Below are 43,585 nucleotides of genomic sequence, written 5' to 3' on the forward strand. Positions count from 1 at the left end.
AAGTTACTACTGACGAGAACTTGCATTCTCTTTATGACACTCACTCGATGTTCAGTTTTCAAAGGGCAATGATGTTGTTCGTCATGTTTCGACTTCGTTTTACAACCCGTCGAAAGCGACCTCTTTAATATACCACATCTTCAACCTGTAATGCAAGTACTTTTTTTAAAGTTTTTTTTCGAAACTCTTCAAAAGCTTGTCCTTGCACCAGTTTGCGATGCCCCAGCTCATGGCCGGAAGACTAATATACCATGGCTCAAATCGAAAATCAACCCCTCTACATAAAAAAGATACAAACCATCGTTGGTTTGTATCTTAAGTCAGAAATATCGCTTTAAATTCCGGTGGCCGAAGCTGCCGACAGCTCGTGCTGGATTTCGTCGTGAATATGACCATTCGTAGCCAGAACATCGCGGACATGCAAGCTGTACGGCTTGCCTTCCGTATCCGTAACCTTGCCGCCCGACTCGGAAATGAGCAGCGCTCCGGCAGCCATATCCCAAGAATTTAATCCGATTTCCCAAAAACCGCTCAATCGCCCTGCAGCTACATAGGCCATATGCAGAGCCGCAGATCCCGCCACGCGAAGATTCCTTACTTTAGGAGCCAATGCTTGAACGCCGCGCATGTTCACCGGCAGGGCGCCCGCCCGATCCGCAGGGAATCCGGTGGCAACCAGACTGTCGATAAGCTTCGTTTCGGAAGAAACTTGCATACGCTTTCCTTTGAGATAAGCGCCTTTTCCTTTCTCGGCGACATACAATTCGTTATGAACGGGATTGTAAACAACGCCGACAATGACCTCGCCTTTATGAGCAAGCGCCAGCGATATGGAGAAGAAGGGAAAGCCGTGAACGAAATTTGTCGTGCCATCCAACGGATCGACGATCCACAAATATTCGGCGTCTCTCAGCTGCTCCAGCGCTCGCTTGGAAGCTTCGGGACCGGGAGCGACTCCTTCCTCGCCCAAAACAACGTGATGAGGAAAATGCGTCTGTATCAAATTGCGAATCATCGTTTCAGCGCCCTTATCAACTTCCGTGACAAGATCGTGGGACGAATATTTGGTTTGCAGCTTGTTGAAGTCTCCAAGTTTGCTTTGAATCCATTCTCCCGCTTTGGAAGCGATGTTAATTGCGACCGCGGTAAAGCTTTTGCTGCCGACAGCAAAGGAGGGGATGTTGGAATTGGTCATTACTAATCATTCCTTTTCTATACCAATAAATAGAAGTATTTTTCAATCCTAGTGACATGGCAACAGATCGAATAGTATCAGTATAGTTAATATACGTAAAATATGCTACGGAGTTTCGTCCAGACAGACAGTTAAATGTGACAAAACCTTGATTTTTCCAAAACACCTAATTTATACAAGAAAACCACCCGCCGATATGACGGATGGTTGGGTTACAAACTGGAATATTAAACGCCGACAATATGGTAACCGCCGTCGACATAAATCACTTCTCCCGTAATCCCGCGGGACAGATGGCTCATTAAGAAGAGAGCCGTATCTCCGACCTCGGCGGTTTCGGTCGTGCGGCGCAGGGGAGCTTTTTCCTCGACGGTTTTCAGGATGGAGTTGAAATCTTTGATGCCTTTCGCTGCGAGTGTGCGGATCGGACCTGCCGATATGGCATTGACACGAATGTTATATTGGCCGAGATCGTTCGCCAAATAACGTACGCTGGCTTCGAGCGCCGCTTTGGCGATCCCCATCACGTTATAGTTTTTCATAGCGCGTTCGGCGCCCAAGTACGTCATGGTCATAATGCTGCCGCCTTCGGACATAAGCGGGTAAAGCTTCTGGGCCACGGCCACCAGGGAGTAGGCGCTTATATCATGTGCTAACGCGAAGCCATCTCTCGATGTATTGACGAACAGCCCTTCCAGCTCCTCCGCGCGTGCAAAAGCGATGCTGTGCACAATGCCGTGCAGTACGCCAAACTGTTCTTTCAGGCCTCCGGCCAGCTTTTCGATATCTTCGTCGGAAGTAACGTTGCATGGCAGGACGACGGAGTTCGGAATCGTATCGGCCAACTTCCGCACCCGCTCCTCAACCCGTTCGCTTTCATATGTAAAAACAAGTCTTGCACCGTGGCTCGCCAAAGATTGCGCAATCGCCCAGGCAATGCTGCGGTCGTTAGCGACCCCCATGACCAATATGTTTTTGCCGGCAACCAAGTTCATATCCATCAGTTCCCCTCTCATCCATAAAATAGGGCTCGGACAACTTTCTCCCTTCTCAACGTACTTTATTTCAACAAAGATTTCAAGTGTGGCGGATTCGTCGAAATTACAGCTCAAACGAGGCTTGGGACAATACCGTAATCCCTTCTTCCCGGCCGATCGCTTCCATAAGATGAAACAGCGCTTCATCTTTCTTCTTGGCTTCAAGCATGATATCGAGCCGAGGCGTTGTCGGGGCGATGGCACGCAAAAAGGGCATGAGAATCCCGGTATCGATGAAATCGGCATGGCCGCGAGGATCTTTTTCGCTTTTGGGACTGGAGACATGAATTTTGGGCGGCAATTCGCGCGGAGGAGCCGCGGTATTTGCCTGCGCTTTCTGACCTTGCCATGTCCGCTGAATCCTCGGCCATAGCTCTTCCGCCGCCTCTTCGCTCCGGTTCACTAGGTCGTGATGAATGTCAAGCACCATCGGAACGCCGACCTCCTCGCATACCTCCAAGGTTTCGAGGGCGGTAAACGTCTTGTCGTCGTTCTCCAGCGTCATCCGCTCCCGAATCCGCTCCTCCAGAGCATCGAAATTGCGAATGAACCGTTCTCTTGCCGTTTTTTTGTTGCCGTATGTGCCCCCGACATGAATGTTGCACTTCGCTGACGCGTCCAATCCCATCGCTTCCAGCATGCGGACATGACGATCCAGATCGGCGAAAGAGTGCCGCAGCACCTCCTCCCGCGGAGTGCTTAATACCGTAAAATGATCGGGATGAAAACTGATTCGCATCCGATGCTCCCGGGCATAGCTGCCGATTTCCGCAAACGATTCCGCCAGTTCTTCCATCGGGTCCCAGTCGCCAAGCATCTCGTGGCCAATTAAGGGAATCAGCCTGGAGGAGCAGCGGTAAAGCTCGATGTCATGCGCTCGGTTATGCTTTAGAAGCCGGAGCGTGTTATGAAGGTTCTCGGCGGCAATCCGTTCCAGCTTGCGAAGCGCCGCATCCCGGTCGTCGAGCTTGGCAAAGTTGGTATAAGTCATCGTTTTGGAAGGCGAGGCATTCTGAACCATCATGGACATGGCTACGTAACCAAGACGCACGATCACGATACAATCACGCTCCCGAGAGTTAATTACTCCATAGCTTGTCCCCGGAAACAAAAAAGCACCCTCTTCCATGGCTGGAAAAGGATGCTGCCCTTGTAAGGTTTAAGCACCATAATATTATGAAGGGTCGGTGAATGGACAGTCTACGCCCGATCTCCGAAAAACATTTCGTGTGCCAACGACGTCTGGATTCGTGCTTCCTCCTCGTTTAGCTTGCGAACCAGCTCCATCTCGACCTGTGTCACTTCTTCGCCCTGAAAATTAATTTCGGCGATGGAGGCCAAAATTTTGACGATGGCAATGGCTTGGTTATCCGGCGTATAGGCAATGACTTTCTGTCCGGTAGGAAACACGCGGAAGCCGCTTTTCATCATTTTGCCGCGGCCGTACTCCAGCAGCTCGAACAACTCTTGTTCGGATTTGAATTTGCATACAGAATTGAACTCAGTTTGAAATCCCATGAATTCGCTCCTTTCAGCCGTCTTTTGCTTAAGCATATCGAACCTGGGAAGACAAAAGCAAGTCCGGCGGCTCAGGCTCCGCCGAAGGTTAGTCCAAGGTATACTCCAAGCGCTGCTTCTCGGCGTGACGCTCCAGCGCGAGACGAATTAAGTCGTCGATCAGCTCGCTGTAAGGCTTCCCGCTCTCGCGCCACAATAGCGGATACATACTGTAAGGAGTGAAGCCCGGCATAGTGTTTATTTCATTAATGAAGATTCTGTTGTCTTCTTTCCGCAGGAAGAAATCGACGCGGGACAAGCCCGAACCGTCGATAGCCGTGAAAGCCCGAAGAGCGAGCTCCCTAATTTCTTCCGCCGTCTCTTGCGGAATTTCGGCTGGAATAATCATCGACGACGTGCCGTCGACATATTTGGCCTTGTAATCGTAAAACTCGCTCGAAGATACGATCTCACCGACGACGGAAGCTTGCGGCTCGTCGTTGCCGAGCACCGCCACTTCCACCTCGCGGGCATTCACGAACTCTTCGACAATGACCTTGCGGTCGTAACGAAACGCTTGATTGACGGCGGCAAGCAACTCTTCGCGGTTGCGCGCCTTGCTTACGCCGACGCTCGATCCGAGATTGGCCGGCTTGACGAAGCAGGGATACCCGATCGAGATTTCAATTTCCATCAGGAAATAGCTGTTGTCTTTTTCCCACTGGTTTCGCGTGAAGTGGCGGAAAACGCATTGAGGCAGGCCTTCCTGGGCAAATATTTTTTTCATGGCGATTTTGTCCATGCCTACGGACGAAGCCAGGACGCCGGCGCCTACGTAGGCGATATTCGCCATTTCGAGCAGCCCCTGAATGGTGCCGTCTTCGCCGAACGTGCCGTGCAGCAACGGGAATACGACATCCAGCGGGGCGGACGGCGCGGAAGCGCCCAACACCTTGATCCGCGCGTCGGGAGAAGCCGGCCGGGCGGCAAAAAACGGCTGAAGGGCAAACTCTCCCGAAGATTCGGACGAGCCATCGAACGCAAGCGCTTCGACCGATTCGGCCGGCGCTGTAAGCTGCGGTCCCGCATGCCAGTCCCCTTGCTTGGTTATGTAAAACGGCTGCACCTCGTATTTGTTCAAGTCGAATGCTTTGATGACGGCCAGTGCCGTTTGGAGCGAGACTTCATGCTCCCCGGATTTGCCGCCGTAAATCAAGCCTACACGTATTTTGTCGCTCATAAAAACCTCCGGAAGTATGTTGATCCAAGCCGTCTAAAATCATGAAAAAGCAGGCTCCGTGCATGGCCGATGGCAGAAAAGCGAAGCCTAAGCTACGGCACTGCCAAATTCGGAAGATTAAAAGGAATCGGATAAATGCAGGAAACGGTAGCGCGTTCGCTTCGTCCAAGCCGGAGAATCCGTATAGCTCCAGTACCGATGCTTGCTGTTGATCGTCTGAGCATTGACAAGCGGCATGCCGCTTGGGTCCTTGGCGGTAACAATGGTGGTATGCTGATACCGGCCGTCGCCGTCCCAGTCGTAGCTTATGATATCGCCCAAATCGAGCTGCTGCGGATTGGCCACTTCTTGGGCCCGCAGCCCTCTGCGGCTTGTCAGCAAATAAAACTGCAGACTTTCGGCTACGGCCCAACTGAAGCTCCAGAGCTCCTGACCGCCGACCCGGCCTTTGTACCACCAGCCCGAATCCCTTTTACCAGTATAGTTCATAGGCGCTCCGCCTGCAAAGATGCATTGGGACACGTAATTGCTGCAGTTGACTTCAAAAGCAAGATAGGCCGGATTTGTTCTGTCCCACCACTGGTCGGCGTAACGCACCGCTTCGACCCGGTTGTAAGGGGTGCGGGCGGCGGCTTGCTGGAAATCGGAAATGATTTGAGTGTTCAAATACGGTACGGAAGGTGCACGCATTAACCCGACGGCGGCAAACGAATCTTCCGCCTGCATGATCCCGCCCGCAACCGAAGGTTTTAGACGTAAAGCCTGCTCCGTCTGAAGATATTCGATATGCACAACGGCCCAGCCGTCCGACGCCGGGGAAAGGGTGATCCGCTCCTGTTCGATCCGCTGCTCTTCGTGGAGGACCTGCCGAATCTCGCCGACAGTCGTCCGTCTGAGGGTGACGTCGGCTACGATGCTGTCTCCGCGCTCCGCCACTTGATCGACGGTGAGCCGGGTTTCGCTTTTGGTTGGTAGGAATTGCCGCTCACGGTCGGTATCCGCCCGCCGGGCAAGCCTCTCGGTCTGCGCACGCAAATAGGCGGCATCCTCCACAAAGGGCAGCATCGGTTCCACGGAATAATCGATGTCCATTTGATTGCGATGATGTACATAGTCGTAGAGGGTCGTTTTCCAAGACACGGCATCGGTCCCCTTTCATCGGAAGCCTGTACGGCTAAGGTCGATTTATTTCAACAGGACAGAAAACATTCATTCCCATGGTATGCGCGCCGCCGTATAAAAATGAGCGAAATCAACCTTTACGAAACGGCCTTTCAGCATGTATACTATAGCTATGGCTAATAATGAAATCAAGTTTCATACGATGAAACAAGATCCATGCAGCTGATTATTGTCTAAGGAGGAATAGCACCATGTCTAAAAAAGACCAATTCTCGGTCCGCAAGCAGCTGAACGTTGGCGGTCAATCGTACAACTACTACAGCCTGCAGGCGTTTGAAGCGCAAGGCAACGGCCATGTGCAAAATCTGCCTTTCTCCATTAAAGTTCTGCTTGAAGCGGCGATCCGTCAATTCGACGGCAAGGCGATCACGGCAGAGCACGTGAAACAAATCGCCGGCTGGGCTTCCGAACGCGACGCCAACAAAGAAATTCCGTTCATTCCGGCACGGATCGTGCTGCAGGACTTCACCGGCGTACCGGTTGTCGTCGACCTGGCAGCCATGAGAGATACGATGAAACGGGCGGGCGGCGACCCGAAACGGATCAACCCGCTTGTTCCGGTTGACCTCGTTATCGACCACTCGGTTATGGTTGATGCCTTCGGTTCCCCGGACGCACTCGAATATAACGAACGCATCGAATTCGAACGCAACGAGGAGCGCTACCGCTTCCTGCGCTGGGCGCAAACGGCGTTTGACAACTTCCGCGCCGTGCCGCCGGATACCGGTATCGTTCACCAAGTTAACCTTGAGTACCTCGCATCCGTCGCAGCAACGAAAACCGTTGACGGCGAAACGGAAGTTTATCCGGATTCCCTCGTCGGTACGGACTCTCATACGACGATGATCAACGGTTTGGGTATCGTTGGCTGGGGCGTCGGCGGTATCGAGGCCGAAGCAGGCATGCTGGGCCAACCGCTGTATTTCGTAACGCCGGAAGTTATCGGCTTCAAGCTGACCGGTACGCTGGCGGAAGGTGCTACGGCAACCGACCTCGCGCTGACCGTAACCCAAATGCTGCGCAAAAAAGGCGTTGTCGGCAAGTTCGTCGAATTCTACGGCCCAGGCCTGAGCAACATCAGCTTGGCAGACCGTGCGACGGTAGCGAACATGGCTCCGGAATACGGCGCAACGATCGGCTTCTTCCCGGTTGACTCCGAGTCCTTGAACTACATGAGAGGCACGGGCCGCAGCGAAGAGCAAATCGCGCTTGTCGAAGCTTACTATAAAGAGCAAGGCATGTTCCGCACCGACGCAACGCCGGATCCGGTGTTCAGCGATACACTGGAGCTTGACCTCGGTTCGGTCGTTCCGAGCTTGGCCGGTCCGAAGCGTCCGCAAGACCGCGTCGAGCTGACGAACATGAAGGAATCGTTCAACAGCATCATCCGCACTCCGATCGAAAAAGGCGGCTACGGCTTGTCCGACGAGAAAATCGCGGAAACGGTCGAAGTGAAGCATCCGAACAACGAAACGAGCAAAATGGGCACAGGCGCCGTCGTTATCGCAGCGATCACTTCCTGTACCAATACGTCCAACCCAAGCGTTATGCTGGGCGCCGGTCTCGTTGCGAAAAAAGCGGTAGCTCTCGGCCTCAGAAAACCGGGCTACGTCAAAAGCAGCTTGACGCCGGGCTCCCTGGTCGTTACCGACTACTTGAAAAAAGCCGGTTTGCTTGAGTCGCTCGAAGCGCTCGGCTTCCACGTCGCCGGCTACGGCTGCGCAACGTGCATCGGTAACTCCGGTCCGCTGCCGGACGAAGTCAGCAAAGCGATCGCCGACAACGATATGACCGTAGCTGCCGTACTTTCCGGCAACCGGAACTTCGAAGGCCGCGTTCATGCTCAAGTAAAAGCCAACTACCTGGCTTCTCCGCCGCTGGTCGTCGCTTATGCTTTGGCCGGTACGGTCAACATCGATCTGGCGAACGATCCGATCGGCTACAACCAAAAGAACGAGCCGGTTTACCTGAAAGACATCTGGCCGACATCGCAGGAGATTCAAGAAGCGATCCAATCCGCAATGAGCCCTGCGCTGTACCGTGAAAAATATGCTAACGTATTCCGCTCCAACGAGCGCTTCAACGCGATCCAGGTACCGGAAGGCGAGCTGTACGAATGGCCGACTTCCACGTATATCGCGAACCCGCCGTTCTTCGAGAACCTGGGCGCCGGACTGTCGGATATTGCGGATATCCGCGGAGCCAAGACGCTTGCGCTGCTCGGCGATTCCGTCACGACGGACCATATCTCGCCTGCGGGTAACATCAAGGCCGATAGCCCTGCCGGCAAATACTTGATCGAGCATGGCGTGAAGAAAGAAGACTTCAACTCCTACGGTTCCCGCCGCGGTAACCACGATGTCATGATGCGCGGTACGTTTGCGAACATCCGTATCCGCAACCAAGTGGCACCGGGCACCGAGGGCGGCGTAACGACTTACCTGCCGACCGGCGAAGTCATGTCCATCTACGATGCTTCGATGAAGTATCAAGAGCAAGGCACGAACCTCGTCGTTATTGCCGGTAAAGAATACGGCACAGGCAGTTCCCGCGACTGGGCGGCAAAAGGAACGTTCCTGCTCGGCGTGAAAGCCGTCATCGCGGAAAGCTTCGAGCGGATCCACCGTTCCAACCTCGTCGGCATGGGCGTGCTTCCGCTGCAATTCTCGGAAGGTCAAAGCTGGACATCGCTCGGCTTGACCGGCAGAGAAACGTTCGACATTACGGGTCTGAGCAACGACGTACAGCCGGGTCAAAAAGTATCCGTCAACGTCACGCGCGAAGACGGCTCGAGCTTCAGCTTCGAAGCGATCGTGCGTCTGGACAGCTACGTGGATGTCGATTACTACCGCAACGGCGGTATTCTGCAAACTGTCCTGCGTCAAATCATGGCCTAAAACGAAGCCTTCCATATGCAAAGAAGCCCCAATATCCTCCTCGCGAGGCTTTGGGGCTTCTTTTTTGGCTATATGAAGCAGAATCCGCCGATTACTTCAGCATCTTGCCCATCCTGCGGGCGGCCTCCATCAAGGCAGGCGCATGCTCCTTCATCTTCTTGAGCGTCAGCCGGTTGGCCGGCCCCGACACCGCGAGAGCGGCAACCAGCCGCTGGGCGCGGCCGAAGATCGGCGCCGCCACCGCCGCGGCGCCGGGTTCGCGCTCCTCGACGCTGGTGGCGTAACCCAGCGTCTTGACTTCCTCCAGCTGCTGCAAATAAGCGGCTGGAGAACCCCCCGTCGGCCAGGACGGATCGAGCAGCAGCTGCTGCTGCTCGTCCGGATCGGCGAAGGCGACGAGGATCTTGCTCGACGCGCCGACGGACAGCGGCAGTCTGGCCCCGATCGGAGCCACCCGGCGGATTGCCTGGTTGCTCTGAACCGCCTGCACACGGACGCGCTCCATGCCGTCGCGCACGTACAGGCTGACGGTCTCGCCGACTTGATCGCGCAGCCGTTCCATCTCCGGCAGCACGATCAGCGCCGGATCGTCGCTGTGCGTCAAATTAGCGCTTAGCTCCCAAATGCGAAAGCCGAGACGATACCGCTCCGAGGCCGGGTCGCGGATGATGAAGCCTTTGCCTTCCAGCGAGGCCAGCAGCCGGTGGACCGTGCTTTTGTGCAGCCCGACCCTTGCGGAAATTTCCGTTAAGTTCAAATCTTCCGCTTCCGTAAAGCAAAGCAATATATCCAGAGCCCGTTCGACAGCGCGAACGGTTAGTTTGCCATCTTCGACCATATTCCCACTCCCCGAAAATCCGTTTCACTGGTTGAAATCTATTATAGCCGATTTACACGCGTTTTCCTATATGAAGGTCGTTCCTTCTTCAATAAAATATTGTTTTTCCAGTAGTTGTAACAACCGATGTTACAGGGAGATTACAGAAAGTTTACATTTTTCGCGCAATATTGACGCCCGGCCATTCTCCCTATACTATAAAAATATAAGGATCTTACAAGCCTTGAATTTTCGGATCTGACCGCAAATGTATATCGCAAGTTTTTCCCTCCGATCGTTCGGATAAAAGCTGCGTTTTCAAATCGTTACTAGGGCCGTATCCGACGTCATCCGCTACAGGCAGTCATCTTAGTTTCAATGGGAGGGATCCGGCATGGAAACCAATTCTTATTCACCCGTACCTTTAAACACCACTACGGTTGAAAGCGCTATCAAACGTACCACCTTCCTCAGAAGGCACCGGGGTCTGCTTCTCGCTCTGCTGTCCGTTCTGCTTCTGCTGTTCAGCTTAGCGATGGCCTTCCACGCTTATATTGCTTGGACGCTGGTCCGGCCGCATATCGATCCGCTGCGTTCGAATCCCGCCGTCGCCTTCGGCGCCGCTTACGAGGACGTGCAATTTCCAAGTCTGAATGCCTCCTCCAACCTGTCCGGCTGGTACATCCCGTCGAACGCGGGAACAGCAGCTGCCCGGCAAACGGTTGTGTTCTCGCACGGCTACGGCGGGAATCGCGAAGAAATCTGGGTGCCCATCTACGATTTGGCTAAGGCAGCCCACGGTATGGGCTACAACGTGCTGATGTTCGATTACGGCTACGTCCAGCCTCAGTGGAATGTGACTGGCGGTTTACGCGAATCGCAAGAGCTGCTGGGCGCCGTCCAGTACGCGAAGGACCGGGGAGCCGAAAAAGTGTTCGTCTGGGGCTTCTCGATGGGAGCCGGAACGGCTCTGCAAGCCGCACTGCAAACAAAAGACATCGACGGGATGATTCTGGACAGCACCTTCGTGCTCGAACCGGACACCCTGTACCATAACATGAAACAAGCAGCAAATTTGCCGAAGTTTTCTCAAAGCCTTGTGCATATGTTCTTCCCGCTGATCAATGGAGTCAGCTTGAACCAAGTGCCTTATGACAAAGTGAAAGAGACGCAGTATTCGATGCCGATTTTCTTCATCCACGGCAAGAAAGATTTAAGGGCCCCGTACGAAATGGCGGAAGGGATCTTCCAGAAGCAAAAAGCGGACTCCGGCTCCTCGCTGTGGCTGCTGGAGAACGACGGGCACGAGCTCATCTACCGCGCTCACAGCAAAAGCTATCTGCAGATGACGACCGGTTTCCTCCGTACGTTGTCCTCCGCTCCGGCACAACCGCAGAAGTACAATAAAGCCCGTTAGACAAATCAAACATAGCTGTACACCTCCCCGAATACAATGTTCCTGTAGCGTCCGGTCGCAAAAGCCGGATAAAGCCGAACGACGGGGAGGTTTTTGCGTATGCTGTACGTTTACGGTTCCCTGATGCCGCTCAGGGTGCTGGAGGAAATTCGGTTCTGGAAAATGCAGGAGAGGGAACATACGGTCGTCATCCGCGAACTGGTGCCGAAGCTCGAGCCGGAGTATGCCGCACTGCTGCAGCAATGGGAAGGCGTGCTTGCGCAGACGGAAGCCGCCAGCCAGCAATGGATCGAGGCCGTGCTGCGGGCCAAGCCCCCGGTCAGTCCGTATATCGTCGACAAAGTTAACGAGCTGCTCTATGCGTCCATTGCCCAATCGAAGGAATTCATCCGGCATTTGTTTCTCATTCTGGAACGAAGCCGTCCGGTTCGGGCGAATCCGGTCGTCCAAACCGTGTTCTTGCACATCATACGCGAATCCGAATATTTCCTCGGCGTTCTGCATGCGGTCCAAAGCACGTCTGAAGGATACGAGGAGTTTCGTTCCGAGGATACAGCCGATGCACCGGATGCAGCGACAGAGCACCGTGCTCCGGACGAGGAGCAAGCGCATATCCACTTATGGCGCAGCGAAAGCGAGCCGTCTCCCATCGACCTAAACCAGCTAACGGCGACGCAGGAAGGCACGTGGGCGGGAGAACGCCCCCAATCACCCTATTCAAGACCCGTACCGATCGGAGGCCACAAGCTGCCGCCTCTGCCCTATGCCTACAATGCGCTGGAGCCGTATATCGACGCGGAAACGATGCGGCTGCATCACGATAAGCACCACAAAAGCTATGTTGAAGGGCTAAATAAAGCCGAGAGCATGCTTGCGCGTGCGAGGGAAACGGGAGACTTTTCGCTGGTGAAGCATTGGGAAAGGGAAGCGGCGTTCAACGGAGCGGGACACTACTTGCATACGATTTTCTGGAATGTGATGAAGCCGGGCGGCGGCGGAAAAGCGACGGGGCCGATCGCGGCGGAGATTAAAAAATCGTTCGGCTCTTACGAAGGGTTTCGCAAGCAATTCAGCGCAGCGGCGGATAAAGTGGAGGGCGGCGGCTGGGCCATTCTGGTCTGGAGCCCGCGCAGCCACCGGCTGGAAATTTTGCAGGCGGAGAAGCATCAAAACTTGTCGCAATGGGACGTCATTCCGCTGCTCGTGCTGGATGTATGGGAGCACGCGTATTACCTCAAATACAAGAACGAACGGCCCAAATATATTGAAGCTTGGTGGAATACGGTGAATTGGGACCATGTTAACGAACGGTTTGCGGCTGCCCGTCAATTGATGTGGCTGCCTTATTAAACATAACGAATCCCCGGCCGTTATATCCGGTCCGCATGTGAAGTCAAATGACAACGCGCTGCGAAAGGTGTCGGTCCGGGGATTGCCGCATCCATGTAGAGACATTCCTTGTCGAAGGGCTTATCCCAGGGCGGAAGTGGTGCGGGTCTGCTTGCCGGAACCCAGCATCGAAATGAGCCAGGGAATGAAGAACAGCGGATACAGCATCAAGTAGACATTCGGGGTCCACCATGCCGGATCGAATTCGCCGCGAACGGCCCAGAACGAAATGGCCAGCAGTCCGGAGCTGAATGTTAAACTAAGCGAGATCAGCGACCAGCCGATCCACGCGCTCCGGCCTTTTCCATACAGATACAGGCTGTACAGACCGGTGAGGGAGATGAACAGGTCAATGGGCATAAACGACCAGTTCCACGCAACCAGAATCGGGTTGGTGTAGTCGTTATACAGCCATTCCGGAGGAATAAGCTTCAGGGCGGTAATTCCCCAATACAACAAAAATCCGATGTCTGTGATCCAAAATAACGCCCTTAGCGCCTTAAGCCGCATTTTTATCCCCTTTTCCCATGGCTATTTAATCCTATCCCTGCTGCTTTGACGCAGGGGCGCTTTCCGATATAGCACCGGCCGAGCTTCCGTGAGCCCCTCCGCCCAAGTTCAGTCCGATGACGCCGAGGATGATCAGGACGATAGAACCGGCTTTTAACAGCGACATTGACTCGTTAAAATACAAATACCCGATCACCGCAATAACCGCCGTTCCAAGACCCGACCATATCGCGTACGCCACGCTCACGTCAATTTGCTTCAGCGAGAAATTGAGCGCGGTAAATGCCAGCAAGTAAAAGACGACCATGAGAATCGACGGCGTCAGCCGCGTAAAGCCTTGCGAAAATTTCATCGAAATCGTTCCGGCGATTTCGAGGGCAATCGCTGCCCCCAAATATAACCAATACATCTGCACATCATTCCTTTTCTATTTATTGCTCCATTTCCTGACCCGGACCTTCCGGAATCAATCCTTGCACAAAAACGTCGGCCATCGTTCGGACCGCCCCTGCAAGCGTACAGTCCGTATTCATTAAAAAATCGGCGTCAAACAAGGAGACGGACGCTCCCTTCATCAGTTGGACGATCGTCGGCACATGAACGGGCCGAAAGTGTCCGGCCGCAACGCCCTCCTCGATAATCGCCCTGACGGTTCCCCACTCTTCCTGAAGCAGTCTGTCGACTTTCAACCATTCGTCCGGAGCGAACCGCTTGAGGTCCGAGAGCAGCCGGTGGTCGCCAAGCTGCAGCCCCTTGGGCAGAATCGTCAAAATCGCGCTCAGCTTCTGGGCGCAGGACAAGCTTTCGTCCCGGTAAATGCCTTGCTCGATTCGCTTTACTTCCGAGACCGCCTCATCGACGAGCGTGCCGATGATATGCTCTTTGGATTCGAAGTGCTCGTAAATCGTACGCTTGCTGGTACCCAGCTCGGCGGCCAAATCCGATATCGTAAATTTCAGCCCCTTCCGCTTCATCAGCTCCATGGCGGCTTGCAGCAAACGTTCGCGCACAGGCGATCCCTCTTCCTTAAGTTAATCAATCATCCCATTTGGTACTAGATTATTTTTATCAGTACCAGCAATGATAAAAAGTATACTTCTCTCATCATCGGTCGTCAATGGTTCGTCTCCCGCTCTTCTCTCGCCGGAAAAAGAAAAAGACGCAGGTTCCCCTGCATCTTCTTCGCTAATTCAGTCCTTGATAAGTGATAAAAACTCCGAGCGTGCGGGCGCATCCGTACGGAACAGTCCGCGAACGGCGGAGGTCACGGTTTTGCTGCCCGGCTTCTTGACGCCGCGTGCGCACATGCACAAATGCTCGCCCTCGACGACGACCATGCAGCCGTGCGGCTCAAGCTCCGTCTCGATGATGTCGGCGATTTCCGACGTAATCCGCTCCTGCACTTGGAGGCGGCGGGTGACCGCTTCAACCAAACGGGCGAACTTGCTCAGCCCGGCAATTTTGCCGCTCGGAATGTATCCGATATGGATTTTGCCGAAGAACGGCGCCATATGATGCTCGCATTGGCTGTAGTAGACGATATCCTTCACAATGACGAGTTCCTCGTGCTTCTCGTCGAAGGCAACGCCTAAAATATCCTTCACGTCCGCTTCATAGCCTGCAAAAATTTCTTCATACATGCGGGTTACCCGCGCGGGTGTGTCAAGCAGACCTTCCCGGTCCGGATCTTCGCCGATCAGGCGCAAAATCTCCCGGATATGATATTCGACTTGTTCCCGATTATCGGCAACATGGCTATTTCTGTATTCTTTGGCCGGCATAGGTTATCCTCCTCCTGAATTCGTCCGGAGTTTCCGTTCCAATATAGAAAGAAAAGCCCGCGACCAGGCTTTTCGGGCTTACGGACGAAACTTTTGTTTCTTCATCATGGATTGCATTTTTTGCATCTGCTGCTTGTTCAAGTTGTACCCCATTTGCTTGGCCATCTGCTGCAGCATGTCCGGATTGCTCTGCATTTTTTCAATCTGCTTGCGCAAGTACTGCACGCCGATAAAAAATCCGGCCGCGCCTCCGGCAATAAGGGCGATAACCGCGGTAATGACGTAACCCCACATAATCGTACCTTCACCTCAAACGATGGATGTCATTTCTTCATCATAGCATGTCAAAGCCTCGGTTACAAACACCAATTTGCATCTACATCAGGACGCTTTCGATAAACACGGTCGTCAGCTTGGCCAGATCGACTTCCTTGACCTCCATATCGTCTCCGCCGCCCTTGACCACACGGATGACAGGCCGGCCCGGCAGCCCCCGGTGCTGACCGACCACGACGCCGGTTTCCCGGGTGGACAGCTTGACCGACGTGCCTGTCGGATAAACCGACACCGTACGCAAAAACTGGATCACGATCTCCCGGTCCAGCTTCTCGCCCGCCAGCACCATCATGCGTTCGCACGCATCGTGCGGCAGCATCCGCCGGCCTTCGGACAAATCGAACAGCAGGTTGTCATACGTATCCGCTACGGCAACGATGCGCGGGTACAGATGAATTTCGTCGCCCGGGAGCTGACGCGGCACACCTTGTCCGTCCATCGTCTCGTGGTGTTGAAAAGCGACGTGCGCAATGAGCAAGCTGAGCTCCCGCTTATGCTTCAACACTTCAAAGCCGCGCCACGTATGATGCTTTCTCGGATCGCCGCTTTCATCGTCCGTCACGAGCTCAAGCTTGCCGACATCGTGCAGCAGCGCGCCGATGGCAAGCTCCTTCAATTGCGTTGTCGACAGCCCCATGTTGATGCCGATCAGCGTCGACATCATGCAAACATTGATCGCATGCACGTACATTTCGTTGTCGTGCGTCCGGATATCCGACAGCTGCACCAGCACTTCTTTGTTTCTCATAATTTCGTCCAGCAGCGAATCGATGCTTACCCCGATATGCTTCGTGTTGAAATCTTTCCCGGACCGGATCGAATCGAACGTCTCTCCCATCCGCTGCATCACGGCCCGCTTCGTCTCCTCCGAGACGAGGTCGGCGAGCTCGATATCGTCGAACTGCTGGTCTTTAATATAAATCATCGTCACGCCGATCCGCTTCAGCGTCGTGATCATAAATACGGTTAGCTGCACCCCTTCGGATAGCAGCACCGCCCCGTTAGCGGAAAAAATCGTCCGTCCCAAATATTGCCCGGACTCGACGTTCTCGATATGCACGTATCTCACGCTAGGGCCCCTTTCCCCGAAAAGCCTTCATGCTGAAGCAAAAACGTCTTAATGTGCAGTCCGCCGCCGTAGCCGACCATCGCGCCGCTTGCGCCGATCACGCGGTGACAGGGCACGATAATCGGGACAGGATTGCGGTTGTTCGCTCCCCCTACGGCTCGTACCGCTTTAGGCGAACCGATCCGCACCGCAACGTCTTTATACGACCAGACTTCGCCGAACGGAATATCGGCCAACGCTTTCCATACTTGAATTTGAAACGGCGTGCCGCGCAAATCCAGAGGCAGGTCGAACGTTCGTCTCGTACCGGCAAAATAAGCCTGCAGCTGCTCCACCGCCTCGGATAGCGTCCCGGGGTCCCGTACCCAGTCGCCCGTGCCGAACCGCTGCTCGGACCAAGCGCGAAGCTTCGGTTCGACATCGGCGAACGCGCCGAATTCGATCTGGCACAAGCCGCCTTGAGGCCCCGCGTTCCAGCCGAGCGTCAACACGCCGATCGGTGAATCGATTTCATCGTATCGGATCGTCATCCTGCTCTTCCCCCTGTCGCTCTCCCGTAAATTGCGCTCGCGCTTTGCCGATCTCCCGGCGGGCCGCCTCGTCCCGCTCCGTCTCCCAAGCGGCGTCCAGCGCCTCGCGCGCAGCCTCGCCTCCGATGCGGCCAAGCGCCCAAGCGGCCGTGCCGCGAATCTCGGGACGCTCGTCCTTCCGCAGCAGCTCTGTGAGCTGCGGCACGCTGCTCGCGTCCCGGAAGTTGCCCAGCGCGAGAATCGCGTTGCGCTGAATCGGCTTGCGCCCGCGCCAAGCGGCGGCGCTGTGGCCGAACCGCGCTTTGAACTCGCGGTTCGACATGGAGAGCAGCGGCAGCAGCAGCGGCTTGACGATCTCGGGGTCCGGCTGCAGTTCCGGATGATGTCCGGCGTGAATGCCTTTATTTTTGGGGCAGACGATCTGGCACGTATCGCAGCCGTACAGCCGGTTGCCGATCTTGCGCTTCAGCTCGTCGTCCTCGATGAGCCCTTTCGTCTGTGTGAGGAACGAAACGCAGCGCTGCGCGTTAAGCTGTCCGGGGCCGACGAGCGCTCCGGTCGGACAGGCGTCGATGCAAAGCGTGCAATCGCCGCAGCTCTCGGTCACGGGCGTATCCGGCGGAAACGGCACGTTCGTGATCAGTTCGCCGAGGTAAACCCATGAGCCCCATTCCGGGGTAATCACGGAGCAATTTTTGCCGACCCAGCCGATTCCGGCCCGCTCGGCCACCGCCCGGTCGACAAGCGCTCCGGTATCGACCAGACTCGCAGTGCGCGCTCCGGGCACCCGCTCGCGAATCCAGGCTTCGAGCCTTGCAAGCCGGTTGCGCAGCACGTGATGGTAGTCCTGCCCCCAAGCGGAGCGGGACAAAATGCCCCGGTATGCCCCCGGCTCGGACCGCGGCGCATTTCTCAGCTTCGACGGGTACGCCACCGCGATCGAAATAATGGACCGGGGCTCCGCAAGCGTCAGCGCCGGGTCCACACGCTTCTCGATATCCGACTCCTCGAAGCCGGATTCGAACCCTTTCTCGCGGTGCCGGATCAAAATATCCTTCAATTCGACGAATGGATCGGCGCTCGCAAAGCCGATCTTGTCAATGCCCAGCTTCGCCGCATCCGCTTGCAGCTGCTGCTTGAGCCGGCTCCAGTCCGCTGGCTGCAGCTCCTCAGCCGCCGCAAACCGTTCGCTCTGCTGCTCCGTTCCCGCCCTGCTGTCTTCTTTTTCCATTACAGGCTCCTCCACTTTTGCGGCGGCCATAGGATCCATTCCGCCCGTCCGATGACCCGGGTTACCGGAATGGCGCCAAAGGTACGGCTATCGTAGCTGGCATACCGGTGTCGGTTATCCCCCATGACAAACAGATGGCCTTCGGCAACCGTATAAGGCTCGAAGCGCCCGTCCTCGATGCTGGAATCCGTATACGCTTCCTGCGCCTCGCTGCCGTTGACGTAAAGCTTGCCGCCCCGGATATGGACCTCGTCTCCGGCCACCGCTACCACCCGCTTCACCAAAAAAGGATGCATGGATTCGCTTCCCGGCGGCTCCTGGATGACCACAACGTCTCCGCGCTTGGGCGGCGTACCGGCATATCGGATCGTTTTATTGATAAACAACCATTCGCCCTCTTCCAGCGTAGGCTGCATAGATTCCCCTTTGACTGTGGACAAATGAAACACGAATTGATGCATGAGCACGACCAAGGCCAACGCGAACGCGAACCACTTCATCCAGCCCAGCAGCTCCCGTAAAGGGTTGGAGCTAACCGGGCTTTCCGACGAGCTTTCGGTCCGTTCGCTTTCGTTGTTGCTCAGAGAAAAGCTCACATCCTAACCCTCCGCTCCGCGTTCTTTCCACTGCTCATAATAGGATAGGACCAGCTCGTCCCGAAACGGCGCTTTAGCGCCTTTTACGCGCCCCAGCAAATGCTGCAAGCCCTGCTCGACCTTGCTCTCCACGACGGTGGAATAATGATAGGCGAGCTTGTGCCGCTCGTATTCTTCCCGATCGACGACATGTACATCGCCCGCCGGCATGCGAATCACGTCCAGATCGTAATCGATATAGGTAATGACACGTCCGTTCACATACGGCGGGGAAGCGACGTTGCAGTAGTACCGGACGCCGGCTTCCTCGATCAGCGCGACTACGTTAAACCACTGCCCCGGGATAAAAAAAGACACTCCGGGAATGCGGCTGACCCATTCTTTGCCGTCGGCCTCGACGATTTTCGTCTGGCTGTTAATCAGCACCAGCATGGACTCCGCCCGATGGGATTCATGCAGCAGACGTTCCGGCACCAACCAATTTTCAAGCCACATGCGATGCAAGTGCCCGTCGTGTTTAAAGCTTTTGATGACATGCGGGGTAAACGTCTCCATGTGGTCCAAACCCTTCTGCCTGCGGTTTTCAACTGACTGTCGTGCTTCTTACTCTTGCTACTAGCATAAACTTATGTTGCACCGCTTTCAAGAGCCGTAATCTTCGAATAAACAAAAAAAGCATAGCCGGGAAACCGAGGGGCTCCGGGTATGCTTGTGTGATTCGTTAAGCTTGATTCTGCTCGATATCAGCCGTTCACAATGCTGAGCCGCTGCGGGAACCGGGAAAAGTCTTCCGCCTGATAGCCGGCTTTCTCGTATACGGGAATAACCACTTCGTTGTGCGCATCGATGGTAACCATTATGCGGCGCACTTTGCGTCCTACAAAACGCTGGCGAAGGGACTCGATCAAGCTCTGGCCGATTCCTCTGCGCTGATAATCCTGCCCCACGGCAATGCGATAGTAGTAGCCGTCCTGGTTATCGATCGTTCCGACGATGACCCCGACGATCGCGCCTTCGTCTTCCGCGACAAGGACGAGCTCGCTGTCCCAGGACAACTGTCTGGCGAAAGCCGACATCGTCTCCTCGTAACATTCCTCTGAAAGCACATTCCTGAAAAGCTCCGTGACTGAAACGTAATCGGACAATTTAAACGTACGAACCAGATACGAACTTACAAGCATGTTAAACTCTCCCCGCCACTCATATGGTAGATAATAAAATACGACAAATAACGCAATATTCCTGCTAATTTTCAAAAAAACGATAAAAAATCTTCATATTTTTTTAATTTTCTCCTGAAAGCGCTTAATTTTAACCCTTTGCAAAAAGTTCGGGTCGTTTATTGTCTGTTCTTTGCAAATCGTGCAATCTCCGGTCAACGGCGAAAAAGCTCCCTTCCGGCATCCGCTGCCTTCGGGGAGCTTTTCCTGCGAGCTGCTCGCAGGAGCGTTATTTCTCCATCTGATCCAAGAGCCGGTGCAGAACCGTCACGGCCTGGGCCCGCGTCGCTTGTCTATTCGGCTCGAAGGAGCCGTCCGGGTTGCCTTCCAGCAAGCCCAACCCGGCGGCCCGTCCTACCGAATCCTTGGCCCAGTCGCTGACGGCCTCACGGTCCGTGAATGCCGGTGCGTTCGACGGCATCATAATATCGTAAACGTCGTCGGTCACGGAAAGCTCGACCGGACCGTTCCATTCCCCGTTGACCAAAGAAACGGTTTTGTTCTGTTTATATCGATCCGCGTAATCTACCGTCACTGCAATTTCGGAGGACAGACCCCGAAGCGGGGCCCCTTTATCGTCCTCTGCCCTTACCGTCAAGTTGACGTGCCGCCCGTCCGGCTCCGGCGCTGCCGTCATACGGAGACGCGGCATTGCAAAAGCCCGCTTGCCGTTCATCAGCCCTCCGCCGTAATAATCTTGATGCTTCGGAAAGTAATATGTCCCCAAATAATATCCCGATATCGGCGGTACATCCAGCTTTTGGCTGCTGTCATACAAAATATGATGCACGTCCTGCGAGCTCAAGTTTTTATTTTGAGCTTTGAGCAAAGCGGCCAGTCCCGCAACCATCGGGGACGAATAAGAGGTCCCGGCACCGCTGGCATAGCCGCCGGACAGCGCCGTCGAGTACACGCCGGTTCCCTGCGCAACCGTTGTTATTTTTCCAATATTGGAAAAATCGGAAATCGTCAACGCATTGTTCGCCACGCGGGTAACCGAGCCTACGGAGACGACGCCTTCGTAGCGCGCCGGGTAGACGGTCCAGGCAAATTTCCTGTAACCGTTATCCAGACGGGTCGGAAAATCGGCAGGCTCGCCGAACAGCCAATGGTTGCTCTCGTTGCCGGCCGCTGCGACCACAACCACATTCCGGGCCAGGGCGTAATCGACAGCTTCTTTCAGCATTTGGCTGTTTTGCGGCATCCCCAGGCTGATGTTGATCACGTCTACCTTGTTGTCGGCCGCCCATCGGATGCCTTGAGCTACGGCGCTGCTCGGAATGTAGTCTTTATTGTTGGCGTCTTTCTTCCCTACCTTCACCGGAACGATCCGTGCGCCGCCGGCCGCTCCGGCTATGCCGATACCGTTATTGGTTACGGCTGCGGCGATCCCGGCGACCATCGTACCGTGTCCCGAATCGTCGACAGGAGGCTGGCCTTCGTCAAGCGCATTATAGCCCGCTTCCAAGCTCCCGGCGAGATCCGGATGGTGCGGATTCACACCCGAATCGACGATCGCGATACGGATCGAAAACCTGTCCTGCACGCGCTCCCAGGCATAGGTCATCTCAGTTACGCTGAGACCCCACTGGCTCCCGTTCACATAATAAGGATCATTCGGTTGATAGATGGAGGAGGTCACGGTCGGCGAACCGCCCTTGCTTGCGACCTGACCCGGCACCTCCGTAACCGCCGGATCGGCGTATTGCAGCAAATATTCGGGCTCGGCTGCCGCCACGGCAGGGTCTCGTTTATAGCGTTCGACAGCGGAAAGCACGTTCTCTCCCGGCGCCAGCGGCATTTCGACGAACGAATCCGAACCCCCGGCCGCAAGCAGTCCGGCAGAGCCCTCGCTCCGGGCTTGCTCCTTGTATTTCACCCACACTTTTCCGGAAACTACGTTTGCCGGCTGAGTTGCGAGGGACGACGGCATTGAAAATGGCGGAGACGAGGACCGTGCACCCAAATTTCCCTCCGCTGCCTGTACTTTTCCCGAACTCCAAGCCAAAAAAGGCGACAGCATCACTGCCGTCGCTAACGTTACGTGAAGCCATCGCTTCTTCATCCGCATTTGCTCCCCCCAGCAATCTCCCTGTTGACAACTCTACTAAAACTTACCACTCTAGTATATGACGAAAAAAATAGTTTCAGCAATGAAAGATTGCGAATTTTGCCGAAACATTAGATGTAACCGTTTCGTATTAATTGGTAATTTCCTTAGAATGGGAGCGAATCAAGATGAACAAGCATGAGCCCTCCAATCCGAACGCTTCATCGGCAGCGGGAAATAAGAAGCTGATCAGCCTGTTTGTAGCGGCTGCCTTGGCTGCAAGCGCCGGATGCTCTTCGCCTCCGGCTGCGAATGCCCCGCTGCAACCTGCTCCGCGGCCTCAAGGCGGGATCAATCCGCCCCCGGCCGCGACCGGCACGGGAGCTGGGGCCGGCGCCGGAGCTGCCGCCGGCATCGGAGCCGCAGCAGGTGCAGCAGCCGGCGCGGCAGCTGGTGCAGCAGCCGCTCCGTCGGCAGACTACTGCCGGGACGATAACAACGACGATGAATGCGACGACGGCAGCGGACGCATCAACCGTTCGGGCAGCAGCGCCTATTTCTACGGCGGCAACACTTACTACCATCGATCCGCTGTGGGATCGAACGGAGCGGTCGCTACCCCACCGGCAACCGTCACGAAGCCAAGCGGCAATGCCGTCCAGCCGCAAGGAAGCGGCAGTGCGGCGGCCACCCCGCCCAAGAGTACGCCGGAACCGACAAAAACGCCTGCGCCGACAACCAGCGGACGAACAGGCAGCTTCAACACGAAAGACTCCGTTTCGTCCGGTTCAAGCTCCGGCGTTAAGAGCGGCGGCAGCTCGGGTACGGCTAGCGGCGACTCATCCGCCTCTTCTGCAGGTACGCCGGGCAAATCGGTATCCGGCTCGTCGGCATCTTCCGGTTCGTCCGGGTCTTCGATAAGCAGCAGCTCGAAAGGAAGCTCCAGTTCGTCAAGCTCATCCAGCTCGTCCAGCGGCATCTCTTCGGGAAGCTCCGGCGGGCATGGCGGGATCGGGAGCTCCAGTTCAAGCAGTGGGGGTTAAGCTCGGGGAGGCACAACTGCCTCCTTTTTTCTTTTGCATAAAAGTCCGAGCGGCGTGAAACGATAATCCGGTAATCTTTGGCTTTGCACAGACGGATGCAATATCATGCGGCAATCGTTCGGATTGCATTGGAGGAGGAAAACGATGACAAACGAGGCGACGACGAAATCCGGTATTATGCGCCGGATTGACGAACTGAACGATGTGCAGATGACGAAATGGACGTCGGAGGAGCTTCATTACCATCAACGGGTCATGAGCGATCTGTCCCCTTGGCTGAACGCTCAAGGCACCGCCATGCTCGGGCAGATCATCCACGAGATCGAGCACCGCGGCGGCGAACGGTTTCGTGGGGAGGATGCCCCTGCCACGAACACTTAATATACATAAATGTTGATTTTATATGGAAAATAGGCGATAATAAATCTTGGAAATCTCATATCCTCAGGAGGTAGATAGAAGATGGCACACCAATTACCGGCACTTCCTTATGCGAACAATGCGCTTGAGCCTCACATCGACGAAATGACCATGATGATCCACCACGATCGTCACCACAACACATACGTTACGAACCTGAACGCTGCGCTTGAAGGCCATGCCGATCTTCAATCCAAAAGCGTGGAAGACCTGATCGCCGATCTGAACAGCGTACCGGAGAGCATCCGTACCGCAGTCCGCAACAACGGCGGCGGCCATGCGAACCACTCCTTGTTCTGGGAAACGATCGGCCCGAACGGCGGCGGCGCTCCGAGCGGCAAGCTGGCTGACGCGATCAACAGCGAACTGGGCGGCTTCGATAAGTTCAAAGAAGACTTCGCTAAAGCGGCTACGACCCGTTTCGGCTCCGGCTGGGCTTTCCTCGCTGTGACCAAAGACGGCAAATTGAAAGTGTACAGCCTGCCGAACCAAGACAGCCCGATCATGGAAGGCGAAACACCGATCCTCGGTCTGGACGTATGGGAGCATGCGTACTACTTGAAATATCAAAACAAACGCCCTGACTACATCGCGGCATTCTGGAACGTTGTCAACTGGAACGAAGTCGGCAAACGTTACGAAGCGGCTGTGAAATAATCGGCTTTGCCCGCAAAGGACTGCGGAGGTTCTCCTCTATGCAGTCCTTTTTCTATCCTCGGCATGTATCGCCCGAACCACGTCCTCTAAGACTGCCCGACAGGTATATCGAAGGCCCCTTTCCCCCGAAGCCGGAACGTAGTATGATAGACAAATAGGCGAATTTTGGAGAAAACGGAAACCGTGACCGAAAAACGCAACATATTTGATCGGGAAAGAGTGAGACTCATGAGCAAACTGATCACTCTCCTGCATGATGTGCCGCTGTTTCAAGATTTGTCGGTGGCCGAGTTGGAGACGATCGTTCCTCTGTTCGTGGAACGGAAATTCAAAAAAGGGACCATTTTGTTTTTCGAAGGAGACGTCGGCGAGGAATTTTATTTGATTCATTCCGGTGTCGTCAAAATTTACCGAATCGACAATTCCAAGGAAATTATTCTATCGTTGTTCCGGGAAGGCGACTTTTTCGGGGAGATGTCGTTGGTCCAAAAAGGGCTCAAGCGCTCTGCGACGGCAGAAACACTGGAAGCCTGCTCCTTGTATACGCTGATGCGTTCGGATTTTCAGCAGTTCATGGAGCGAAGCCCCAGGCTGTGCCTGAAGCTGATGGAAGTGACCATGGAGCGGCTGCGCAAAGCGAACGAGAAAATATACGACCTGACGTTCCTCGACGTCCGGACACGCACGATCAAAACGATCTGCCGGCTCGCGGAGGAATACGGCCAGCCGAAAGCCGGCGGCATGTTTATCGATATGAAGCTGACGCATCAGCAGTTGGCCAACATGGTCGGCACGGTGCGCGAATCAGTGACGAAGGTGCTTCAGGAGCTGCAGGAAGACGAGCACATCGCGATCGACAAAAAGCATATTCTGATCAAAGACATCCAAGCGATGAAGAAACAGATTTACTAGATCATCGCAAGAAACGCCAACCCGGGATGAAGGGAAGACCTTCGTTTCCAGGTTGGCGTTTTTCATTTGATCCGGGCTGTCTATGTCATTTTTTACATTGCCATTTTTCTTTCACATTTGGAAAAGAAAAGCGTGATTTACATCACTTACGCATCCGGCCGTATTTCCTATAATTCAACTATAAAGACATCGTGAAAAGCAAAAAAAATGTGAAAAGGGGTTATGAGCGTATGGCAAACCTGAAAACAAATGAACCGAAGCAGCGGAATAGCGGCCTTCTGCTAGTGGCAATTCTCTTCTTTGTGATCCTTTGCTCGCCGCTATTCTATTTCATGTATCACCTGATGATGGGCAACGAAGCGATGTTTATCTACAATCCCTATAAATAACAGAAGGCTGGGCACTCTCCTGAACATCTCAAGGGAGTGCTTTTTGTTATTACCGGCCAAAATACGCGTTCAGGATGCGCAAAAAGACGTTCGGAAACGCGTACTGCTCCATCTCCTCACGGTTTACCCAGCGATAATGGGGCGGCAGCGGCACGGGCAGCAGCAGCGCGGAGGCTTCCTCCAGGCGGCCGGCGTACACGTCCATCTCCCAGCGGATGTGGCTGAACGTGTGCTCCGCCTGCATGAGCCAGCCGACCGGGCCGAGCCCGAGGCCGTCCCCGGCCAGATGCGCCGCCAGCGCGGCATGGGCCGCGGCGGGGTCTGCGCCTTCGCCGCGCGCCTCTGCGGCTGCGGGCGCTGTGGGAACTGCCGCATGCGGCAGTTCCCACAGGCGCGCGAGCAGCCCTTCGGCCGGCCGCTGGCGGATCAGTACCCGGCCGGCGTGCTCCGCCGCGCCTTCGATCACTACGGCGTATCGCCGCTCCGGCCGCGGCGGCTTCGCCTTGGTCTTCACCGGCAGCGACTCCTCCATGCCGGCCGCCCGTCCCGCGCAATGCGCCATGACCGGACAGGTCAGGCAGCTCGGCGACTTGGGCGTACAGACGAGCGCGCCGAGCTCCATCAGCGCTTGGTTGAAATCGCCGGCCGCCCCTTCCGGAATCAGCTCCTGCGCGAGCTTCTCCATGTTGACGCGGGTGCTCCCCTTCATGATGTCGTCTTCGATCAAAAAATATCTCGACAGCACACGCATCACGTTGCCGTCTACGGCAGGCTCGGGCTTGTTGTAGGCAATGCTTAGAATCGCCCCGGTCGTGTAAGGGCCGACGCCCTTAAGCGAGGACACCTCCTCCTTCGTGTCCGGCACGACGCCGCCGTAACGCTCCTGCACCTCGCGGACGGCGCTTTGCAGATTGCGGGCGCGCGAATAATAACCGAGCCCCTCCCAAGCCTTCAGCACTTCGTCCTCAGGCGCCTCGGCCAGCGCTTCAACGGTCGGAAATTTATCCATAAACCGGTTAAAATAAGGAATGACGGTGTCGACCCGGGTCTGCTGCAGCATGATTTCGGATACCCAAATATGATACGGATTCCGGCTGCGCCGCCAAGGCAGATCGCGCTTGTGCCGCCGGTACCAGGATAACAGCTCGGTGGAGAAATACTGCTTTTGCTCTGAACTGGACATAAGATCTCCTTCTCTTTGCACACGTTTTCGGGATATAATGGAAATCAATACCCCCGAATAAACGGCTGTACGGCTTTTTTTTGCAAGGACAGATATGACGTTTACCAAGGTTGAAGCGAAGCTTTAAATATAGCTTATGATGGCCTTAACTCAAGAAGGAAAGGACGGACGCCGATGCTGACTCCCGGAGAGCTGGCCTCGCGCCTGAACAAGCTGGTCATTTCGATTTTCCTCGTCGGTCATCAGAAATGCGAGCCCGACTGGCGCCAGAAGCCGCGGACGATCAAGTACCACTCCGTATGGCTGATCATCAAGGGCAAGGGCACCTTTACGATAGGCGGCACGCATTATCCTGCCGAGCCCGGCAAGCTGTTCTGCTTTGCCCCCGGCATGATCGTCGAACGCACGACCGATCCCGAGCAGCCGCTCGAATACTATTTTCTACGTTTTCATTATACGGAAGTTTACGAGGAGAAGGAACAGTGGATTTCCCGCAGCGCCGCCGAGGCGCGGTTTCCGCTCGAGGGGATGTACACGGTTACCAATACGCCGCAGCTTATTTATTTGATGGAACAGCTCCACATGCTGTGGAAGCGTCGGGGGCACATGACCGCCATGCGGCGTAAAATTGTGCTTCAGGAGTTTTTCCTGACATTGGTCGCCGATTTCCGCGCGCAGAAAATCACCGGCGATACGACGGCGGCGATCGAGCTGACGCAGGACTACATGGTCGGACATTACCGCGAGCCTCTCACGCTCGAAGGGCTGGCGCAAATGGCCGGACTCAGCGTGAGCCACTACTCCCGCCTGTTCAAAAAATACATCGGCTACAGCCCGATCGATTACCTTACGCATTTGCGCGTAGACCGGGCCAAGGAGCTGCTGGTGCTGTCGGATTACCGGTTGAAATCGATTGCGGGCAGCGTCGGATACGCGGACGAGTTTTATTTCAGCCGCATTTTCAAGAAGGTGACCGGCTTCTCCCCCCGTGAATATGCCAAAAAACACCGGTTCACGCCGGCAAAATAATACCCGCGGAACGCGCTGGACGCACGGTGTCTGCCAAGTCCGCGCCAGGTTTGACTTTCGCCCCCTGAAAGGTGTACGCTACCTGTAAATACTGCCGAAATTTCGGGAAAATCGGCGGTTTTTGCAACGTTCGGCAAAGCGAGGCGATATCGATGAAACAAGCGAATGCGGCCGGAAGCCCCATCGGCGTCGGCGGGATAAGGACAGACAAGCTGTCTGCCGAAACGCGGGCTTGGAGGGCGGCGGCCCCTTATTCGGCTTATTTATACATTTGGGGAATGGCATGGATGGTGGCGGCCATCGTAACGTTTCTCGGACAATGGCGGGATTGGGAGCTGCTGCAGCCTGTCATCTTTTTGGTTGCGCTCCTCCTTACGGCGGCGGTCTTTCTCCGCCGGAGGCGCTCGTCCGCCGAACGCCCGACGCAGAGCGGCTTCCTGGGCGCGCTTCTCGTTGCAGCGGCGGCCGTCGCGGTCGTTTGGCTGCTCACGCGCGGTCCTATAGGAATCGATCCGTTCTATTGGCCGGTACTGAAGGGGCTCGCGCTTACAGCCGCCTATCTTGCCCTTTCCCCGCGATTGGGCTGGGTGCTCGGGGCGTTCGGGGCGTGGATGCTTGCGCTGACGATTACAGTGGTCTGGATGTATCTCGGCTATGCGCCTGTATTGATCGGGGGCTTCGGCGGCCTCAGTATGGTTACGCTCGGCGCGATGATTCGTATGCGAGACAAGGGGATGAATGCACAATGAAACGATGGAAGCAATGGGCGGTCGCTGCAGCGGCTTTGACGGTTTTGGCGACGGTAACGGCATGCACAGCAAACAGCCCCGACCCGTTCGGCGGCGGCAAGAAGGAAAGCGGCCTCACGGCGGAACAGGCCATGGCTGGCTCTTCCGAGCAGGTGCAGACGCTCTACAAGCAGAACTGTCTCTCTTGTCATGCAAGCAATCTGGAAGGCCGCATGGGACCGAAAACCAACCTGCAGCAGGTCGGCGGACGGATGACCAAAGAACAGATCGTGAAGCAGATCGAACAAGGCGGAGGCGGCATGCCTGGCTTTCAAGGCAAGCTGAAGCCGGAGGAAACGGCGGCGCTGGCCGAATGGCTGGCAAGCAAAAAATAAGCCGCTTCCTGTACCTGCCACTCCAAATGCACAGGTAAGGAAAGCAGCCCTTTCCTGTGCAAATTGCCTGTTTCGTCATCAGGTCCATGGGTTGGCTGCGGTTCGCTCCGCCACGGCATAGGCCATCGCCAGCGTTTCGCTATGCGTGATGCTCAGATGAATGAGAAGCGTATCTCCCGATACGGGTTGGAATACCGGCATCCACGCGGCTAACCGTTCCCAAGCCGCCTCCGACAACCGGCATACTGGCTTGCCTTTCCCGTCCGGCAGCACTTCCATGTCCTGAAATCCTACTTCTTTTCCGATTCCGCAGCCGAGCGCCTTTACAACCGCCTCCTTGGCAGCGAAACGCCCGGCTGCGAACTCGGCCAGCCTCCCGCCTCTTACAGCCGCCAGCTCCCGCTCTGCAGGCGTCAACACCCGCTCCAGAAAGCGTTTGCCCGATGCCTGCCCCAGAATCTTCCGCATTCGCTCAATTTCCAACACATCGGTACCGATGCCGATAATCATAGCCGTTATTCCTCTCCTCGTCCTCTATCAGTATGTCCGCAGTTGTCCGTCGTACTCCGTTTGGCTTTATCGTATCCGATTGGAAGGACAAGTTCAAGAAGGCGCGCAGCAAACGATTTTCATAGACCTCAAGCAGCTTTTCAGCGCTTATTTTTAGCGTACAGCCAGTTGTAATAACCCGCATGCTTGATTTCGTCCGTCATAATCTCAAATACGGCGCTGCGAAACTCGGGACGTATGTTCAAGTAGATCGTCCGGTATTTCTCGAACGCCTTCAGCTCGCCGAGCAACGCCTCTCGATGCCGTCCAAATAACTTGCCGGCTCCTCGAAGTGGACGTTGGCCTCCGTAACCGCAGGTATTCTTCCCGTGAGCTGGGTGTACATGCTGCGGAACATCCGGTTATGTTTTCGTTCATCGTCCCGAATTCCGGCAATCACTTGTTTCTGCTGCTCCGTCGGCGCTTGGCGAATTAAATAATTATAAAATAACTCATCCTGCTTTTCCCCCGAGATCGACTGCAGAATCATACCGAGAACGAAGTTTTGCTGATCGCTGCCGTAACCTGCGGGTTGCGGGGGATAGCTTCTGTAAACATACAGGTCTTCCATAAAATAGGCCATGATAAACGCTCCTCTCCAACATCTGCCTTGATCCATGATATTCACCCATTCGGGAGGAGGTATGGGCTGCCGCCGCCATCCCGCTTTAACCCACCTTTGCTCCACTTCCTCCGCCGTTGAAAAAACGGGTTAGCCAAGAAGCCCTCGATACCACGGACTGCGTGGAGGTCGAAGGCTTCTTGGCTCAGCTTCACATCGATGGCGGCTAAGACGTTATCTGGTCACTATGGGCGACCAGGGTGATGGAGATGCTTATGCTGCACGGCATCGGCTGCCCGAATGGCGACCTCCTGCTTGCGCGTCTGGTATTCGTCCTTCCAAATCAACTTCTCGCTCAGTTCCTGATCGAGTCTGCTGCTCAACGCCTTGGCCACCAGATCGATCACCTTCTGTACATCGCCGCCTTTCGCCGCAGCCACATCGGCCAGCGACTGGCGGCCGTTCTGCAGCGAGTTTCTCAACTCGTCCGAGGAAAGGCCGAGCGTCGACAGCAGAGCGTCTTTGTCTACATGCTTCAGACCAGGGCCGAAGTCCGGTTCAAGCTCGCCCGGTACAGGAGGCTGAGGAGGCGTGCGTTTCACAGTGCTAGCGGCGCGTTCAGCAACTTCATTCAAACGGGAATTGTATTGATCCCGTGTTATATGCCCGTCCGCCAGCTCCCGGTCAAGCCTTGCCGTCAGCGATTGCGCCGTCAGATCAACGATCTTCTGTACATCAATCCCCCGGCTCGCGGCGATTTCGGCCAAGGATTGACCCGCCCGCTGGGCTTCCTGCAACTCACTGGATGACATCCCCAGCGTTTCCAGGAGCACCGCCCGATGCCGCCCGGCGTGGCCCGGGCCGGGCGGCATCGGAGGCAGACCCGCAGGCGGAGAAAGGAGGTCCGGCTGCGGCAGAACCGGCGCAGGCGCGAGCGTACTGTAGGTATCCGTGTAGACGGACATGGGAGCATCGACAGTGAAATTGGCGGTCTCGGCCTGGACAACAGGGAAGCCAGCGGCGGTTCCACCCAGCAAGAAGACGGCGGATAAAGACCCGATCAGCAGCTTACTTGTTTTCTTTTCCAAGAAGTTCGATTTGTTCATGGTTTCAAAATCATCCTTTCGCAGAGCGTGGTAGTTGTTTCTGAGTTCAACTGTAGACGCCCGGAGTGAAAAAAGGGTGAAATCAAGACGGCTCCATTTTCATTCTTTTTTCTTTATTCTCTTGTACCCTTTATACTAAAACAAATAAATAAACGAAATCTAAAATCGAGGGGGGCGCAGCTCATGAAAATATTGCTCGCAGAGGATGAGCAGCGGCTGGGAGAACTGACCGCCCACTTGCTCAGAAAGAAAGCAGGATATACTGTGGATTGGGTCACCAACGGAGAAGAAGCCTATGATTACGCCAGCGTCTCCAGCTATGACGTGCTGGTGCTTGACTGGATGATGCCAGGCATGGACGGACGAACGGTCTGCCAGCAATTACGTCTGGACGGCTACACGGGTGCCATTCTGATGCTGACCGCCAGAGATTCGGTACAAGATCGAATAAAGGGACTGGACGGGGGAGCCGACGACTATCTGGTCAAGCCGTTCGAAATCGATGAACTGATGGCTCGGCTCAGAGCGCTGGGACGGCGAAGTTTTACTCCGCTTCTGGAAGAGATATGCCGGATGGGCGAACTGGAACTGCATCGCACAAGCCATCTTGTCGTCTGCGGTGAAAACCAAGTGCAGCTATCGCTCAAGGAGTTCCAGCTCTTGGATTTGCTGCTGAAGAACAGAGGCCGCGTACTGTCGCGTGAGCTTATCCTGGATCGAATCTGGGGCATTGATACGGAAGTCACGCTCAAAACGATTGACGCTACCGTCAAGCTTCTCCGCAAAAAACTGTCGCAAATCGATCCACACTCGAACTGGATTCAGAATGTATGGGGGGTCGGTTATAAAATTGAAGCCTAACCTGCACAAGTGGCGCCAGCGTTTGTTCGGCAACGACCTGTTCGGCAGAACGCAGTTCAGGCTCACGCTGCAATACAGCTCATTGTTGAGCCTGCTTTTATTCCTTTTTATCGCAATCGTCTACACACTGCTGTATATCCTGATTTGGAACGATCAGGAGCAAAGACTGAATAAACTGCTGGACACGGAGATTCATGCGCTTCAGGGGCCGCTGTATGCAGAGGCGCTTAATAAGAAGTTCGATAAACCCGGTGAACGCGCCTTTGAGCTGAGCGCCGATCAGGCTTTCTACTATATCATCGACACGCTGGGCAATACGGTAACGGGCGCTGAAATTCAAAAAGAGCTGCGCGCTCAGGTTTTTGACTTGATTCGCACGGGAGCGCTTCCCGCTTCGGCCCTCGAAAAGGTCGAACTGCTAACCTATGACGAGCCGCTCCCTCATCTCCGGAAGGCAAACGATCGCCGGCAAACAATAATGTACATGGCGGGCAGCCGTTTGCTTTACCGCGACGGGCAACTGGTCGGCACCCTGTATGCGGGCAAGAATGTTGATTTCCAGAAACAGCTTCTGCAATGGCTGCCGGCTGTGCTGCTAGGCGTTGCATTACTGTTTCAGGCACTGGTTGTATGGCTTAGTCGGCTGATGTCACAACAGGCGATGATCCCCATTCGTCAGGCTTACATGCGCCAGCAGCAATTTGTAGCCGACGCTTCCCATGAGCTTCGTACACCGCTTAGTGTACTGCTCTCCTCCATCGAAACGCTGCATATCGAGGACAGACTTACAAACGATTCCTTTGAAAAGCGGGTGCTCGAAGGCATAAAGGATGAGGTGCAGCGTATGATCCGGCTGACCGGGAACCTTCTGTTGCTGGCCCGAAGAGATTCGGGGCAGGCGGTGCTGCATAACGCGTGGTTCGACCTTGCAGGCGTAGCTGTCCAAACGGCGGACAAGATAAGCGTACTGGCGGAGGCGAAGCAGATCAAGCTGGAGCTTGAAGCCCCCGATGAACTTCGGGTATGTCTGGATCAGGAGAAAATCGTACAATTGCTCGTCATTTTGCTGGAAAATGCAATCAAATATACCGCTGCCGGGGGAAGCGTGAAACTAACAGTCGCTCACAAGGCCGCGCCGTTGGGGGGAAAACTCGTTCTGGAGGTTCGCGATACGGGAGTGGGCATCCCGGAAGAAGAGCTTCTGCGCATCTTCGATCGCTTTTACCGACTGGACAAATCACGCTCGCGGCAGATGGGCGGACATGGGCTCGGACTTGCCATCGCCAAGCATATTGTAGAGGAATGCAGGGGGACGATACGCGTGGAGAGCAGGCCGGGGGAAGGCAGTGTGTTCAGAGTGGAAATGACGGATATGCTTCCTCCCTCTGAGCGGTAAAGCTGTTGCCACGAGTTCCGGTTGAAAATCGGTGCCACGACTGGACAATGATTTGATCTTAAAAATATTCACAGACCGCAACGCAAACTGAGGTGCTTAGAACGTTTCTGTCAAGCATTTTTTAACGATCCGGAGCTCGTCTGAGAAAATATCACTTTTTGATATCCCCGAGTCTTTGGTTCATCCCTCTTGACTTTTCGCTCGTGAAGAAGTTAGAATATTGAAACATCAGGCAATGACCAAAGACACGATTCTCTGCAAGGGCTGCACAGAGAGAGGAGTCCCGGCTGTAAGCTCCTCCAGCGACCGGCATGGAATTACCCCTTTGCAGCCGTGACGCTGAACTTGCGATCCTTACCGACGACCGCGAAAATAAGCGCACCGTCTCATCCCCGTTACCGGATGGCCATGAGGTCCGGCGTGATTTCTTTCGTTCTGGCAGTAGCCATGACGCGAAGGGCAGCCGGTCGAATTAGGGTGGAACCACGAGCTGAACGCACTCGTCCCTTTGGGCGAGATGCGTTTTTTTGCGTTCACATCCCATTTGACCGGAAACGGAGGACGAAAACCATGAAGATTCAAGTGAAGCTGCCGGACGGCTCGTTCCGGGAGTACGAAAAAGGAGCAACTATCGAGCAGGTGGCCGAATCCATCAGTCCCAGCTTGAAAAAACAAGCCGTAGCAGGCAAAATCGACGGAAAGGTCGTCGACCTGAACCGACCGATCGAAGCGGACGCTTCGGTTGAAATTGTGACGCTCGACAGCAAAGAAGGCTTGGAGGTATACCGTCACAGCACGGCGCATCTGATGGCTCAGGCCATTAAACGCCTATACGGACAAAAAACTGTGAAGCTGGGAATCGGTCCCGTCATCGAAGACGGATTTTATTACGACATCGATATCGAAAAGCCGCTATCCGTCGACGACCTCTCCTCGATTGAACAAGAAATGGAGCGGATCGTCCGGGAAAATGTGCCGATTGCCCGACGCGTCGTCAGCCGGGACGAGGCCGTGCAAACGTTCGAAGCTTTGGAGGATCCGCTCAAGCTGGAGCTTATTCGCGATTTACCGGACGAGGCGGTCCTTTCCCTGTACGAGCAGGGCGAGTTTGTCGATCTGTGCCGCGGGCCTCATTTGCCGTCCACGGGCCGCATCAAAGCATTCAAGCTGCTGAGCGTCGCCGGTGCCTACTGGCGGGGCGATTCCAACAACAAGATGCTGCAGCGCATCTACGGTACGGCTTTTCCGAAGAAGGCGGAGCTTGACGAGCACTTGCATCTGTTGGAAGAGGCCAAAAAGCGCGACCACCGCAAGCTTGGCAAAGAGCTCGGGCTGTTCATGTTCTCCGAGGAAGCGCCGGGCATGCCGTTCTTTTTGCCAAAAGGGATGACGATCCGCACGGTGCTTGAGAACTTCTCCCGCGAGCAGCAAGCGGCGAACGATTACGACGAGGTCCGCACGCCGTTCATGATGAACCAGCGGCTGTGGGAGGAATCCGGACATTGGGACCATTACCGGGAGAACATGTATTTTACCGAGGTGGACGAGACGAAGTTCGCGCTTAAGCCGATGAACTGCCCGGGCCACATGCTTATTTATAAAAACGAGCTCCATTCTTACCGGGAGCTGCCGATCCGGCTTTGCGAATTCGGCCAGGTGCACCGGCACGAATTTTCTGGCGCCCTGAACGGGATGATGCGCGTGCGCACCTTCTGCCAGGACGACGCGCATCTGTTTGTCCGCCCCGACCAGATTGAAGAAGAAATCGGCCGTGCCATCGACCTGATCGGCGAGATGTACAAGGTGTTCGGCTTCCAATACAAGATTGAACTGTCCACACGGCCCGAGGATTCGATGGGCTCCGCCGAGCTGTGGGATCAGGCGGAAACGGCGCTGCGCAGCGTGCTGGAGCGCCGGGGAATCGCCTACAGCCTCAACGAAGGGGACGGAGCCTTCTACGGGCCGAAAATCGATTTTCACATTTTGGACGCGCTCAAACGAAGCTGGCAGTGCGGTACGATTCAGCTCGATTTTCAAATGCCGGAAAAATTCGACCTGTCCTACATCGGCGAAGACAATCAAAAGCACCGTCCGGTCGTCATTCACCGCGCGATTTACGGCTCGATCGACCGGTTCATCGGGATTTTGACGGAGCATTACAGCGGGGCGTTCCCGCTCTGGCTGTCGCCGGTGCAGGTCAAGCTTTTGCCCGTCTCCGACGTGTACAATTCGTACGCTATGGAAGTCAAAAAGGCGCTTGCCGAAGCGGGCATCCGGGTGGAAGCCGACTTGCGCAGCGAGAAACTCGGCTACAAAATCCGCGAAGCCCAGCTTGAGAAAGTGCCGTATATGCTGGTCCTTGGCGAGAACGAGCAAAGCTCCGGCACCGCCGCCGTCCGTAAACGGGGCGAAGGCGATTTGGGCCCGATGCAAGTGCAGGAGCTTGCGGAACGGCTGCGCCGGGAAATTCAGGCGAAGCAAGCTTAACATGATAAAAAAGCATGCTACCCGTGTAGGGCAAGCATGCTTTTTTGCTAAATGCCTGGAATCGGCACCCGTTTGTGCTCCGTCTTCAAATATTGCTTTTCCAGCTTCTCCTGGGCTTCGGGCGAAATCGTTTTGCCTTCCAAGTAATCGCTATTGTCGTCGTAAGTGATGCCGAGCTCGTTTTCGTCCGTCTGCCCTTCCCAAAGGCCGGCGGTAGGCGCTTTATCCAGCACGCTGGCAGGTACGCCCAGCTCGCGGGCAAGCTGCCGCACCTGGCGTTTGTTCAGACTGCTCATCGGAGTAATATCGACGGCGCCGTCGCCATACTTGGTGAAAAAGCCGGTAATCGCCTCCGACGCGTGATCCGTACCGACCACGAGCAGATTCAGCTCGAACGCAAGCGCGTACTGCACGACCATCCGCGTTCTGGCTTTGACATTCCCTTTGCCGCCGCGGCTCAAGTGCTTGTGCACGCCGATCGATTTCAGTCCGTACTCGGCTTCGAGCGCGATCTCGTTGACCGCTTCCCCGATGTTCGTCTCGATGCGATATTTCAAATCGAACGCTTCTGCCGTAGCGTAGCTGTCGGAGATGTCCGCCTGCTCCCCGTAAGGCTGAAACACGCCGACCGTTTTGTATTCCTTTCCTTTTTCGGCTGTCAGCTCGTCCGTAGCCCGCTTGCACAAGCCCGCCGCCACGGCGCTGTCGATCCCGCCGCTGATGGCGATCAGAAGCCCGTCGACACCTGCTTTAAGCACGTATTCTTTTAAAAAATCGACCCGTTTGCGAATCTCTTCATTGACATCGATCACCGGTTTGACGCCAAGCTTTGCAATAATGTCCTGCTGCAGACTCATCGTTCTCCACACCTCTCCACGCGAATAGTCGCGACTTGCGGAAGCCGGACAGCCGCTTACATTTAAACTTCTGGCCATCCGGCCTTTCCGCTTGTCAATTTTGGTTACATTATAACACGATCCGGAAATTACAAAAACTCCCGCCTGACGCTTCAAGCGCCGGCAGGAGTCGTTAGGAGGATTAGCCTCTTACTTGCAGTATGTTTCGAAAGCGCCGATCAAATCGTTGGCGATCATTTCGGCGGAACGGTCTTCTACTTGATGGCGTTGGATGAAATGGACCAATTGGCCGTCTTTCATCAGCGCGATCGAAGGCGAGGACGGCGGATACGGCGCAAAATATTCGCGCGCCTTGGCCGTGGCTTCTTTATCTTGGCCCGCAAACACCGTGTAAAGGTGGTCCGGCTTCACTTCGTTCTGCAGCGCTTTGGCCACGCCCGGACGGCATTGGCCGGCGGCACAGCCGCATACGGAATTGACCACGATCAGAGCGGTCCCTTTCATATTGTCGAGCGCCTCGGATACTTCCTCCGGCGTACGAAGCTCGGTAACTCCGATGCGCGTCAACTCGTCTCTCATCGGCTGAACCATATCTCTCATGTATGCTTCAAATGACATGGACATGTTAAGCTTTCACTCCTTTGAACTAACATAAAGGTATATAAAGTTTCCTATGTCCATTATACAACGGCACGGGTCGAAAGCAAGGCATTATTACCAACTTCTCTAGCTTTTATCGGCATCCTTCTCGTCGGGCTCGCCGCTCGGATACGATCTGTAGGCCACATCTTTGTCCGAGTGCATGAACGGGTAGCCTTGCGGCACGATCCCCTGCTCGAAGAGCTCGCGGTTTTCCGTCGTTTGAAAGCCTACGTCTTTATACGGGTGCACCCATTGGTCCCCGGACATGATGGCCGGATCGGTCTCATCGCTCCATTGTTCTAGCGGGGATTGCTCCGATTGGTATATGTGATCTCCGATCAGCACGCCGTATTCGTTCACGAACGCCTCGCGCGGACCCCGTTTTTGATGATATTCCTGACGAAAATTAATTTCAAAAGGATCAAGCTCCGGATCGTTCTTGGCGTTATACGAAATGTCGGTATCGACCTGCTCGTACGATGCGTTTTTATCCCGATTTTCCTTATCGTTCATGAGCTGTGCCTCTCCTCTGCCCCGTTCAGGTGGACGGACGGTTCGGACCGTTCAGTTTTTTATTCCGTGTTTCGGCTGCATCACTATCGGCTCCGGCCTGATTGGCGTTTGCCTGCCGCTTTTGTTCCTTGGAATCTCCAGATCCCGATTGCTGTTGTGCCATCGCGCAGATTCATCTCCCTTCATGATGATGTTAGTATGTGAAGGCTTTGCCAAAATAATTAGCCGGGCTGATGCAAAAATTGAAAACAAAAGAGGATTTCGATAATGTCTCGAGCTGGTATTCTTGCTTTTTCACCAATCGATCGCATCCGGGAGCGCCTCACCGTGGTCGTCTTATGGCCGTCGTCGTGCATGAGCGCGATGATTTGATTTTTCCCGCGGCTGTTCGACCGTACGGATGCCAATATATCTTGTTTTGGTAATGTAACTGCGGCGGCATCTGTCGAACCCATGTTCCAATCGAAATACTGATATCCAATATTAGCCATTTCCCGGGCAATTTTCGCCATGTTGTGACGTCTGCCCGCTTTGCGGCTCAAATGATTGTCAGAACCTCCCGGAAAACGAAAAATGTCCGGCCCGACTCCTGCTGTTCGAGCCAATAAATCGTTCAATTTTCCGGATCCGTTCGGTATGCCCTTTTTCTTCTTGCTTCACCGTTCAAAAAGGGCGGGTTCGTAAATGGAAGAAGACTTTTGATTTTTTAGGCTGGTCGACAGCATCCCTCCGGCCATCGCAGGTTTACCGCTTTCTAAGCGAGTATGACTCTTCCGGCTCGGGAAGAATGTGTGTTATTTGGAACAATTGGAGGGATTAAGGATAGACTGGTACACAGGAGGTTCATAACGGAGTGCGGACCGCAAGCACCAAGCAGACAGAGGCTTGGTCCAAGCTCATGGTTTCCGCATGAAATCCATGGGTCTGAAACCAAGCAATCAACCGCTGCGATTCGGCATAATGCTCTTCGCCGGGAGCCGTTCCGCTTGCCGCATACAGGTCACCCGGAGCATCCATCCAATCCACGATGGCGATGCGCCCCTTCGCTTTCAATACCCGGGCCATCTCCGCCAGCGCGAGCGGCTGCTGCGCTTCCGTCAAATGATGGAACGCAAAGCTCGTAACGACGAAATCGAATTGTCCGTCAAACGACGGAACGGATAGCAAATTGCCGATCCTCGTCTCCAGAGACGGCAATTGCATACGGCATCGCCTCAGCATTTCAGCGGATTGATCGATACCGACCATGCGCACGCCGCTTACGAGCAAGCGGGAAGCAAAGCCGCCGGTGCCCGTTCCGATGTCAAGTCCCCATTCGCCGGGCTGCGGAGCAACCCGCTCTGCGGCCTGGGCCAATATGCGCGAATAAGCGGGCTCCGCCGGTACATGCGGCGCCAGTCCGGCACTGCCGTTAAACTCCCATTGCTCCGACAGCGCATCGAAGTTCCAGAGATCGGCCCATGAATCGCGAATCGCTTTGCGTGCCTTGGCCCGTTCCGCCAGCGCATGCCAACGGTGCCGAAGCGATTCCGGCTCGTCTTCTGTCCGCTCGATCATGCCGTCCAACAGGGCAAGCGTCTCCCGAAGCTCCAGCCACTGGCCGTAAAGAGCCGAGCGCTGCAGCTCCAAATAGCGCCGAACCTCGTCCGTTTCGGCCCGGTCTGTTCGCTCCAGCACAGTGCGAATATCGTCTACGGCAATGCCGGCCTCCCGCAGCGCAAGAATCGTCTGCAGCCGCCAAGCGTCCTCCTCCGTAAACCGGCGGTAGCCGTTGTCCGGATGCTTGGCGGGCGACAGGAGGCCCTTTTCCTCATAAAATCGGATTGCCCGGGTCGAGACGTTCAGCCGCCGGGCCAGCTCTTGAATTTTCATCCTGTTAAACGTCTCCTTTCCCGCAGATCAGCCCGGATTGGTCTCCGCATCCGCTACGACAAGCACATCGATATGCCGGGAGCGGCGAAGCAGCTTTTTCACGACCGAGCCCTGTATCGTTTCCTTCCAGGAAGGCTTGCTGGATTGGCCGATAACGAGCTGCGTTGCCTGACAAGCATCGGCCTTGGCAGCCAACACTTCCGGCAGACGCCGCCGATTTTCCGCCTGGTGCACCTCGAATACGCCGCCGAGCCGCTCCGTCAGCTTGCGAAGCTGTTCCAATCGGGCGGACAGCTCGCTGCTCTGCGCCCCGCTGCCGAGCTGAACATAGGCCACATGCCATACGGCTTTCAGCCGATGAGCGATACGAAAGCCGCGCCGGATCAACCGCTCGGCCTCCGGAGTCACGTCTACGCAGACAAAGATCGATTCCTGTCTGCGCCACGGACCGCGAAGCGAGCTTTTGCGCTCGTACGATTCCAGCCGTTCGTCCACGTCGTCGGCAATTTCGCGCAGAGCCAACTCCCGCAGCGCAATCAAATTCACGGTACGAAAAAAATGACCGAGTGCTTGATCCACCTTGTCGAGCGCGTAAATCCGTCCCTCTCTCATACGCTGCTGAAGCGTCTGCGGCGCGACATCGATCAATTGAACTTCGTCGGCCAAGCGCAAAATATGGTCCGGCACCGTCTCCCGGACACGAACTCCGGTGAGCTTCTCCACCGCGTCGTTCAAGCTTTCCAGATGCTGCACGTTCAGCGTGGAGATGACCGAAATGCCTGCCGCTAACAGTTCCATCACATCTTCGTAACGCTTCTTGTTTTTGCTGCCCGGCACATTCGTATGCGCCAGTTCGTCGACCAGTACGACCTCGGGCTTGCGCCGGATGATCTCGTCCGTATCCATTTCCTCCAGCTTCGTGCCGCGGTAATCGATCACCTGCCGCTGGATCGTCTGAAGCCCGCCGATCTGAGCCTGTGTCTCCTTACGGCCGTGTGTTTCCAGCAGCCCGATCTGCACGCCGATCCCCCTCTTCAGCAGATCGTTGCCTTCCCGCAGCATCGTATACGTCTTGCCAACCCCCGGAGCTGCGCCGATGTACACCTTGAACCGGCCTTTGCGAAGCTGCGCGATCTCTCGTTCGACCTCATCCGAGCTGAGCCGGCGGTACAGATCGGACGCTTTCTGCCGCTTGGTCTGCTTGGTCGGCAGAATACGCTCGCCTTCATGCGCCGCCCGGTCCGCCACAATAAAAATATCGACATTGCGCGTCCGCTTGAGCATATCGTGCACGATCGATCCCTGCCATAATTCCTGCCAAAACGTCTGCTTGGAGTGCCCGAGGACGATGCGCGTTACACGATGCGCCAGCGCATAGTTCACCAGCACGCCGGGTAAGGAACGGCGCCCGCACAGCGGCAGCTCCTCGAATACCCCGCCGACCTTCTCCGCCAGCTTCACCATCGACCGCTTGAACGCCGCCTCTTCTTTGGATAGGTCCTTCTTCCGATCAACAAAAGCGACGACAAGCAGGTCGCCGTTCAGCCGCTTGGCAATCTGTTGGCCCCGCCGCACATAAATCGAGCCGTTCCAGTGATATTGGGCGGATACGAGAATGCGTTCGGCCGCACCCGACGGTCCGATCAGCCCGAGCTCTTCGCGGTGCTTCTCCAGCGAATCGTTGACGCCTTCCGCCACGAGCCGCAGCGCCAGCTCCCTAAGCACCGCGAGATTGCCCCGCTTGAATATGCCCGCGCCCTTCTGCGCTTTCACGCTGCCTTCCTCGACGCGGCTTAAAATCATCTCCGGCGTCGCATCGATCAGCACGACTTCGTCCGCCAGCTCCAGCGTGTCGGACGGCACCGTCTCCCGCACCTCGATGCCGGTCAGCTTCTGGGCCAGCTCCGTTGCGCCCTCCAGCTCGTACACATTGACCGTCGTAATGATGCTGATGCCCTTGCTGAGCAGATACCGGATATCCTCGAGCCGTGTCGGATAAAGAGCCCCTTCGCGGTTGCGGTGCGCCAAGCCGTCCACCAGCACGACTTCGGGATTGCGCTCGGTCAGCGCTTCCACATTCAAATCCTTCTTATCTATACCATCTTTCTGCCAATGGATGCTGGACACCCGCTCCAAATCGCCGATCTGCCGCACCGTTTCCGGCCGCTGCATCGTAGAAACGGCGCAGATGACAACGTCGATCCCCTGTTCCTTCAGCAGCTGTCCTTCCCGGAGCATGTGATACGTCTTCCCCGACCCGCTCACGGCCCCAATATACACTTTAAGCCGTCCTTGATGAAGCTTGGAGATGGACCGTAAAATTTCCTCCGGCGTTTTTCGCTTGAACGTTTCCGTCCCCATCCTGAGTTCGCCTCTCTTCTCCCACGGCGTCAGACGAACATTTTGACCGTTCCCAGCACCAATCCGATCAAAAACCCGCATAGCGCGCCGTTGACCCGAATCCACTGCAAGTCGCTTCCGATTTTATCTTCCATTAATGCAATCAGTGTCTCATTGTCGAACCGGTCCACATTCTCCCGGATCAAAGCGCCGATTTTGGAATGGTTCGCCTCCACCCAGCGGCCAAGCTGCTCCTGGACCCATTGCTCCAGCTTCTCTATGCCCTGCTCGTCTTCCCGAATCCGATGCAGCAGCTCTTTCAGAAAAGGAATCGCATAGCGCTGGGCAAACTCCGGCGCGCGCACCGTTTCCACCAGCCGCTCCTTCAGCTGCTCCACCCATCGCTCCGTCCGGGCGGTGAGGTCCAAGTTATCCAACAGCCGGACCTTCCAAGCGTTTAACGTATCCTCCGTCTCCGGATCGGCCAGCCAACGCTCCAGCCGGACGCGCAGCTCCGCCAGCAGCGCCAGCCGGTTTTTGTTCCCCTGCCGTTTCATGTCACGGATGGCATTCCATACAAACTGCTGGATCATCGCCCCAAGCTTTTCTTCATTATAAAAGCCGAGAAACGCATTAACCGCGAGCTGCATAAATCCGTTCGTCTGAAGCCCATGCATCGCCTGCGCGGCCATCGCGCCAAGCCGGTGCTGCGTTTCTCTTGTCAGAACAAGCTGCTCGGCCAAATCCAGCAGAAAATCGAGCGCCTTCTCCTCACCCTGATGCTGGTATACTTGATCCAGCGCTTTGCGGAGAGCCGGTGCGGCCTCCAACGCGTCAATGCGCTGCCGGATTTCCTTCTCCAGCAGCGCGGGTATACGATCCCATGGGATATAGTCCAGCAGCCGCTCGCACAATACGGCGATGCTCTGCTGCGTCTTGTCGGATTCCAAAACCTGTTCGGCCGCTTTCAGCCCGCGCGAAACGATCTTCAGCCCGGCGAGCTTGCTGCGGATGCTTTCCTTGCTGATCAGCTCCTGCTCGACGGTTGTAATGAGCGCTTCCGTTACCCGCCGCCGGTTATTCGGCAGCAGCGCGGTATGCGGGATCGGAATGCCCAGCGGATGGCGGAACAAGGCGGTAACGGCAAACCAATCGGCCAGCCCCCCTACAAGTCCCGCTTCGAATCCGCTTTGCAGTAGGCGAACCCACGTTTGATCCGCCCACGGTATCGTCGCCGCGAATCCCGCGGCCATGACGCCGAGCGACACGGCGGCGGTATGTTTGGCTTTTCCGGACAAGACACAACAGCTCCTTTTACACTACTTTTTCTTCATCACTTCGGTAAGCGCCAGGTTCAGCTTCAGCACGTTGACGCGAGGCTCGCCGAATACGCCGAGATCCCGCCCTTCCGTTTGGCGCTCCACCAACTGTCCGAGGTCCGCTTCGCTGATCCCCGTCAGCTTGCTGATCCGCGGCACTTGCGCTTGGGCTGCCTTCGGGGAAATATGCGGATCGAGACCCGACCCGGAGTTGGTCAGCAGGTCGATCGGAACCTCGCTTACCGAGACGCCCGGATTGGCCGTCTTCCAGGCCTCGATCGATTCCTGCGTCCGCTTCAGCAGCTCGGGATTCGACGGCGCATAGTTATTC

The 43,585-nt window shown here is 55.5% G+C and carries 46 protein-coding genes; 13 read left to right on the forward strand and 33 right to left on the reverse strand.

From position 1 onward, the window contains the following. Positions 1 to 334: 334 nt before the first annotated feature. From QJ48_RS11835 to QJ48_RS11860, 6 genes are all read right to left on the reverse strand, one after another. Positions 335 to 1,195: an inositol monophosphatase family protein gene (locus QJ48_RS11835; protein WP_054973803.1), complete on the reverse strand. Its 861-nt coding sequence runs from the start codon at positions 1,193 to 1,195 to the stop codon at positions 335 to 337. Between the two features lie 227 nt (positions 1,196 to 1,422). Then, positions 1,423 to 2,190 carry an enoyl-ACP reductase FabI gene (gene fabI / locus QJ48_RS11840; RefSeq protein WP_054973843.1) on the reverse strand — a complete coding sequence of 256 codons (768 nt, stop codon included), beginning with the start codon at positions 2,188 to 2,190 and terminating at the stop codon, positions 1,423 to 1,425. Between the two features lie 106 nt (positions 2,191 to 2,296). Further along, entirely contained in the window at positions 2,297 to 3,289 is a 993-nt protein-coding gene (gene uvsE, locus QJ48_RS11845) for a UV DNA damage repair endonuclease UvsE (protein ID WP_054973804.1), read from the reverse strand. Between the two features lie 143 nt (positions 3,290 to 3,432). Continuing rightward, positions 3,433 to 3,750 (reverse strand): hypothetical protein, encoded by a 318-nt coding sequence (locus QJ48_RS11850; protein WP_054973805.1) that lies wholly within the window; start codon positions 3,748 to 3,750, stop codon positions 3,433 to 3,435. 88 nt (positions 3,751 to 3,838) lie between these two features. Continuing rightward, positions 3,839 to 4,969 carry a D-alanine--D-alanine ligase gene (locus tag QJ48_RS11855; protein WP_054973806.1) on the reverse strand — a complete coding sequence of 377 codons (1,131 nt, stop codon included), beginning with the start codon at positions 4,967 to 4,969 and terminating at the stop codon, positions 3,839 to 3,841. 117 nt (positions 4,970 to 5,086) lie between these two features. Continuing rightward, positions 5,087 to 6,109 carry an amidase domain-containing protein gene (locus QJ48_RS11860; RefSeq protein WP_054973807.1) on the reverse strand — a complete coding sequence of 341 codons (1,023 nt, stop codon included), beginning with the start codon at positions 6,107 to 6,109 and terminating at the stop codon, positions 5,087 to 5,089. A gap of 233 nt (positions 6,110 to 6,342) precedes the next feature. Here QJ48_RS11860 and acnA point away from each other — a divergent pair, with 233 nt between their 5' ends. After that, the gene (gene acnA, locus QJ48_RS11865) at positions 6,343 to 9,048 is read left to right on the forward strand and encodes an aconitate hydratase AcnA (protein WP_054973808.1); all 2,706 of its coding nucleotides are present in this window, start codon (positions 6,343 to 6,345) and stop codon (positions 9,046 to 9,048) included. A gap of 91 nt (positions 9,049 to 9,139) precedes the next feature. Here the strand turns inward: acnA and QJ48_RS11870 are convergent, their stop codons facing one another. Next, positions 9,140 to 9,886 carry an IclR family transcriptional regulator gene (locus tag QJ48_RS11870; protein WP_054973809.1) on the reverse strand — a complete coding sequence of 249 codons (747 nt, stop codon included), beginning with the start codon at positions 9,884 to 9,886 and terminating at the stop codon, positions 9,140 to 9,142. 373 nt (positions 9,887 to 10,259) lie between these two features. On the opposite strand from QJ48_RS11870, the gene QJ48_RS11875 reads away from it, so the two are divergent. Both QJ48_RS11875 and QJ48_RS11880 read left to right on the forward strand, forming a co-directional pair. Continuing rightward, positions 10,260 to 11,282 (forward strand): alpha/beta hydrolase, encoded by a 1,023-nt coding sequence (locus QJ48_RS11875; protein ID WP_054973810.1) that lies wholly within the window; start codon positions 10,260 to 10,262, stop codon positions 11,280 to 11,282. 99 nt (positions 11,283 to 11,381) lie between these two features. Next, entirely contained in the window at positions 11,382 to 12,632 is a 1,251-nt protein-coding gene (locus QJ48_RS11880; protein ID WP_054973811.1) for a Fe-Mn family superoxide dismutase, read from the forward strand. A gap of 120 nt (positions 12,633 to 12,752) precedes the next feature. Here QJ48_RS11880 and QJ48_RS11885 read toward each other — a convergent pair whose 3' ends face one another. The 12 genes from QJ48_RS11885 to QJ48_RS11940 form a co-directional block, all read right to left on the reverse strand. Further along, positions 12,753 to 13,181 (reverse strand): DUF5360 family protein, encoded by a 429-nt coding sequence (locus QJ48_RS11885; protein WP_054973812.1) that lies wholly within the window; start codon positions 13,179 to 13,181, stop codon positions 12,753 to 12,755. Between the two features lie 31 nt (positions 13,182 to 13,212). Beyond that, positions 13,213 to 13,590, reverse strand: coding sequence for a multidrug efflux SMR transporter (locus QJ48_RS11890; protein WP_054973813.1), 378 nt, complete (start codon positions 13,588 to 13,590; stop codon positions 13,213 to 13,215). A gap of 22 nt (positions 13,591 to 13,612) precedes the next feature. After that, complete coding sequence (locus QJ48_RS11895) at positions 13,613 to 14,191, reverse strand: TetR/AcrR family transcriptional regulator (protein WP_054973814.1); 579 nt, start codon at positions 14,189 to 14,191, stop codon at positions 13,613 to 13,615. Between the two features lie 180 nt (positions 14,192 to 14,371). Next, positions 14,372 to 14,962 (reverse strand): GTP cyclohydrolase I FolE, encoded by a 591-nt coding sequence (gene folE / locus QJ48_RS11900; RefSeq protein WP_054973815.1) that lies wholly within the window; start codon positions 14,960 to 14,962, stop codon positions 14,372 to 14,374. Positions 14,963 to 15,040: 78 nt separating this feature from the next. Next, entirely contained in the window at positions 15,041 to 15,256 is a 216-nt protein-coding gene (locus QJ48_RS11905) for a YneF family protein (protein ID WP_054973816.1), read from the reverse strand. A gap of 82 nt (positions 15,257 to 15,338) precedes the next feature. Further along, positions 15,339 to 16,367 (reverse strand): HD-GYP domain-containing protein, encoded by a 1,029-nt coding sequence (locus tag QJ48_RS11910; protein WP_054973817.1) that lies wholly within the window; start codon positions 16,365 to 16,367, stop codon positions 15,339 to 15,341. Then, complete coding sequence (locus tag QJ48_RS11915) at positions 16,364 to 16,897, reverse strand: methylated-DNA--[protein]-cysteine S-methyltransferase (RefSeq protein WP_054973818.1); 534 nt, start codon at positions 16,895 to 16,897, stop codon at positions 16,364 to 16,366. The genes QJ48_RS11910 and QJ48_RS11915 overlap by 4 nt, the downstream gene beginning before the upstream one ends. Beyond that, positions 16,878 to 18,128 carry a tRNA epoxyqueuosine(34) reductase QueG gene (gene queG, locus QJ48_RS11920; protein ID WP_054973819.1) on the reverse strand — a complete coding sequence of 417 codons (1,251 nt, stop codon included), beginning with the start codon at positions 18,126 to 18,128 and terminating at the stop codon, positions 16,878 to 16,880. The genes QJ48_RS11915 and queG overlap by 20 nt, the downstream gene beginning before the upstream one ends. After that, positions 18,128 to 18,724 (reverse strand): signal peptidase I, encoded by a 597-nt coding sequence (gene lepB / locus QJ48_RS11925; protein WP_237762879.1) that lies wholly within the window; start codon positions 18,722 to 18,724, stop codon positions 18,128 to 18,130. The genes queG and lepB overlap by 1 nt, the downstream gene beginning before the upstream one ends. Before the next feature lie 3 nt (positions 18,725 to 18,727). Further along, positions 18,728 to 19,279, reverse strand: a complete 552-nt coding sequence (locus QJ48_RS11930; RefSeq protein WP_054973820.1) for a DUF402 domain-containing protein — start codon at positions 19,277 to 19,279, stop codon at positions 18,728 to 18,730. Between the two features lie 188 nt (positions 19,280 to 19,467). Then, positions 19,468 to 19,905 carry a GNAT family N-acetyltransferase gene (locus QJ48_RS11935; RefSeq protein ID WP_054973821.1) on the reverse strand — a complete coding sequence of 146 codons (438 nt, stop codon included), beginning with the start codon at positions 19,903 to 19,905 and terminating at the stop codon, positions 19,468 to 19,470. A gap of 268 nt (positions 19,906 to 20,173) precedes the next feature. Further along, positions 20,174 to 22,009, reverse strand: coding sequence for a S8 family serine peptidase (locus tag QJ48_RS11940; protein ID WP_054973822.1), 1,836 nt, complete (start codon positions 22,007 to 22,009; stop codon positions 20,174 to 20,176). A gap of 173 nt (positions 22,010 to 22,182) precedes the next feature. On the opposite strand from QJ48_RS11940, the gene QJ48_RS38670 reads away from it, so the two are divergent. The 4 genes from QJ48_RS38670 to QJ48_RS11960 all read left to right on the forward strand — a co-directional run bounded on the left by QJ48_RS38670 (position 22,183) and on the right by QJ48_RS11960 (position 25,026). Further along, positions 22,183 to 23,037, forward strand: coding sequence for a hypothetical protein (locus QJ48_RS38670; protein WP_157261606.1), 855 nt, complete (start codon positions 22,183 to 22,185; stop codon positions 23,035 to 23,037). 144 nt (positions 23,038 to 23,181) lie between these two features. Further along, a complete protein-coding gene (locus QJ48_RS11950) occupies positions 23,182 to 23,418 on the forward strand; it encodes a hypothetical protein (RefSeq protein ID WP_237762880.1) in 237 nt (78 codons plus the stop codon). 81 nt (positions 23,419 to 23,499) lie between these two features. Then, positions 23,500 to 24,114, forward strand: coding sequence for a superoxide dismutase (locus tag QJ48_RS11955; RefSeq protein WP_054973824.1), 615 nt, complete (start codon positions 23,500 to 23,502; stop codon positions 24,112 to 24,114). Positions 24,115 to 24,342: 228 nt separating this feature from the next. Continuing rightward, a complete protein-coding gene (locus QJ48_RS11960) occupies positions 24,343 to 25,026 on the forward strand; it encodes a Crp/Fnr family transcriptional regulator (protein ID WP_054973825.1) in 684 nt (227 codons plus the stop codon). A gap of 438 nt (positions 25,027 to 25,464) precedes the next feature. On the opposite strand, the gene mutY is transcribed toward QJ48_RS11960, so the two are convergent. Beyond that, positions 25,465 to 26,598, reverse strand: coding sequence for an A/G-specific adenine glycosylase (gene mutY, locus QJ48_RS11965; protein ID WP_054973826.1), 1,134 nt, complete (start codon positions 26,596 to 26,598; stop codon positions 25,465 to 25,467). A gap of 174 nt (positions 26,599 to 26,772) precedes the next feature. On the opposite strand from mutY, the gene QJ48_RS11970 reads away from it, so the two are divergent. The 3 genes from QJ48_RS11970 to QJ48_RS11980 all read left to right on the forward strand — a co-directional run bounded on the left by QJ48_RS11970 (position 26,773) and on the right by QJ48_RS11980 (position 28,750). Further along, complete coding sequence (locus QJ48_RS11970; protein ID WP_054973827.1) at positions 26,773 to 27,627, forward strand: AraC family transcriptional regulator; 855 nt, start codon at positions 26,773 to 26,775, stop codon at positions 27,625 to 27,627. Positions 27,628 to 27,779: 152 nt separating this feature from the next. Further along, complete coding sequence (locus tag QJ48_RS11975) at positions 27,780 to 28,376, forward strand: hypothetical protein (RefSeq protein ID WP_054973828.1); 597 nt, start codon at positions 27,780 to 27,782, stop codon at positions 28,374 to 28,376. Further along, positions 28,373 to 28,750, forward strand: a complete 378-nt coding sequence (locus QJ48_RS11980; protein ID WP_054973829.1) for a cytochrome c — start codon at positions 28,373 to 28,375, stop codon at positions 28,748 to 28,750. The genes QJ48_RS11975 and QJ48_RS11980 overlap by 4 nt, the downstream gene beginning before the upstream one ends. A gap of 78 nt (positions 28,751 to 28,828) precedes the next feature. On the opposite strand, the gene acpS is transcribed toward QJ48_RS11980, so the two are convergent. The 4 genes from acpS to QJ48_RS11995 all read right to left on the reverse strand — a co-directional run bounded on the left by acpS (position 28,829) and on the right by QJ48_RS11995 (position 30,826). Next, a complete protein-coding gene (acpS, locus tag QJ48_RS11985; RefSeq protein WP_054973830.1) occupies positions 28,829 to 29,260 on the reverse strand; it encodes a holo-ACP synthase in 432 nt (143 codons plus the stop codon). Positions 29,261 to 29,400: 140 nt separating this feature from the next. After that, a complete protein-coding gene (locus QJ48_RS36835; protein ID WP_157261607.1) occupies positions 29,401 to 29,550 on the reverse strand; it encodes a hypothetical protein in 150 nt (49 codons plus the stop codon). Next, complete coding sequence (locus tag QJ48_RS11990; RefSeq protein ID WP_054973831.1) at positions 29,535 to 29,882, reverse strand: ferritin family protein; 348 nt, start codon at positions 29,880 to 29,882, stop codon at positions 29,535 to 29,537. Before QJ48_RS11990 ends, QJ48_RS36835 begins: the two co-directional genes overlap by 16 nt. Before the next feature lie 224 nt (positions 29,883 to 30,106). After that, positions 30,107 to 30,826 carry a hypothetical protein gene (locus tag QJ48_RS11995; protein ID WP_157261608.1) on the reverse strand — a complete coding sequence of 240 codons (720 nt, stop codon included), beginning with the start codon at positions 30,824 to 30,826 and terminating at the stop codon, positions 30,107 to 30,109. Positions 30,827 to 31,150: 324 nt separating this feature from the next. Between QJ48_RS11995 and QJ48_RS12000 the strand changes: the two genes are divergently transcribed. The 3 genes from QJ48_RS12000 (at position 31,151) to thrS (ending at position 35,711) form a co-directional block, all read left to right on the forward strand. Then, positions 31,151 to 31,828 carry a response regulator transcription factor gene (locus QJ48_RS12000; protein WP_054973833.1) on the forward strand — a complete coding sequence of 226 codons (678 nt, stop codon included), beginning with the start codon at positions 31,151 to 31,153 and terminating at the stop codon, positions 31,826 to 31,828. Beyond that, entirely contained in the window at positions 31,818 to 33,224 is a 1,407-nt protein-coding gene (locus tag QJ48_RS12005; protein ID WP_162238486.1) for a cell wall metabolism sensor histidine kinase WalK, read from the forward strand. Before QJ48_RS12000 ends, QJ48_RS12005 begins: the two co-directional genes overlap by 11 nt. A 570-nt stretch (positions 33,225 to 33,794) precedes the next feature. Further along, complete coding sequence (thrS, locus tag QJ48_RS12010; protein WP_054973835.1) at positions 33,795 to 35,711, forward strand: threonine--tRNA ligase; 1,917 nt, start codon at positions 33,795 to 33,797, stop codon at positions 35,709 to 35,711. A 47-nt stretch (positions 35,712 to 35,758) separates the two neighbouring features. Here the strand turns inward: thrS and nadE are convergent, their stop codons facing one another. The 9 genes from nadE to QJ48_RS12050 all read right to left on the reverse strand — a co-directional run. Then, complete coding sequence (gene nadE / locus QJ48_RS12015; RefSeq protein ID WP_054973836.1) at positions 35,759 to 36,568, reverse strand: ammonia-dependent NAD(+) synthetase; 810 nt, start codon at positions 36,566 to 36,568, stop codon at positions 35,759 to 35,761. A gap of 189 nt (positions 36,569 to 36,757) precedes the next feature. Next, positions 36,758 to 37,192, reverse strand: a complete 435-nt coding sequence (locus tag QJ48_RS12020; protein WP_054973837.1) for a BrxA/BrxB family bacilliredoxin — start codon at positions 37,190 to 37,192, stop codon at positions 36,758 to 36,760. A 102-nt stretch (positions 37,193 to 37,294) separates the two neighbouring features. After that, entirely contained in the window at positions 37,295 to 37,723 is a 429-nt protein-coding gene (locus QJ48_RS12025; RefSeq protein ID WP_054973838.1) for a DUF3905 domain-containing protein, read from the reverse strand. Between the two features lie 25 nt (positions 37,724 to 37,748). Next, entirely contained in the window at positions 37,749 to 37,886 is a 138-nt protein-coding gene (locus tag QJ48_RS38065; RefSeq protein ID WP_193394431.1) for a hypothetical protein, read from the reverse strand. Positions 37,887 to 37,944: 58 nt separating this feature from the next. Next, the gene (locus tag QJ48_RS12030) at positions 37,945 to 38,340 is read right to left on the reverse strand and encodes a hypothetical protein (RefSeq protein ID WP_157261609.1); all 396 of its coding nucleotides are present in this window, start codon (positions 38,338 to 38,340) and stop codon (positions 37,945 to 37,947) included. 226 nt (positions 38,341 to 38,566) lie between these two features. Then, positions 38,567 to 39,595, reverse strand: coding sequence for a MerR family transcriptional regulator (locus QJ48_RS12035; RefSeq protein ID WP_054973840.1), 1,029 nt, complete (start codon positions 39,593 to 39,595; stop codon positions 38,567 to 38,569). 27 nt (positions 39,596 to 39,622) lie between these two features. Then, entirely contained in the window at positions 39,623 to 41,956 is a 2,334-nt protein-coding gene (locus tag QJ48_RS12040; protein WP_054973841.1) for a universal stress protein, read from the reverse strand. Positions 41,957 to 41,985: 29 nt separating this feature from the next. Continuing rightward, positions 41,986 to 43,233 carry a DUF445 domain-containing protein gene (locus tag QJ48_RS12045; protein WP_054973842.1) on the reverse strand — a complete coding sequence of 416 codons (1,248 nt, stop codon included), beginning with the start codon at positions 43,231 to 43,233 and terminating at the stop codon, positions 41,986 to 41,988. 21 nt (positions 43,234 to 43,254) lie between these two features. Continuing rightward, positions 43,255 to 43,585: potassium-transporting ATPase subunit C (locus QJ48_RS12050; protein ID WP_157261610.1), on the reverse strand; the 331-nt coding region annotated here is incomplete at its 5' end.

Origin of the sequence: Paenibacillus sp. A3, assembly GCF_001399685.1 — a bacterium.
In the GTDB taxonomy this organism is placed as follows: domain Bacteria; phylum Bacillota; class Bacilli; order Paenibacillales; family NBRC-103111; genus Paenibacillus_G.

Coding starts and splice junctions, on each gene's coding strand:
- acnA (WP_054973808.1), top strand. CDS start 6,343: ATGTCTAAAAAAGACCAATTCTCGGTCCGCAAGCAGCTGAACGTTGGC.
- QJ48_RS12040 (WP_054973841.1), bottom strand. CDS start 41,956: ATGGGGACGGAAACGTTCAAGCGAAAAACGCCGGAGGAAATTTTACGG.
- QJ48_RS11935 (WP_054973821.1), bottom strand. CDS start 19,905: ATGCTTGTAAGTTCGTATCTGGTTCGTACGTTTAAATTGTCCGATTAC.
- QJ48_RS11970 (WP_054973827.1), top strand. CDS start 26,773: ATGCTGACTCCCGGAGAGCTGGCCTCGCGCCTGAACAAGCTGGTCATT.
- QJ48_RS12035 (WP_054973840.1), bottom strand. CDS start 39,595: ATGAAAATTCAAGAGCTGGCCCGGCGGCTGAACGTCTCGACCCGGGCA.
- QJ48_RS12000 (WP_054973833.1), top strand. CDS start 31,151: ATGAAAATATTGCTCGCAGAGGATGAGCAGCGGCTGGGAGAACTGACC.
- QJ48_RS11940 (WP_054973822.1), bottom strand. CDS start 22,009: ATGAAGAAGCGATGGCTTCACGTAACGTTAGCGACGGCAGTGATGCTG.
- QJ48_RS11990 (WP_054973831.1), bottom strand. CDS start 29,882: ATGGCCTATTTTATGGAAGACCTGTATGTTTACAGAAGCTATCCCCCG.
- QJ48_RS11855 (WP_054973806.1), bottom strand. CDS start 4,969: ATGAGCGACAAAATACGTGTAGGCTTGATTTACGGCGGCAAATCCGGG.
- fabI (WP_054973843.1), bottom strand. CDS start 2,190: ATGAACTTGGTTGCCGGCAAAAACATATTGGTCATGGGGGTCGCTAAC.
- QJ48_RS11850 (WP_054973805.1), bottom strand. CDS start 3,750: ATGGGATTTCAAACTGAGTTCAATTCTGTATGCAAATTCAAATCCGAA.
- QJ48_RS11905 (WP_054973816.1), bottom strand. CDS start 15,256: ATGTGGGGTTACGTCATTACCGCGGTTATCGCCCTTATTGCCGGAGGC.
- QJ48_RS11955 (WP_054973824.1), top strand. CDS start 23,500: ATGGCACACCAATTACCGGCACTTCCTTATGCGAACAATGCGCTTGAG.
- QJ48_RS38065 (WP_193394431.1), bottom strand. CDS start 37,886: ATGGCACAACAGCAATCGGGATCTGGAGATTCCAAGGAACAAAAGCGG.
- QJ48_RS12020 (WP_054973837.1), bottom strand. CDS start 37,192: ATGTCCATGTCATTTGAAGCATACATGAGAGATATGGTTCAGCCGATG.
- mutY (WP_054973826.1), bottom strand. CDS start 26,598: ATGTCCAGTTCAGAGCAAAAGCAGTATTTCTCCACCGAGCTGTTATCC.
- QJ48_RS11915 (WP_054973818.1), bottom strand. CDS start 16,897: ATGACGATCCGATACGATGAAATCGATTCACCGATCGGCGTGTTGACG.
- QJ48_RS38670 (WP_157261606.1), top strand. CDS start 22,183: ATGAACAAGCATGAGCCCTCCAATCCGAACGCTTCATCGGCAGCGGGA.
- QJ48_RS11975 (WP_054973828.1), top strand. CDS start 27,780: ATGAAACAAGCGAATGCGGCCGGAAGCCCCATCGGCGTCGGCGGGATA.
- folE (WP_054973815.1), bottom strand. CDS start 14,962: ATGCCGGCCAAAGAATACAGAAATAGCCATGTTGCCGATAATCGGGAA.
- nadE (WP_054973836.1), bottom strand. CDS start 36,568: ATGAGTCTGCAGCAGGACATTATTGCAAAGCTTGGCGTCAAACCGGTG.
- QJ48_RS11875 (WP_054973810.1), top strand. CDS start 10,260: ATGGAAACCAATTCTTATTCACCCGTACCTTTAAACACCACTACGGTT.
- queG (WP_054973819.1), bottom strand. CDS start 18,128: ATGGAAAAAGAAGACAGCAGGGCGGGAACGGAGCAGCAGAGCGAACGG.
- thrS (WP_054973835.1), top strand. CDS start 33,795: ATGAAGATTCAAGTGAAGCTGCCGGACGGCTCGTTCCGGGAGTACGAA.
- QJ48_RS11930 (WP_054973820.1), bottom strand. CDS start 19,279: ATGGAGACGTTTACCCCGCATGTCATCAAAAGCTTTAAACACGACGGG.
- QJ48_RS12025 (WP_054973838.1), bottom strand. CDS start 37,723: ATGAACGATAAGGAAAATCGGGATAAAAACGCATCGTACGAGCAGGTC.
- QJ48_RS11980 (WP_054973829.1), top strand. CDS start 28,373: ATGAAACGATGGAAGCAATGGGCGGTCGCTGCAGCGGCTTTGACGGTT.
- QJ48_RS11960 (WP_054973825.1), top strand. CDS start 24,343: ATGAGCAAACTGATCACTCTCCTGCATGATGTGCCGCTGTTTCAAGAT.
- QJ48_RS11885 (WP_054973812.1), bottom strand. CDS start 13,181: ATGCGGCTTAAGGCGCTAAGGGCGTTATTTTGGATCACAGACATCGGA.
- acpS (WP_054973830.1), bottom strand. CDS start 29,260: ATGATTATCGGCATCGGTACCGATGTGTTGGAAATTGAGCGAATGCGG.
- QJ48_RS11835 (WP_054973803.1), bottom strand. CDS start 1,195: ATGACCAATTCCAACATCCCCTCCTTTGCTGTCGGCAGCAAAAGCTTT.
- QJ48_RS11870 (WP_054973809.1), bottom strand. CDS start 9,886: ATGGTCGAAGATGGCAAACTAACCGTTCGCGCTGTCGAACGGGCTCTG.
- QJ48_RS11890 (WP_054973813.1), bottom strand. CDS start 13,590: ATGTATTGGTTATATTTGGGGGCAGCGATTGCCCTCGAAATCGCCGGA.
- QJ48_RS11995 (WP_157261608.1), bottom strand. CDS start 30,826: ATGTCCGTCTACACGGATACCTACAGTACGCTCGCGCCTGCGCCGGTT.
- QJ48_RS11950 (WP_237762880.1), top strand. CDS start 23,182: ATGACAAACGAGGCGACGACGAAATCCGGTATTATGCGCCGGATTGAC.
- QJ48_RS11880 (WP_054973811.1), top strand. CDS start 11,382: ATGCTGTACGTTTACGGTTCCCTGATGCCGCTCAGGGTGCTGGAGGAA.